Origin of the sequence: Stenomitos frigidus ULC18 (genome assembly GCF_003003795.1) — a bacterium.
Classification (GTDB): Bacteria; Cyanobacteriota; Cyanobacteriia; order Leptolyngbyales; family Leptolyngbyaceae; genus Stenomitos; species Stenomitos frigidus_A.
The window spans coordinates 1-57,671 of record NZ_PVWK01000159.1 but is presented as its reverse complement, the minus strand read 5'-3'; the positions used below and the strand labels follow the sequence as shown (position 1 = coordinate 57,671).

The 57,671-nt window shown below is 50.2% G+C and carries 48 protein-coding genes and 1 tRNA gene; 35 read left to right on the top strand and 14 right to left on the bottom strand.

The features are described 5' to 3' along the window. The first annotated feature begins 645 nt into the window (after positions 1 to 645). Together C7B82_RS29885 and C7B82_RS29880 are read left to right on the top strand one after the other, a co-directional pair. Positions 646 to 1,416 (top strand): peptidylprolyl isomerase, encoded by a 771-nt coding sequence (locus C7B82_RS29885; protein WP_106260866.1) that lies wholly within the window; start codon positions 646 to 648, stop codon positions 1,414 to 1,416. After that, positions 1,413 to 1,625, top strand: a complete 213-nt coding sequence (locus C7B82_RS29880) for a hypothetical protein (protein ID WP_106260864.1) — start codon at positions 1,413 to 1,415, stop codon at positions 1,623 to 1,625. The genes C7B82_RS29885 and C7B82_RS29880 overlap by 4 nt, the downstream gene beginning before the upstream one ends. Before the next feature lie 75 nt (positions 1,626 to 1,700). Here the strand turns inward: C7B82_RS29880 and C7B82_RS29875 are convergent, their stop codons facing one another. After that, on the bottom strand, positions 1,701 to 2,525 hold the full coding sequence (locus tag C7B82_RS29875) for a PEP-CTERM sorting domain-containing protein (RefSeq protein ID WP_106260863.1): 825 nt from the start codon (positions 2,523 to 2,525) through the stop codon (positions 1,701 to 1,703). Between the two features lie 1,460 nt (positions 2,526 to 3,985). Here C7B82_RS29875 and C7B82_RS29870 point away from each other — a divergent pair. The 8 genes from C7B82_RS29870 (at position 3,986) to psb32 (ending at position 18,047) form a co-directional block, all read left to right on the top strand. Further along, a complete protein-coding gene (locus tag C7B82_RS29870) occupies positions 3,986 to 5,215 on the top strand; it encodes a response regulator (RefSeq protein WP_181357775.1) in 1,230 nt (409 codons plus the stop codon). A 38-nt stretch (positions 5,216 to 5,253) separates the two neighbouring features. After that, on the top strand, positions 5,254 to 5,610 hold the full coding sequence (locus C7B82_RS29865) for a response regulator (protein ID WP_106260860.1): 357 nt from the start codon (positions 5,254 to 5,256) through the stop codon (positions 5,608 to 5,610). Positions 5,611 to 5,633: 23 nt separating this feature from the next. Beyond that, on the top strand, positions 5,634 to 6,095 hold the full coding sequence (locus C7B82_RS29860; protein ID WP_106260858.1) for a chemotaxis protein CheW: 462 nt from the start codon (positions 5,634 to 5,636) through the stop codon (positions 6,093 to 6,095). Between the two features lie 69 nt (positions 6,096 to 6,164). Beyond that, entirely contained in the window at positions 6,165 to 9,059 is a 2,895-nt protein-coding gene (locus C7B82_RS29855) for a methyl-accepting chemotaxis protein (protein WP_106260857.1), read from the top strand. Positions 9,060 to 9,132: 73 nt separating this feature from the next. Then, a complete protein-coding gene (locus C7B82_RS29850; RefSeq protein ID WP_181357773.1) occupies positions 9,133 to 11,685 on the top strand; it encodes a methyl-accepting chemotaxis protein in 2,553 nt (850 codons plus the stop codon). A 179-nt stretch (positions 11,686 to 11,864) separates the two neighbouring features. Further along, complete coding sequence (locus C7B82_RS29845; protein WP_106260854.1) at positions 11,865 to 15,383, top strand: response regulator; 3,519 nt, start codon at positions 11,865 to 11,867, stop codon at positions 15,381 to 15,383. Positions 15,384 to 15,761: 378 nt separating this feature from the next. Further along, entirely contained in the window at positions 15,762 to 17,054 is a 1,293-nt protein-coding gene (locus tag C7B82_RS29840; protein ID WP_106260853.1) for a Glu/Leu/Phe/Val family dehydrogenase, read from the top strand. Between the two features lie 264 nt (positions 17,055 to 17,318). Next, positions 17,319 to 18,047, top strand: coding sequence for a photosystem II repair protein Psb32 (psb32, locus tag C7B82_RS29835; RefSeq protein ID WP_106260851.1), 729 nt, complete (start codon positions 17,319 to 17,321; stop codon positions 18,045 to 18,047). 66 nt (positions 18,048 to 18,113) lie between these two features. Here the strand turns inward: psb32 and C7B82_RS29830 are convergent, their stop codons facing one another. Beyond that, positions 18,114 to 18,497, bottom strand: a complete 384-nt coding sequence (locus C7B82_RS29830) for a DUF4346 domain-containing protein (RefSeq protein ID WP_106260967.1) — start codon at positions 18,495 to 18,497, stop codon at positions 18,114 to 18,116. A gap of 226 nt (positions 18,498 to 18,723) precedes the next feature. Between C7B82_RS29830 and C7B82_RS29825 the strand changes: the two genes are divergently transcribed. The 7 genes from C7B82_RS29825 to C7B82_RS29795 all read left to right on the top strand — a co-directional run bounded on the left by C7B82_RS29825 (position 18,724) and on the right by C7B82_RS29795 (position 24,385). After that, on the top strand, positions 18,724 to 18,909 hold the full coding sequence (locus tag C7B82_RS29825; protein WP_106260850.1) for a hypothetical protein: 186 nt from the start codon (positions 18,724 to 18,726) through the stop codon (positions 18,907 to 18,909). A 93-nt stretch (positions 18,910 to 19,002) separates the two neighbouring features. Next, positions 19,003 to 19,584 (top strand): hypothetical protein, encoded by a 582-nt coding sequence (locus tag C7B82_RS29820; protein WP_106260848.1) that lies wholly within the window; start codon positions 19,003 to 19,005, stop codon positions 19,582 to 19,584. Then, positions 19,574 to 20,518, top strand: a complete 945-nt coding sequence (locus C7B82_RS29815) for a nucleoside hydrolase (protein WP_106260847.1) — start codon at positions 19,574 to 19,576, stop codon at positions 20,516 to 20,518. The genes C7B82_RS29820 and C7B82_RS29815 overlap by 11 nt, the downstream gene beginning before the upstream one ends. Before the next feature lie 282 nt (positions 20,519 to 20,800). Continuing rightward, positions 20,801 to 20,935, top strand: coding sequence for a hypothetical protein (locus C7B82_RS34485; protein WP_281259066.1), 135 nt, complete (start codon positions 20,801 to 20,803; stop codon positions 20,933 to 20,935). A 349-nt stretch (positions 20,936 to 21,284) separates the two neighbouring features. Continuing rightward, a complete protein-coding gene (locus C7B82_RS29805) occupies positions 21,285 to 22,385 on the top strand; it encodes a helix-turn-helix domain-containing protein (protein ID WP_106260844.1) in 1,101 nt (366 codons plus the stop codon). Positions 22,386 to 22,485: 100 nt separating this feature from the next. Then, entirely contained in the window at positions 22,486 to 23,409 is a 924-nt protein-coding gene (lipA, locus tag C7B82_RS29800) for a lipoyl synthase (protein ID WP_106260842.1), read from the top strand. Between the two features lie 37 nt (positions 23,410 to 23,446). Continuing rightward, positions 23,447 to 24,385 carry an NAD(P)H-dependent glycerol-3-phosphate dehydrogenase gene (locus tag C7B82_RS29795; protein ID WP_106260841.1) on the top strand — a complete coding sequence of 313 codons (939 nt, stop codon included), beginning with the start codon at positions 23,447 to 23,449 and terminating at the stop codon, positions 24,383 to 24,385. A gap of 339 nt (positions 24,386 to 24,724) precedes the next feature. Here C7B82_RS29795 and C7B82_RS29790 read toward each other — a convergent pair whose 3' ends face one another. Next, positions 24,725 to 25,477, bottom strand: a complete 753-nt coding sequence (locus C7B82_RS29790) for a phycobilisome rod-core linker polypeptide (protein WP_106260839.1) — start codon at positions 25,475 to 25,477, stop codon at positions 24,725 to 24,727. A 736-nt stretch (positions 25,478 to 26,213) separates the two neighbouring features. Between C7B82_RS29790 and C7B82_RS29785 the strand changes: the two genes are divergently transcribed. The 5 genes from C7B82_RS29785 to C7B82_RS29765 all read left to right on the top strand — a co-directional run bounded on the left by C7B82_RS29785 (position 26,214) and on the right by C7B82_RS29765 (position 30,442). After that, a complete protein-coding gene (locus C7B82_RS29785; protein ID WP_106260837.1) occupies positions 26,214 to 26,732 on the top strand; it encodes a C-phycocyanin subunit beta in 519 nt (172 codons plus the stop codon). Positions 26,733 to 26,825: 93 nt separating this feature from the next. Continuing rightward, positions 26,826 to 27,314, top strand: a complete 489-nt coding sequence (cpcA, locus tag C7B82_RS29780; protein WP_106260836.1) for a C-phycocyanin subunit alpha — start codon at positions 26,826 to 26,828, stop codon at positions 27,312 to 27,314. A 242-nt stretch (positions 27,315 to 27,556) separates the two neighbouring features. After that, positions 27,557 to 28,372, top strand: coding sequence for a phycobilisome rod-core linker polypeptide (locus C7B82_RS29775; protein WP_106260834.1), 816 nt, complete (start codon positions 27,557 to 27,559; stop codon positions 28,370 to 28,372). 145 nt (positions 28,373 to 28,517) lie between these two features. Continuing rightward, positions 28,518 to 29,390 (top strand): phycobilisome linker polypeptide, encoded by an 873-nt coding sequence (locus tag C7B82_RS29770; RefSeq protein ID WP_106260833.1) that lies wholly within the window; start codon positions 28,518 to 28,520, stop codon positions 29,388 to 29,390. Between the two features lie 203 nt (positions 29,391 to 29,593). Next, positions 29,594 to 30,442, top strand: coding sequence for a C-phycocyanin alpha-cysteine-84 phycocyanobilin lyase subunit CpcE (locus C7B82_RS29765; protein ID WP_106260831.1), 849 nt, complete (start codon positions 29,594 to 29,596; stop codon positions 30,440 to 30,442). A 213-nt stretch (positions 30,443 to 30,655) separates the two neighbouring features. On the opposite strand, the gene psaD is transcribed toward C7B82_RS29765, so the two are convergent. Then, positions 30,656 to 31,081: a photosystem I reaction center subunit II PsaD gene (gene psaD / locus C7B82_RS29760; RefSeq protein ID WP_106260830.1), complete on the bottom strand. Its 426-nt coding sequence runs from the start codon at positions 31,079 to 31,081 to the stop codon at positions 30,656 to 30,658. A 111-nt stretch (positions 31,082 to 31,192) separates the two neighbouring features. Beyond that, the gene (locus tag C7B82_RS29755; protein ID WP_106260828.1) at positions 31,193 to 33,220 is read right to left on the bottom strand and encodes a DICT sensory domain-containing protein; all 2,028 of its coding nucleotides are present in this window, start codon (positions 33,218 to 33,220) and stop codon (positions 31,193 to 31,195) included. Between the two features lie 549 nt (positions 33,221 to 33,769). Here C7B82_RS29755 and C7B82_RS29750 point away from each other — a divergent pair. Further along, positions 33,770 to 35,092, top strand: coding sequence for a glycosyltransferase family protein (locus tag C7B82_RS29750; RefSeq protein WP_106260827.1), 1,323 nt, complete (start codon positions 33,770 to 33,772; stop codon positions 35,090 to 35,092). A 32-nt stretch (positions 35,093 to 35,124) separates the two neighbouring features. Here C7B82_RS29750 and C7B82_RS29745 read toward each other — a convergent pair whose 3' ends face one another. After that, the gene (locus C7B82_RS29745) at positions 35,125 to 37,080 is read right to left on the bottom strand and encodes a serine/threonine-protein kinase (protein ID WP_106260825.1); all 1,956 of its coding nucleotides are present in this window, start codon (positions 37,078 to 37,080) and stop codon (positions 35,125 to 35,127) included. A 557-nt stretch (positions 37,081 to 37,637) separates the two neighbouring features. On the opposite strand from C7B82_RS29745, the gene C7B82_RS29740 reads away from it, so the two are divergent. From C7B82_RS29740 to C7B82_RS29730, 3 genes are all read left to right on the top strand, one after another. Continuing rightward, the gene (locus C7B82_RS29740; protein ID WP_106260824.1) at positions 37,638 to 37,847 is read left to right on the top strand and encodes a DUF2997 domain-containing protein; all 210 of its coding nucleotides are present in this window, start codon (positions 37,638 to 37,640) and stop codon (positions 37,845 to 37,847) included. Positions 37,848 to 37,915: 68 nt separating this feature from the next. After that, positions 37,916 to 38,302: a DUF1257 domain-containing protein gene (locus C7B82_RS29735; RefSeq protein ID WP_106260822.1), complete on the top strand. Its 387-nt coding sequence runs from the start codon at positions 37,916 to 37,918 to the stop codon at positions 38,300 to 38,302. After that, entirely contained in the window at positions 38,302 to 38,790 is a 489-nt protein-coding gene (locus C7B82_RS29730; protein WP_106260821.1) for a ferredoxin, read from the top strand. The genes C7B82_RS29735 and C7B82_RS29730 overlap by 1 nt, the downstream gene beginning before the upstream one ends. 189 nt (positions 38,791 to 38,979) lie before the next feature. On the opposite strand, the gene C7B82_RS29725 is transcribed toward C7B82_RS29730, so the two are convergent. The 3 genes from C7B82_RS29725 to C7B82_RS29715 all read right to left on the bottom strand — a co-directional run bounded on the left by C7B82_RS29725 (position 38,980) and on the right by C7B82_RS29715 (position 42,290). Continuing rightward, on the bottom strand, positions 38,980 to 40,386 hold the full coding sequence (locus tag C7B82_RS29725; protein WP_106260819.1) for a DUF4335 domain-containing protein: 1,407 nt from the start codon (positions 40,384 to 40,386) through the stop codon (positions 38,980 to 38,982). A gap of 108 nt (positions 40,387 to 40,494) precedes the next feature. Continuing rightward, positions 40,495 to 41,109 (bottom strand): DUF3038 domain-containing protein, encoded by a 615-nt coding sequence (locus C7B82_RS29720; protein ID WP_106260817.1) that lies wholly within the window; start codon positions 41,107 to 41,109, stop codon positions 40,495 to 40,497. Between the two features lie 476 nt (positions 41,110 to 41,585). After that, the gene (locus C7B82_RS29715) at positions 41,586 to 42,290 is read right to left on the bottom strand and encodes a diacylglycerol/polyprenol kinase family protein (RefSeq protein ID WP_106260816.1); all 705 of its coding nucleotides are present in this window, start codon (positions 42,288 to 42,290) and stop codon (positions 41,586 to 41,588) included. A 265-nt stretch (positions 42,291 to 42,555) separates the two neighbouring features. Between C7B82_RS29715 and thyD the strand changes: the two genes are divergently transcribed. Then, entirely contained in the window at positions 42,556 to 43,476 is a 921-nt protein-coding gene (gene thyD / locus C7B82_RS29710) for a thylakoid membrane protein ThyD (RefSeq protein ID WP_106260814.1), read from the top strand. Positions 43,477 to 43,854: 378 nt separating this feature from the next. Here thyD and C7B82_RS29705 read toward each other — a convergent pair whose 3' ends face one another. The 4 genes from C7B82_RS29705 to C7B82_RS29690 form a co-directional block, all read right to left on the bottom strand. Continuing rightward, positions 43,855 to 44,112, bottom strand: a complete 258-nt coding sequence (locus C7B82_RS29705; RefSeq protein ID WP_106260812.1) for a hypothetical protein — start codon at positions 44,110 to 44,112, stop codon at positions 43,855 to 43,857. Positions 44,113 to 44,334: 222 nt separating this feature from the next. Continuing rightward, on the bottom strand, positions 44,335 to 44,550 hold the full coding sequence (locus C7B82_RS29700) for a hypothetical protein (protein ID WP_106260811.1): 216 nt from the start codon (positions 44,548 to 44,550) through the stop codon (positions 44,335 to 44,337). Positions 44,551 to 45,062: 512 nt separating this feature from the next. Beyond that, positions 45,063 to 45,545: a Fe-S cluster assembly sulfur transfer protein SufU gene (gene sufU / locus C7B82_RS29695; RefSeq protein ID WP_106260809.1), complete on the bottom strand. Its 483-nt coding sequence runs from the start codon at positions 45,543 to 45,545 to the stop codon at positions 45,063 to 45,065. 132 nt (positions 45,546 to 45,677) lie between these two features. Beyond that, positions 45,678 to 46,784, bottom strand: coding sequence for an iron-containing redox enzyme family protein (locus C7B82_RS29690; protein ID WP_106260808.1), 1,107 nt, complete (start codon positions 46,782 to 46,784; stop codon positions 45,678 to 45,680). Between the two features lie 165 nt (positions 46,785 to 46,949). Between C7B82_RS29690 and C7B82_RS29685 the strand changes: the two genes are divergently transcribed. The 4 genes from C7B82_RS29685 (at position 46,950) to C7B82_RS29670 (ending at position 53,273) form a co-directional block, all read left to right on the top strand. Next, a complete protein-coding gene (locus C7B82_RS29685; protein ID WP_106260806.1) occupies positions 46,950 to 47,525 on the top strand; it encodes an MOSC domain-containing protein in 576 nt (191 codons plus the stop codon). Positions 47,526 to 47,855: 330 nt separating this feature from the next. Further along, the gene (gene treZ, locus C7B82_RS29680) at positions 47,856 to 49,676 is read left to right on the top strand and encodes a malto-oligosyltrehalose trehalohydrolase (protein WP_106260805.1); all 1,821 of its coding nucleotides are present in this window, start codon (positions 47,856 to 47,858) and stop codon (positions 49,674 to 49,676) included. Between the two features lie 49 nt (positions 49,677 to 49,725). Continuing rightward, a complete protein-coding gene (gene treY, locus C7B82_RS29675; RefSeq protein ID WP_106260803.1) occupies positions 49,726 to 52,518 on the top strand; it encodes a malto-oligosyltrehalose synthase in 2,793 nt (930 codons plus the stop codon). 149 nt (positions 52,519 to 52,667) lie between these two features. Then, entirely contained in the window at positions 52,668 to 53,273 is a 606-nt protein-coding gene (locus C7B82_RS29670; RefSeq protein ID WP_106260802.1) for a DUF2721 domain-containing protein, read from the top strand. Positions 53,274 to 53,300: 27 nt separating this feature from the next. Here the strand turns inward: C7B82_RS29670 and C7B82_RS29665 are convergent, their stop codons facing one another. Next, entirely contained in the window at positions 53,301 to 53,579 is a 279-nt protein-coding gene (locus C7B82_RS29665) for a hypothetical protein (protein WP_106260800.1), read from the bottom strand. A 116-nt stretch (positions 53,580 to 53,695) separates the two neighbouring features. On the opposite strand from C7B82_RS29665, the gene radC reads away from it, so the two are divergent. From radC to C7B82_RS29645, 4 genes are all read left to right on the top strand, one after another. Continuing rightward, positions 53,696 to 54,427 carry a RadC family protein gene (gene radC / locus C7B82_RS29660; RefSeq protein ID WP_106260799.1) on the top strand — a complete coding sequence of 244 codons (732 nt, stop codon included), beginning with the start codon at positions 53,696 to 53,698 and terminating at the stop codon, positions 54,425 to 54,427. Positions 54,428 to 54,510: 83 nt separating this feature from the next. After that, positions 54,511 to 55,965, top strand: coding sequence for a P-loop ATPase, Sll1717 family (locus C7B82_RS29655; RefSeq protein ID WP_106260797.1), 1,455 nt, complete (start codon positions 54,511 to 54,513; stop codon positions 55,963 to 55,965). Further along, the gene (locus C7B82_RS29650; RefSeq protein WP_106260795.1) at positions 55,962 to 56,771 is read left to right on the top strand and encodes a pentapeptide repeat-containing protein; all 810 of its coding nucleotides are present in this window, start codon (positions 55,962 to 55,964) and stop codon (positions 56,769 to 56,771) included. Before C7B82_RS29655 ends, C7B82_RS29650 begins: the two co-directional genes overlap by 4 nt. 123 nt (positions 56,772 to 56,894) lie before the next feature. Next, a tRNA-Val gene (locus C7B82_RS29645) sits at positions 56,895 to 56,966 on the top strand. Positions 56,967 to 57,671 lie beyond the last annotated feature (705 nt).

Here is a 57,671-nt window from a genome sequence, read left to right as displayed (position 1 = left end):
AGGCTTGTGACGGCGACAATTAATCAGGGCTTACCTTTTTTCTCCAGAGAAGATAGCCATACCCATTTACTAAAAGCACTAAAGAAATTTATGCTGCAGCTTCATTACCACTAGTAACTCATCCTAAGATCGAAAACTTGCCAAGATGGCAGAAACATCTTTCAAGAGTAGATCATGATGAGGAAGCTGCATCCAACAGTACGTTTGGTTGTGCTCTAGACTCTTGTACTTACGTCATTGTTTGCATCAAATGACTACTGGGACATTCCATCACACTCTCTGATGCTTAGTCTGTAGTGCTGTACTATGTCAGCAGTGCACAAGTTGATGTCTTCACCTATAGCGCTATAAGCATCACTAGACGGATCTTTTCAAGCTTGCGGCCTTCCTAGTTCCTAGCAAATGAGTGCCCCAAAGCACCATCTTGATTAAGAGCTTAAACTCTGAACGTTCGTGTGACGCTTTTCAAGCACCAGGTCGCCAAAAGTTAATATTTGTTTGTTGACGCGTTGGAAGCAATATTCAGATTCTTTTTGAGTTAAAATTTCATTCTGTATCTACTTTTACTAGTGACGGACATTTTATACAATGTCCAATCGTTAGTTAGTTCAACTGAAAACGATTGACGTGGTGTACGTTTTTCCGATGATTGATGTATCAGGGATTGTCATTGAAATTGATGAGATAGTACTTTCTTTGAAAAAAGAAATACTGTTGAAGGATGTCTGCCACAAAATCCTTCGACAGCACATTGTTGATGAGGCGGCTCAAGCCCGAAATATCACCATTACCCCTGAGGATATTCAAGTGGAAGCCGATCGCTTGCGGCATGAATATCACCTCCAAAAAGCTTCAGATACTCTGGCATGGCTGGAGGAACAACTGGTTACAATGGAAGACTGGGAAGCGGGCATTCGCGATCGGCTACTCTTGCAAAAGCTGACTGAATGTCTCTTTAACCAGAATGTTGAAAGCTTCTTCGCTCAAAATCGTCTGGATTTTGAGCGGGCACTCGTCTATCAAATCATTGTTCCCTATGCGCAGCTTGCTCAAGAAATTTTTTACGAAATTGAAGAAGAAGAGATTAGTTTTTACGAAGCCGCCCATCTCTATGACGTTGACCCCAAACGCCGCTACGGCTGTGGCTATGAGGGCGAACTGTATCGCTGGAGTCTGAAGCCAGATATCTCTGCACTGGTCTTTGGGGCTGACCCTAAAAAAGTCATTGCTCCGGTTCAAACAGAACAGGGATACCATCTGTTGATGGTTGAAGAATTTCTCTCTGCCGAGTTGACCCCTGAGCTTCATCAGGAGATTCTCCAGAAATTATTCAAGGAGTGGCTGGACGCCGAATTCAATCATTTTCTGCACAATCAACCCCCCTCGATTATTGAAGATGAGGCTACTGGATTATGAATCAGCACAAGGTTTTGTTTCAACGAATCGTGTCTGCCGATGGCCGCTCGATCGCAGAGGCCAGAAGTGAAGTCATCACCTCCGACAATGCCCAAGCAGTCTCGCAACAATCGATCGTGGTGACGCTCTCTGCTGCAGGAACGGTGCGAAGCGTCAGTAGTTGCTCCAGCAGTGCCTCATCGGCTGGAGCAACTACCGAACTAACTTGACATTAACCTCAGTCGCTTAGGGTCTCAGGGTTAATTTATTTGGTGCTACAAGCACACGATGGATGGGCGATCGCTTCAATTTTTAATACCATCCCTTTTGGCCGCTTGACGGCGTGACCGATAGACGAGTACCGCACCACCCAAACATAACCCTAGAAAACCTGATGGTTCAGGCACTGCTTGAACTTCGGCATGATTGACCTTACTTTCTACCAGGGTAATGTAGGTCGGCGTCTCAAAGACTCGTTGATAGGAGCCTGCAGCTGAAGCTTGAGCGGATTTTGTGGTCTCCCCAAACAAGGTGTTCAGTACCGGTGTTGGTGTAAAGGTAAAGTGATTGCTAGATTCTCCTTGAAGGAAGTCAAGTTGGCTTGATGTGTCTAACCTTCCAGCAATTGTGAAGAAATCCAGTGGGCTCAACTTGTTTGGATCAGTGCTGTTAAACACAGAAACCAGTAAGGCACCAGAGGCGTTCGCATTTTCAAGCGTTGGATGATCAGCCGCAACGATAAGGTTTAAGTTTGTCTGGAAAATAAACTGAAATAAATCACTGACCAGAAACCGACCAATAACTGTGGCCTGACTATCTGCCAGCCCTAAATAACTACCGAATTGACCAGATGCCTGGCTCACTGAAAGATTCGATGCTTCAGGTGGGTTTACCTGAAAAAGGGCGTTGGCATCCGCAGCACTAGCGACATTGCCCCCAAAGGAAAGGGCAATAGCACTAGTGACGGCATCGGTCGATGTTGAATCAGGCAGAAGGTTAAAGTTAGAAAACGTGGCGTTTGCTTCTGACAGTGCAAAGGTTGCCGCTTGACCGGGTAAAGCTGTTACAGATGCTGCAACGATCGGAAAAATAGCCAGAAAAAGTGTTTGGGTAGTGCCGAGTAATTTCATAGAAGGTTCCTTCAGTAAATTGAACTTAGGATCTTGAACTACTCGGGCAGGGGGGGACTGCCCATTCGGACAATGGGAGACTGCAGTGAATGTGTGTAGGGTTAAAGCTAGAAATGGTTGCACCTCCACAAGATGCTAACCAGCGATCGGTAAAAATCCCGTAAATCTACTACCATCGCGGGTAAATCCTGCATAAATAATGCAGAAATAATTCACGTGATCCGTATACTTTCAGTTCTGGCTTGAATCGCTTCTGGCTTGAATCGCTGGAAACTGAATCGTTGAATCAGCACTTACGTGAAGGAACGGTGCCGCCAACCGACTAAAAGCGAGAGGCCTGCGTCTCATGTTGCTTGAAGCTTGCTTTCCAGGTTGTGAACTGTACCCCCTTACAAGCCTTGTTTTTACTCATGCCTTGGCCTTGCCTCTACGGTGAGAGAGGAATCCTGATTCAGTCATTTGGCTGAAGGATTCACGCCTCCTGAGACGATACGTTAAGCACAGGGATGCATTTTCGCAGTGTTTGCTTTCATCTAGGGTCTTGCTATAACAGACTTTGGGAGCATGAGAGCTGCTTGTACCCGACCCATTCCCCGCCAAAATGCAAGGGTTCAGGTCGTCTGTGTTACTTGAAGGCCTTTCTGGAACATCAACGTCGACTCTGAAAGTAACCGTGCTTCATAAATTTCTCTCCCCCTAGTAAAGATTTTGTAAAGGCAGTACAACAGTATAGCGAATCATTATTCTGTCGTTGTAGTCTTTGAAAACGGGTTGTCATACCAGTCTTACGAATAGCTAAGAAACGCGTCTACCACTCTCACTCAACGCACGCATCACCAATACCATGCCATGTACTAGCTGCGTCAGTAGTAAAGGCATGATCGATATGATTTTTCTACTTGGGTGGCAAACGCTAGCGCTATTCTCATCCTTAAATTGAGAATCTGCGCTCTACCAAAAAAACGTGAGTCTTACCACACTGAATCAGATAGCTCCTTGTTTGCCTGCATGACAGTACCGCATGTACTTGTGCTTGCAGGGCAATTGAAAGGGCTGGATCGATTGTCGGCGTATCTTCTACCCACGCATCATCGGATTGCTCGTTCTTCTCTGCTTGCTTTAGAGTGACCAACTTTTTAGAAGTATGGCGTTTGAGTTGCTTGGTGTGCAACTTAAAAGCGATTTTTTGTGGCTTTCAAGGTGCTGTCTTGAGATGGTATCAGAAAACCATAAGCGATAGCGAAGTCGGAGTCTCAATTGCATGACTCTAACGTTTGCGCACTCTAAACATAAGGCTTTTGAAGCGTTTCAGAACCGGAATGATCCAGCAATGGGCGAATCTTGGTACGGCAAACGGCTGTTTGTCTGCCCAGCAGCAGGATTCCCTTAGACATTGCTTTGGCGTTTGTGAGTGTAATTTTCAGGTGAGCTTGAGCTCTTTCATATTGATTGCTTTACTTATGAAAACATCAGCACCCTACAGTTTTCAGTTTCAGGCACAGGAGTTACCTCAGAAGCTAAGCCAGCTATCCCAACAACCATTGACGGGCTATTGGCTGTTTGAGTTTCCTGGTTTAGCTGGAACAAACGTCGCGAACCAATGGTATCTCGGTTTATCAAAAGGGCAAGTGGTCTTTTCGGGAAACCAACATTGCTGCTGGAGCGTTCTCTTTGAAACGTTGCAGCGTTATACGGCTCGTTTGCGCAACGGTGATGCCAAACATGCAATTTTGAGGTTAGAGCAGCAACTGATGCTGACTCATCCAGACAGGCAAGCGTCAGCACTGCTGGATCTATTGCATGAATTAAATGAGTTGAATTTACTCAATCTTGAGGAAGTTCGCGCCTCCTTGCGGTTGAAGATGCTGTCTGATTTTGATACCTATGTCTTCGAGTATGCGGGACAGGCTAAATTTTTACCCTCTTCTTCTAGCGACGCTCCGCTGCCGATCGTAGGCTTTGAGATGGACGCGTTAGTGTCTCAGGCAAAGGAACGGCGGGTTCTCTGGCAAAAACTGAAAACGCTGATCCCATCCATGGAGCATGTGCCGACTCTGAATGCCGCAGCCGCTAAGCTGTCACAGCTCAATGCGGAACGAAAACAGCGCTTAGAGGCATTAGTAGCAGATAACAAAACCCTGAGCGAAATTGCCGTCTTACTGGCTCAAGATCCATTGGAAATCGCGAAATTTTTTGCCAAGCTCATGAGCGAAGGTTTAATCAAACTGCGCTCATCGCCTACCACTAAGGGTGTTGAAATCTTTGTTGTTGATGATTCACCAATATTGCTGAAGCAATTTGAAAGCCTGGTGAGAAGCTGGGGCTACTGCGTGCGATCGTTTTATGAACCGATGCTGGCTTTGGAGGCACTCACTGAGGCCAATCCTGCTGTAATTTTTCTTGATATCAATATGCCGGAGGTAACAGGCTTTGATCTAGTTAAACAAATTCGTCGTCTACCCGGATTGGAGAGCATACCGTTGATTATGTTAACAGCTGAGAAATCGCTTTCCAATAATTGGCGAGCGCGGTGGAGCGGTTGCCAGTTTATGAGTAAGCCGCTTACCTCTAGTGAGATACCAACCTTCCGTCTGGAGCTACGTACGCTACTGACAGAACTGGCACCTTTACAGCAGCCCACTCAGTTTAGTGGCAGACGCTCAGAGTTTCAAATGGAAACCAGCTACTAGCAAGAGCAATCATTTATTTAGGAGACTAGAGAGAACGTATGCGATTTCTGATCGTTGATGATAGTGCTGTCGATCGCCATTTTTTGACCTCCCTACTCGAAACAATGGGACATGAAGTGGAGGCGTATGACACGACAGATGGCCTTGTCGATAAGCTCTCGACCGGCAGATATGGCGCGCTCTTTTTGGACATCGTTATGCCTAAAAAAGATGGCTATAAATTTTTACGAGAAGTCCGCCTCAATCAACGCACCGTGAATCAGCACGTCATCTTTTATTCCAGTAAGTCAACATCGGTAGAAATTAACTATGGTCTCAAGCGTGCAGGGGCAAACGCCTATTTGACCAAACCGACTACACGTGAGCGGCTTGAACAAGCCTTGCGCAAGATCTAATATTTCACAAGCATGTAATTTCTATGGATACAGATATCGATGTGAGCGTTTCTGACGCCACTGAAACGCTTGAACACTCTTTGCCATCATTGCAAAATCGCTACATGCTCACACAGGTGGGGCAGCAACAGCTAGTGTTCCCATCACACTGGGTCGGTGAGATTCTGCTGATAGAGCGATCGCAGATTCTGCATCTGCCCTTTTATGACCGCGTACTGCTGGGTCTTGTTCACCACAATGGCAGTATTGTGCCGCTGCTTGCTGCTCATCTTTTGCTACTAGAAACATCAAAACAGGATGGGCGCTTACGAGCCATGAAAGAAACACTCACGGTGGTGCGCTTAAGCCCCACGATTGATGGACTAGCCAGTGTTGGCATTGTGGTTGATCAGGTTGTGGGCAGTCTGACAGCAGAACAGATAGCCAAGCAGCGCCTCTTTCAACTCTCAGATCTACCGAGTCAACTCTGGCAACCGCGTTGGTAAGCCTCGGTGAGTCAGCAGTAGAACAACCGAGGCAATGATCGATCGAGCAACGCCACGCGAAGGATCTTCATGTCACAGTCCACCATCCAATCATCAGTTTATGCACATACGCAAGAGGTCAATGTGAAAGTGAATGCCAAGGCTCAAAAGAAGCGGCTTGTATCCTGGAAAGGCTTGAGCCTGCGCTTGAAAGCGACGCTGCTAGCGGTTGCAGTTAGTACCGTCCCTATCACTGTTGTGGGGGGAGCCACCTACATGCAAGTGAAAGAGTCCAACCGAGCAAGTGTTGATGCAAATAAGCAGAACCTTGCGAGCGGAGTGCAAAGCCATATCAACCAATACATGTGGGAGCGGCTTGGTGACATTAAGATCATGGCCGATCTTGATCTTTTGGCTGACGCTAAAGATCGGCTAACAACAACAACAGCAGAAAAATCTGCAGCATTGGAGCAGTTTATCAAAGCGTATCCCGTTTATGACAGCATTGCTGCGTTTAACCTCCAGGGCGATCCGATCGCTCAAACGCAAGGAAAGCCGCTAGGGAACCATAGCAACCGCCCCTATATTCAGCAGGCGTTGCGAACGAAAGGCCCCATTTTAAGTCAACCGAGCATCTCAACCAGTTCAGGGCTTTTTAGCGTTTACGCAGCGGCTCCCATCAAGGATCGTGATACGGGTGAAATCATCGGCACGATCCGGGCTCGGATACCCGTCTCTAAATTTAGCGATTTGGTCCAAGCGTTGAAGCCTCAAAAGGGTAGTGCCTACTACCTCATTAATGATGCTGGAAGTGTGTTCTCCGGCCCAGAGGGGAAGTATATCATCCAGGAGAATTCGAGTGGGAGAAAGGGTGACGTTGGCGAAAAAGCCTTTAAAGAGAAGCGAATCGAAGACCTTTTTCCAGATCTTGGAGCCTTCAGAGCCACTCAAAAAGGCGGCAGCATCTTTGCCGTCCATCCAATGACGAAGGTGCCGGCGTTCGTTACCTATGTTCCTCCTAAAACCTTAGAAGGGTTACCCGATCTCAAATGGAGCGTAGTGTTAGCAACTGATTCCGAAATTGCTTTTGCGGCACAAAAACAACAGCTGCAGGTTCTGTTGATTGGAATTGGGTTGACGTTACTTGTTGTGCTTGTCGTGTCGATTTACTTGATCAATCGAGCGATTCGCCCACTTCTGGAGTCTGCCCAGGTCGTGGAAAAAATTGGTCAAGGTCATTTAGACGCGCGTATTGCTGTACGGGGTGAGGATGAATTAGCAGCCTTGGGCTCTAATATCAACCAGATGGCTGACCAAATTCAGGATTTGCTACAAACCATGCAGCAAAATGCTGAACAACTTAAAACCCAAAACAATGTGCTATCGGATCTGGCTCGGCATGAAGCTCTGGTGCAAGGCAATGTGAAGGTCGCGGTGGCTAGCTTTACCGAAGCAATCACCAAAACGTTGAAGTTGGAGCGCGTGAGCATTTGGCTCTACAACACCGATCGAAGCAACTTGACGTGTCTCGATCGCTACGATCGAGGCCTGCAACAACACTCTGATGGCGATCTACTTGACGTCGCCGATGCACAAAACTATGTGGATTTTCTGGAGTCTGAGCATTTTCTTGCAGTCAATAACGTCCGCGCCAATGCCGCAGTCAACCAGCTACTACCTGATGGGCTACTGCTATCAGAGACACGAGCGCTGTTGAATTTACCTATCTATGTGGCAAACCGGATGGCTGGATTCATCCAATGTGAGCATGTACAGGGTCCCCGCACCTGGCAAGCCCCCGAACAAACGTTCGTTTCTGGGGTTGCCAACCTGGTTTCCATCGTGATTGAAAGTGAATTTTTGCAGCAGGAAGTGAGCCATTTATTGGATGTCGTTTCGGATGTGGAAGAAGGGAATTTAACGACCCAGGCGCAAGTGAGCGATCGGGCAACAGGGTTGGTCGCAGATACCTTCAATCGCTTGATCGAGCGCTTTGCCTATGTGCTGAATCAGGTTTTAGTCGCAGCGCACCAGGTATCAGAGTCAGCTAACCAGCAAAAAGAACTGGTTGTAACCGTTGCCAACAATGCGGATGAGCAGGCTCAGGCAGTGAATCAGGTATTGCAGCTGACAGAGCAAGTAGAACAGGCAGCTCAGGGTTCCGCAGACCGGGTCAAGATCTCGAACGAATCGCTGCAAACGGTATCGAGCACCTTGGTGCTGGGGCAAGAGGCAATCGACGCCTTGACTCAAGGCATCACTGTTTTACAGGAAGGAACCAACCGCATTGTCCAGCGGATGAAAACACTTGGAGAATTTGTTGGGTTAGCCGATCAATTTGTGCAAAACCAAAGCCAGATTGCGTTTGTGACGCAAACTCTGTCACTCAATGCCTCCTTGGTGGCAGCCAGAGCGTCAGAACAACGTGACCCTAGACAGTTTGTCGTCGTCGCCCGTGAATTTGATTCCATTGCCGATCAGGTGAATAAACTGGCTCAACAAACGAGTGAAGGCTTAACCAACCTTGAACAACGAAGTGCCCAAATTCACAGTGCCGTTTCAGCGGTCGACGGTGATGTGCAAAATATGGGTGAACTGGTGAGGCAATTTACGGCCGGTGTTGAACAGTCAAATCAAGTCTTTCAAACGGTGCAGACCATCACGGGTGACGCCGTACAGGCAGGTGAAGCGGTGAATCAGTTCAGCGGACAAATTGTGGAAGCAGCGCAGGCAACAGCACATGTCATGCGAGATATTACTGGGCTGGCTGAACAAACCGCTGCCTTAACGCAGGTGACCCGTGAGCGATCGGATCAAATGGATTCGTTAGCAGCGCAACTGCTGCAGACGGTGCAATTCTTCCAGCTACCCATTGCCCTTGAAGACAGCAGTGTACCAGCCAAAAACGGTCAGTCCCGGCTCGGTGATCACACTGTGACCGTTCCGACTGAACCCATTTCTTCTAATCATGTCCTCCAGGCCTAACGCATCTCTGGCTCGCTTTCTGACCAGGGCGCGGCCTCTCACCATTCAACGGCACTCATTTCGGAAATACCCTATGACGACCCTTCAAACGGACTCGACTGTCTCTAAAATCCCCCCAACACCTCCTATTTCAACGTTAATGCATGCATCGACACCGCCATCAAAGGTGTCCAGAGCATCGGTGTTTGGGTTTCGGGATAATCTTAGTATTCGCGTCCTGATTGTGACTGCGTTTGTCGTACCCATTGTTACAGCTGTTGGTCTCACCGGCTGGCTATCCATTCGGAATGGTCAACGGGCGGTTAACGAACTAGCTGGGCGGTTGCAAACAGAAGCCGGTAAGCGCGTCTCAACCCACCTTGATGCTTACTTGAGCGTGCCGCATCAAATTAACCAGATCAACCTGGATGCCGTTGAATTGGGCATGGTTAATCTGCAAGAATTCAACAAGCTGGGAAAATACTTTTGGAGACAAATGAAAGTCTTCAATATTGGCTACAGCAACTTTGCCAATAAAAATGGTGAGTTTATTGGCGTAGAGCGTCTAGACAATGGCAATTTGTTGATTAACGAAGTGTCGCAGGCCTCGACTCAGGGCAAGCTTAATGTTTATGAAACCGATCAGAAGGGCGATCGCACAAAACTAGAGTCAAGCAAAACCTACGATCCTCGTGAAGAAGCCTGGTATGCCGATGCCGTAAGAGCCGGTCGTCCACTCTGGACGCAGATTTATCAATGGGAAGACAAACCCGAAATCATGTCGATTTCATCCAGCTTTCCGGTGTATGCCAATGGTGGAAATTTAGTTGGTGTGATTGGGGTTGACTTAATCCTGACCCAGATTAGTACTTTTCTCAACACGCTGAATGTGAGCCCGTCTGCCAAAGTGTTCATTGTTGAGCAAAACGGCCTCATTGTGGCAAATTCAGGTAAAGAGCTAGCATACACAGTGAAGGAGAGTAAGCCGCAGCGAGTAGCAGCCGAAAAGAGTGCTGATCCACTCATTAGTGCCACCGCCCAATACTTAAAAACGTCGTTTGGCACACCTGGAAATATTAAGAACAGTCAACTCACCAGCTTTGATTTTCAGGGGCAACGGCATTTTGTGCAGGTAACGCCGTGGAAAGATCAATGGGGCTTAGACTGGCGGATTGTCGTCGTGACATCAGAGTCTGACTTTACGGCGCAGATCAATGTTAATACGCGCAATACGATCCTGCTGTCTGGTGCAGCGCTTTTAGTTGCAACCTTTTTGGGTCTTTTGGCATCACGTTGGTTGACCAATCCAGTCGTGCGCTTAAGTCAGGCTTCCCAGGCGATCGCGAGTGGCGATCTGGATCAGACCGTTAAAGTTGAGGGGTTTGGCGAATTACGCGTGCTGTCCCAATCGTTTAACCAGATGGCGCAGCAGTTGCGAGAGTCGTTTACCGAGTTGGAAACCGCCAACAAAGACCTGGAACAGCGCGTTGCAGAACGAACCGCTACTCTGTATGAAGAAGGTCAAGCGCTGCAGCATGAGGTTGAGCACTTGCTGGACGTTGTGTCTGCGGTGGAGGATGGCGATTTGACGGTCGAAGCAGAAGTTAGTGCACGTCTGACTGGCTTGGTGGGCGATACCTTGAACCGTCTGATTATGCGGTTGGGGCAAGTGATGGCAGAGGTGCTCGGTGCCGCTGAACGAGTGACCTACGGAACGGAATATTTAGAACAACTGGCGGTAGCAGTGGCAGATAACGCCCAGCAACAATTTCAATCGGTTGCCCAAGTGCAATCGTTGATGGAAGAAGTTAACGACCAAGCCCAAGAAGCCGCACTGCAGGCGATGGCAACAGGTGATGCTGTTCAACTTACCCAGACTGCTATTGACGATGGTCAACATGAAATTACAGCCATGACTCAGGGGATTCAGGGGCTGCAGCAAGAGACAGAGCAAATCGTCAAACGGACTCAAACGCTGACCAATTATGTTGAGTTGGCAACGCAGTTTGTGAAAGATCAGAAACGCATTGCAGCCATGACCCGAATTCTGGCGGTGAATGCATCAATGTTGTCCAACCGGGCAACGGTACAACAAGATCCCGAACAAATGGCGGTTATTACACGCGAATTTGAGACGATCGCTGTGCAGGTGAATCAACTTGCAGCTCAAACGAATCAGAGTTTGGTGTTGCTGCAACAACGCACCGATCAAATTCAAACAGTGGTGTCAGGGCTCAACTATGACGTGCAGGGAATCAGCCAACAGGTGGGCTATTTCACCGTGGGTGTTGAACAATCTCAGCAGGCCTTCAATACTATTCGCACTGTAAGTGAACGTGTGGCTCAGATGGGTCAGCAAGTGACGCAATCCAGCCAGGCGATCGCGGGTGCGGCTCAAACCACCCTGCAATCGGTACGCGATATTGCTAATAGTTCAGCTGAATCATTGCAGCGGGCTGATGTGACCAAAGAACAAGCTGAACAAATGGAGCAGCTAGCACAGTCGTTGCTACACAGTGTGGAATTTTTCCAATTGCATCCAGAACAACGCCCGTCGCATGACGTGAAGCCAGTAACGTTAACGATCGCACCAGATACGTTTGCTCAGAATGGAACAGCTGCTAGCGCGGCTCCCAATCCAGCGTGACCATTAGTCATGCGGTTACCAATTGCTAAATCTGTGGTTGACAATTAAACGCTTAACTTAAAACAGCAGTAGTTCAGTGGTAAAAAAGTCTACAACTCTGCCTTTCAGGCTGAGATGGCCGCTTCCTTTTGCTGCCAACGGCTGTATGTTCTCTGAATCTTTTCCTTTAATGATGCATTATGTCGATTCCAGAGATTGATTTTTCCCAAAGCTTTGAAGCGCTTGCTGAAGAGCAGCTACAGCAGGAACTTCGCGGTCTTTTCGCCGTTGATACGCAAAATTATCTGCAGCGATATAGCCAGATTGCTCAATCACTCCAGGCTCCATCGTGGCGATCGGATATCCAGGAACTCTATCGTTGTGTGCATACCATTAAAGGTGGCGCTGTGACGATCGGGGCAGAAGCGGTTTTGTATGTTGCGACTGCCCTAGAAGATGTACTAGCCGATTTACGCTATCTTGAACAAGCACCCAGCTTAGCCGATGACCATCTGAGCCAAGCCTTGATCGAGGCCGGAGAGCTGCTGACGGGCTCTCTGGAGCCCCAGCAAGCCGAGAACCAGGAGCCTATTCTCCGCCGCATCCAGGTGCTACACCAGGACATTCGCAGGCGCTATCTGCCACAGTGGGATGAGATCAGTCAGCTCCATCAGGAGTTTGCGGAAGAAGGGCTGGATCTGGTGGTGCTGGAACTGGATATTGCCTTAGAGCGCCTGCCAGAGCAAGGATCGATTCCTGACGGCACGTTTCACACGGCGCAGCAGATTCTGAAACAACTGGCCCAAATTGGTGAAGAGTTGCAACTTGCGGCTGGTTGGTCGGAGCTCTTGCAGCACGCACAACCATTGTTGGACTGTCGAGACAGTGCTGTTTGGCGATCGCAGTGGGCGCTGCTCTTTCAAGCACTCAAGACCTGTGCAAAACAAGGCGGCAAGTCGGTACCGTCTGAGTTTGCCAGCTTTGAGCCTACCAATGCTCAGCCCGCCAAGATTCAGCTTGCCGAGGCTCAGCTCTCCAACCCTCAGACTGTTGCTTTCGATGCGAATGCGCACCATGATTGGGGCGAGGCATCGGCAGCACTGGATACTCAAGCCTTCGCGCACTCTGACCTGCAAGGGACGGAGACATTACTCGATTACTTTGAACCAACGGACGCCATTGCTAACTTTGATACGTTTCTCGATACGTTTCCTGTGGCGGAGACTACGGCGACAGAAGCGGTTGAGTGGCTCGTTGAGCCTTCCCTTGATGATGGAGTTCTTAATGATGGAGTTCTGCAGGCAAGCGTTGATCCACAATTAGACGACGATCGACCGATCAATGAAAGCAGCCCTAAGGAAAGCAGCCTTATAGACGACCATATAGACGATCATCAGGCTCTTGATGCAGTCCTTCCGCCAAACAACGAGGCAGAACAAACAGCCGCCGAACCCGATCAAGATTGGCTTGTGAGTACGTTTCTCGATGTCTTGACGCCGTTTGAAGCCACGCCAGTACCACAGGTCGTTGATTTTCTAGACAACTCCTTCTCCCTAGATGACTCAACCTTTTTTGCAGGCAACGACCAACGACTGGATGATAACAGTCTGGCAGACAAGCACGGGGAGCTTGAGCCACCCCCTGAGCCAAAACCTCGAACGCTTTATCCGCTGGATGCTGAGCAAGTACAGGATTGGCTCGATCCGACGATCCCGAGCAATGGTTCGGTTGCTTCCTCGTCGTCTATGCAGGGGCAAAGTGAGGCTGTTAATGGAGCCCAATCGCTACACCCCGCCTCGGTTGCGAACAAAAATCTGCCGCCGAGGGCCGATCGCGCGAACGATACACTGGGAAAAGTGCAAATTCCAGTCCCCCTAGAGACGCTGGATCAATCCGCTCAGCATCTTGTAGAGACTCTGCTAGCCTTGCGCACTACGCAAGGCTTTTATCAAGCGTTACAGAGCCAGATCACACAGATTATGGCGCTTGCCCAGGAAGGGACACAATACATTACGCATCTTCGCCAGATTCAAGATGACTATACCCTGCTTGAGGAACTGAGTCATAGTACACAGGCTAACGCCGGGCCAACGCCTGAACGCTATCGGCAAGGATACACAGTCATCAATCGGTTGCTTGAGACGAGCCTTCGTCTGTCGGAGATTGGGGCAGAAACCGGGAAAACGACGCAACAAATCTCTGACTATCTACAAAACGTGGATCGTAACGTGCTCAGGCTGCAAAGCACGATCGAAGATAGTCGACTGGTGCCCTTCCAAAACTTGAGCTTCCGCGCCAAAGCGATCTTGCGTGACCTCACCACTCGCTATAACAAGCCTGCTCAACTGCTGGTGCAGGGAGAGAAAACGGAACTGGATGTTACGATCGCTCGCAATCTGGAACCAGCCTTACTCCATCTCATTCGTAATGCTTACGATCATGGGTTGGAATCTCCCGATGAACGGGCTGCCAAGGGTAAACCGGAGCAGGGCACGATTACGCTATCCCTCCAGCGGCAGGGCAATCGCTTTCAGTTTGAGATTCATGATGACGGCCGTGGGATCGATGCTCATGCCATTCAAGCCAGAGCCCAGGCTTTACACCTACCGTTGTGCAAGGCTCAAACGCCAGCGGATCTCCTGGCTGTCCTTTGCCAACCGGGCTTCAGCGCTCAAAACCAGGTGAGTGAAATCTCTGGACGCGGGGTTGGGATGGATGTGGTTGCCGCCCAGGTGGCTCGCTTAGGTGGACGGCTCAGCCTCAGTACTGAGCCTGGTAGCGGCACGACGTTTCAGCTCCAATTCCCAGTACCACGGTTATTGGTTCCCTGCGTCTTGCTGCAAGCAGGTGATCAGATCGTCGCGATTCCAGAAGATGACATCCGCAACATTACGTTATTAAGTGACTTGAGCGTATCGCCGGTCGAGGATGCAAACCACGCCTACGCCTGGACCATTCACAATGAAGCCGGATCACTGCCAGCGCTAGATTTGCTCAAATACTGGCAGTCACGATCGATCGATCGGACGTTAGCTGATACAACTGTTTGCCTCTACATTGCGGTGGAAGGTAGCCAGCAAGGCGTTTGGCTAATGGCTGACGAACTCTTAGAACAGGCGGAATTAATCATCAACCCTATACCGCTGCCGCTGACAACACCCAACGGTTTGATTGGTGTAAGCCTACAGCCAAACGGGGCTTTAGTCCCGGTTTTAGAAGCACGGACAGTAATCGAACAGCTATTAACGGTTCCAGAGCCCAAGACTACAACCGACCCGATCGCACCGTCTGAGCCAAATGATTGGAACCCTGACTACCAGACTCAATCGATTCTGATTGTGGATGATGCCGCGTTGATGCGTCGCAGACTGGAGGCAAGCCTGCATAGTTGTGGCTATGTCACCCATACCTGTGCTGATGGACAAGAAGCCTGGAACTGGCTCCAGGCAAACCCTCATCCCAATCTGGTGATCACTGATATTGAAATGCCAAATATGGACGGGTTTACATTGGTCGATCGCTGTCGTCAAGCCGCTATCGATGTTCCCATTCTGGTTGTTTCATCACGCTTATCAGAAGAATGGTTTGATGAGGCTCGACGTTTAGGGGCCAACGATTATTTAACCAAAGGGTTCTCCACGGTTGAGTTACTGAAAAAAGTTAACACGTTGCTCAACCTTGCCGTGCCTTCAAGAGAACCTGAGAAAACGATGCGGTAACTTTAGGGACTTGTAAACAGATAGTATCCCAGCGTCGGTGTATGGCAGTGCCATGCACCGACCAGAATTCGTGGTTGGCTGGTACGTTATTTCTGCGCCTGTCTCTTATGGATCGTGCGATCGCTACATCATAAATGCTCACAAAGGAAATAAAAACGCTTTCAGTCGTTGCCTTAAGAACAGTCACGTTTCGTCTCTAAAAGGGGGATCACTGTATCCAAGGCGTTTGGTGTTTGGGCAGTATAGAGAAAAGCGAAGAGTTTCTCTATTGGTTAAACCCATTGGCAGGTTTGCTGAAGAAAGCACTCGTGTCTTTAGAAACACCTGTCGTTTTTTGCGATCGTTGCGATCGTGACTTTACTGAAAGGAAGAGTATTTATGACCCCCGGCTCACTATTAGCAGATGCCAGTCAACGCTTAGAACAAGCACTGAAATATACATCCATTTCAGATGATGCCGTTGAAACGTTGAAGTTTCCTCAAACCAGTCTGACCGTTTCGATTCCCGTCCGCATGGATGACGGCTCGCTCAAAATTTTTCAGGGCTATCGCGTGCGTTATGACGACACCCGAGGCCCCGGTAAAGGCGGTGTGCGCTATCATCCAGACGTTTCCCTGGACGAAGTGCAATCACTGGCGTTTTGGATGACGTTTAAGTGTGCTGCGTTAAGACTGCCCTTCGGCGGTGCGAAGGGCGGTATTACCGTCAATCCCAAAGAATTGTCCCGGATGGAGCTAGAGCGGTTAAGCCGTGGCTACATTAACGCGATCGCCGACTTTATTGGCCCTGACGTTGACATTCTGGCACCAGACGTCTACACCAACGCCATGATCATGGGTTGGATGATGGATCAATACAACATCATTAAGCGCCAGATCTGCCCCGCTGTCGTTACCGGTAAACCCGTCAGCATGGGCGGCAGTTTAGGACGCGAAGCCGCAACGGCAATGGGTGCCTTTTTTGTGATTGAATCCACGTTGCCGAAATTCGATCGTCATCCCAGTACGACAACGGTTGCTGTGCAAGGCTTTGGCAACGCTGGAGCCATCCTCGCAGAACTGCTTTTTCATGCTGGTTACAAGGTTGTTGCCGTCAGCGACTCACAGGGTGGTGTCTATGCCAAAAACGGACTCGACATCCCCAGCCTTCGACAGTTCAAAGATGCTAGCCGTGGTGTCAAAGCGTTCTACTGTGACGACACCGTTTGTCATACCGCTGCCGAAGAGGTCCTCACTAACGCTGAATTGTTGGCTCTGGATGTGGATATTTTGGTGCCTGCCGCACTCGAAAATCAAATTACTGAAGCCAACGTCGACACCATCCGAGCCAGGTTGGTGTACGAAGTGGCAAATGGCCCCATTACCTCTGCTGCCGATCGCATCCTGAACGAGAAGGGCATCTACGTGTTTCCAGATATCCTGGTGAACGCAGGTGGCGTGACCGTCAGCTACTTTGAATGGGTACAAAACCGCAGTGGTTTGTACTGGACGTTAGACGAAATCAATCAACGGCTGAAGCAGCGCATCGTCGAAGAATCAGAGGCCATCTGGTTAATTGCCCGTGACCTGTCGATCGATCTCCGCACTGCCGCCTACGTTCACGCCCTTACCCGCCTCGGCGAAGCCATCAGCGCCAAAGGCACGCGAGACTATTATCTGAATGGTCATTAATGAGGAATGAGGGCGTGGGGAGTGGGGAAAGATGATGAAGGATGAAGGATGAAGGATGAAGGATGAAGGATGAAGGATGAAGGATGAAGGATGAACCTCAAATCTAGATTCAGGAGTCAGCACGAACTCAAAACTCAAACTCAAAACTCAAAACTCAAAACTTTCTCCCTCCTGCCTCCTCCTCACTCCTTACTTCCCCTCCCCCTGTCCATCTTCGCTATAAGCGTAGTATTTTGGAGAGATACATTTTTCTAGAGCGGTATCATGCAACGCCTCCTTAACCACCTCTGCAACTGGAAGTGCGTCGGCCAAAAACTGCTGCTTTCCGTAGCGGTCTTGATTCTGGCGACACAGCTCTTTGCCACACCTGCAAACGCGACCGGTGCCGGCGAAGTGCCTAAGCCAAAAGTAGGCACTTGGGTGCTTGACCAGGCCGAAATTCTCAGTCGCTCGAATGAAGGCAAAATTGCAACCGCTCTAGGAGATCTGGCAAAGCAAACGGGTAGCGAAGTTCACTTTGTCACCATTCATCGGTTGGATTACGGCGAAACGATCGAAACCTTTACTAATAAGCTCTTTGACCTGTGGTTCCCGACGCAAGAGGCGAGTGCTAACCAGACGCTGCTGGTGTTAGATAACCTTACTAACAATGTGGCGCTGAGTGCTGGTGATGCAGTGAAAACAAAGCTGTCTGACGAGCTTGCTGAAAGCGTCACACAAGAAACGGTGCTGATTCCGCTGAAGGAAGGGAACAAGTACAATCAAGCGCTACTCGGTGCTAGCGATCGCCTCGTTGCAGTACTCTCTGGTCGCCCTGATCCAGGTCCGCCAGCACTCATCGATAACGTCCAGGTTGAAGGTACCTTTGCCACACCCGAACAAACAAAAGAAAGCAACGCTACCATCTGGGTCATCGGTTTCCTTGTTGTGGCGACCGTTGTACCGATGGCAACTTATTATTTCTATCTGTACCTGCAAGCCCGAGAAGGCTAGCACGTTTTTAGTGGTTGGTGGTTGGTCGTTAGAGAAGACTTTACTTCTAACCACTAACCATTGTCGTCAGTCCTGTACATACTCTTGCCCACTGAGTAAGGCGGCTTCTGCCCGCTGAAACTCTCGCCCCAGGTAAGAAGCATGGTCAATCATCGTAATCGGGCAAGGGGCATGCGCCTCAAAAAGCTGGACGCAGATTTCCTTGGCCGTTCTACCGCTATACAGACGAGTGGGCAACCGTTCTACTTTGCTGCGCGTGGGGATGGGTTTACCTGTCGCTGGATCGCAAGCCAAACCACGATCGTCGATAAAATTTGTAAAATGTTTGGCACAAATGAGCCCTTGCTCATGATCGAGGTAGATGATGATGTAGCCACCGGGATCGAGATTAATAGGACGTTTGGATAGCTTTTGATCAATTGCAGCAGCCTCTGCAATAGCCTGGTTCATGGTGTACATCAAGTGCGAATTGTAATCTGGACGACTTTCCTCTTATCTTAAGTGGTCTTGAAGTGGTCGGTTTGAAGAAGCTTTCTAGACGTTTCAAACAGCCTCTTAAAGAAATTGCGTGTTTGGGTGCCCTACAAATGCTCAAACAGCCTTTTCTCGTGGCGAAACCGCGTTTCTACGTAATAGCGCCTGAAGACTTCTTCTCTGCTTTACAGTCTTTTTACCGTTGCAGTACACAAACTCACTCAGCACGAGCCATCTTAAGAAGGACGATTTCAGCACGTTGATTCTGCCTGTAAGAGACATCGGGCTGCTTGTACCCATACTGCTGGTGTTAATGCTTAAAACACTGATCTTGCTTCTGTGTCGCAGTCAAGCAGACCTCAAGCAAGACATGATTCACACCCAGTAAGGGGTTTAAGCCACTTGCTGGTGTCTACAAGCTATGTCAATTTGCTGTAGTCTCCTTTAACCCCTTCAAGCCTTCTGAAGGAACTTTATGCGTATGCTTGACTCCTTCATTCCAGTGGCATTTGCGGTTGCGCCAAACCCTCTGGGTTTGCCGTCTAACCTCAAACTAACGACAATTCCAATCGATGCCTATACTTGCTTTGAACTGTGGATGCCCACAGCGAACGGAACACTTTTACCTGAAGAAGCGATGCTCTTGCGCGGCGATCGCGCCCGCCTTGAGGATATTTGCGCCAAGCTCACAGACTTCATGGGCGCGACACTTGCCAGTAGTACTGCATCCAACCACACTGAGCCTTCGGTTCAAACACCCACTCACAACTGGGGCGCGATTCGGCGTAAGCTTTACGAAGCCGGTGCAGATTTTGACGCGATCGGCGTCACCTACCTGCCACAGGTGATTTATCCCAGCCTCGATCAAGAGAGTGGCCTGCCTGCCTGGACGCTGCAACAGTCGGGGTGGAGCATTTCCTTTCTGACGCTCCACCCGATCGCAACCGGCTTCCGTTCAGACGCGTTGCCTCTCACTGCAACGATCGCCTTTGGGCAATCCATCACCAAACGGCTTCAAGCCGTTCCAGTCGTTACCAGCCAAACGTGTTTGCATGGTCGCTAAGCCTATTATCATTGATTGCGATCCGGGAGCCGATGACGCGATCGCACTCTTTCTGGCGCTGGCCTTTCCAGAGCAGCTCAACGTTTTGGGCGTGACGACGGTCGCTGGCAACGTGCCGCTGAATTTGACACAAAAGAATGCTCGTTGCCTCTGCGAACTTGCTGGCAGAAGCGAGTTACCAATCTACGCAGGCTGTTCTCGCCCATTGCTACGCCCGCTGATCACGGCTGAAGACATACATGGTAGAACAGGACTAGACGGCATCAGTCTGCCAGAACCACAGATGCCGCTGCAAGCGCAACACGCGGTTGATTTTTTGATCGAGACGCTCTTGCAAGCAACGGAACCCATCACGCTTGCGACACTGGGGCCACTGACCAACATTGCTGTGGCGATCGTCAAGGAACCGGCGATTTGCCAACACATCAAAGAAATAGTGATGATGGGTGGGGCTTTGACGCAGGGTAACATTACACCCTCGGCAGAATTTAATCTTTACGTTGATCCGCACGCCGCCCATGTCGTTGCCACAGCCGGAATCCCACTGACAATGATGGGGTTGGATGTCACACATCAGGCGATTGCCACACCAGAGCGCCTCAGTGCCATTCGTGCGATTCACTCGCCCATCAGCGCTGCGATGCTTGGTTTACTTGCTTACTACGGTGCTCGGGATATGCAGCGCTATGGGTTCTCTGGCCCACCGCTCCATGATCCCTGTGTAATTGCCTATCTTTTACAGCCTGACCTGTTCACTAGTCGCCGCGCTCATGTGGCGATCGAAACCAGCAGTGAACTTACGATGGGGCGCACCGTGGTTGATTGGTGGCACCTTACCGAGCCGCTAACGAATACAAATGTAGTCGAAACGATCAAAGCTGACGCATTTTACCAGCTGCTGACTCACGCGATCGCTAAGCTCAGCCAAGGGTAGCTCAATGATAGTGGATGGCGTTTTCGGCAAGGCTGAAGCGCAAACCGTTCCTTGTCAATCAACGATCTTGCATAGCATTACTGCTTAACATTGCCCCTTGATGCCTGTAAGCCCTGAGGCACTGAACGAGCGATCGACTGAACAGCCAACCTGATGCGAAAAAAGGGACGATCGCCTCCATAGAAATACAGACATTTAAAGCATGGGCAGAGAAAGATTCCGCAATCCTTACAAGGGGATTTGCTCTAGATTTTGGCATGGTTGTAGGTGGAAGACTGATCAGTGCATGAGCGCCTGCGATCGGTGTTGCCCACCCCTGTTACCTGGAATGATTCCTATGTTGCCTTCACACTACACCAAGCTTACCTTCCCAATCTGGCAGTTTCTGAGCCAGCCAATTTTCGACCCCAGTTTTAAAGTCATTCTACAGCCAAGCCGCTTTTGGCGCTTGCATCAAGTTTCCCTACTTGAGCGTTGTCTATCCAAAGAGTGCGCTTCTAACGATAGTCGTCGCGATTAGAGATGGCAAAAAATTGTTAAAGCTGCTGACGGCAGGGCTCATGCTCTGCCGTTTTGTCGGTTTGTTCTGAATTGCAACATATCCGTCCGGAAGAATGCAAAACCCCTTCGAATGAAGTTATGAAGACAGGTTGATTATTTACTTTAAACGAAGGTTGTGTGCTGGTTTTGTCGCCGCCCAGTTAACCGCTGTTTGTAGTCAGTGCAAGCTGTTTAATGCTGGTTTTTTAGATAGGGGAGGCAATGCATGCTGGCACATGAGTCTACTTACTGCGTGGCGGTTCCTGGAGGGAACGCTGAAGTTTCCCTGAATGGACTAAGGGCGATCTTGGGACAGGTAGAGGCTGAGCTTTATCAAAGCGAGATTTATGGGCAGATGCTCTCTAGCCTGGCAGCATTGCCAGATGATTTGCATAGACAAGTGCAGTGTATGGTACGAGCAGTCGGCAGAGAAGCCATTCGACTGGCGCTACGCAAAATGGTGCGCAAGAAGCCCGCGATCGAGCAACCAGCCAAACAGGAGTTTGCCAACCCTGCCTTAGCAATAGCGGCACCCAAGACACTGCAACTAGCACCCCAGCAGCCAGTTAGCCCACCGGATCGAGAACCGATCGCCGCTGATCACAACCGTCCCGCTACGGTAGCCGTCCTCCCTGTCAATAGTCAAGCGCCTCCCTTACCACGAGAGCGCGTCATGCTTTATCCACCGCCGCCATCCCACATCGCCAAGCGACTCGCCAACCCGCGCAAAAAGCTCAGTAAACGAGAACTGGCACTACAGGCAGCGCTTGAAGCACGAGAGACGTGCCTACAAGCCCTGGGGCAGACGATTCGTCAGGCGCGACAAGAAAGGTCCTGGTCGCCTTACCATTTGCACATCAAGACCCAGATTCCGATGCACCAGCTAGAAGCTCTGGAGTCTGGGCGCATTGACCGCTTGCCTGAGGATATTTACCTGCGAGGCTTTATTCGACAAGCCGCTAATACGTTGGGGTTGGATGGAAATCAAATGGCTGCGTCATTGCCAGCGATCGATTCAGCCACCGCTGTCTTGCCGTCGTGGCAGCAGCCAAAAGTACGCTCCGGTTTGCAACTCAACTCAATGCACGTCTATTTGGGCTATGCCGCGTTGATGGCTGGCGGTATTGCCTGGGTTTCTCACCAATCTATCCCGCATCAGACAGGGGCAGCACCTGCTCCTGCACCAGCCACAGTCGCGCCGTTGCCGCAAGCGCCGGCTCAGCCAGCCAACGCTAAGGTAAGCCCCAAAGGTGCGGCAGCGCTAAACGTGAAGCAAGGCACGACGACCCCAGGGGCGATCTCACCACCCGAAAACAGCCCGCTTTAGTGCTTTTGGTTGCTACACTCCGTTCCTCTCTGGCAGAGCTTCTACCTTCCAGCCTACGCCTGATAGGATGGACAAGACGTTGTTTAACTCAGGATGAAGCGTGGTCGTTAAACCAGAGTGGTTGCGGGTCAAAGCGCCGCAGTGGGAGCGGGTCGGAAGCGTTAAAGACATATTGCGGGATTTGGGGCTGAACACAGTCTGTGAAGAGGCCTCCTGCCCAAATATTGGCGAGTGCTTTAACAACGGTACGGCTACCTTTTTGATTATGGGCCCCGCCTGCACGCGCGCCTGTCCCTACTGCGATATTGACTTTGAGAAAAAGCCTCAGCCGCTTGATTCAGCAGAGCCGGAGCGGCTGGCAGAAGCAGTACGCCGGATGCAGCTGAATCATGTCGTTGTGACCTCAGTCAATCGGGATGACTTACCCGATGGGGGGGCTACTCAGTTCGATCGCTGCATCCATGCTATTCGTGCGGCTTCGCCAGGCACCACGATCGAGGTCTTGATTCCTGACCTTTGCGGCAATTGGGATGCCTTGGCGACTATTCTGAAAGCCGCACCAGAAGTACTGAATCACAACATCGAAACGATTTCCCGCCTGTATCGTCATGTCCGTCCGCAAGGGAGCTATGCCCGATCTCTGGAGTTATTGCAGCGCACCCGTGACCTGGCTCCCTGGGTTTATACCAAAACAGGTGTAATGGTGGGATTGAGTGAAACCGATGAGGAGATCAAACAGGTCATGCGCGATCTGCGAGCAGTGGATTGTGACATTTTGACGATCGGGCAATATCTCCAGCCGAGTCAAAAACATTTAGGAGTCGTTGATTTTGTGCGCCCAGAGCAGTTCGATGCCTGGAGAGCCTATGGCGAATCGCTGGGTTTCTTACAAGTAGTGGCGTCACCCTTGACGCGCAGTTCCTATCACGCCGAACAGGTAAGGTCACTGATGGAACGGCATCCACGAGAAAGAGGCAATCAGCTTGAAGCGGTCAAGCGTCAGGAGTCAGAAGTCAGTTATTAGCTGAAAGCTGATCGCTGAAAGCTGCTAGTTTAATTCCATGCAACAACGTACGATCGCGATTCTCGGTGCTGGAGCCTGGGGAACAACATTAGCCACACTAGCAAAGGCAAAGGGTCACACCGTCAAGGTGTGGTCACGGCAAAGTCACGAGCACTTGCAAACCGTGATTGATGGTGCTGATCTTGTGCTTTCAGCCGTCTCTATGAAGGGTGTAAGCGCCGTTGTTGAGCAGATTCAACCGGCTGCGATCGCGGCTCATACCGTTTTTGTGACGGCAACCAAAGGGTTGGCAGCCGAAGCTAGCGTAGCAACCAAGCCGTTACTACCCTCCCAAATCTGGCAGGCGGCTTTGCCATCGCATGCAGTTGTGGTTTTATCGGGGCCCAACCTCTCCAAAGAAATTCAGCAGGGGTTGCCTGCGGCTACGGTTGTTGCCAGCCAGGATTTAGCAGCAGCACAAACCGTACAAGCGGCGCTATCGTCCAATGCATTTCGGGTTTATACCAACTCCGATGTGGTGGGCGTTGAATTGGGAGGGGCGCTGAAAAACGTCATTGCGATCGCCGTTGGAGCCTGCGATGGTCTGCAGCTAGGAACGAACGCTAAAGCTGCTTTAGTCACTCGTGGTCTTGCTGAAATTATTCGTGTCGGCACTTATTGGGGCGCAAAACCGGAGACCTTCTACGGCTTGTCTGGGCTAGGCGATTTGCTGGCAACCTGTAACAGTGCGCTCAGTCGCAACTATCAAGTTGGCTATGGACTGGCTCAAGGGCAATCATTGTCTGTAGTCCTCGCACAACTTCAGGGCACGGCAGAAGGCGTCAATACCACTCAGGTCTTGATGAAACTGGCTACCCAGCAGCAGATTGCTGTCCCCATTTCGCATCAGGTCGATCGTCTGCTCAGGGGGGATATTACTCCTCAGGCCGCGGTAGAAGCGCTGATGCTACGAGACTACAAGCCAGAAACTCGTTAGCCTCTTAAGACTTTTTGAGTAAAAAAAGAACCCACCGTGTTGAGGCGGGCCAACGAAACCTGAATTGATGCGCTTAGAGACTGTAAAGAAACAATGTCGTGGACTGTAGCGGTCAGCCATCAGAGAAACGCTAATCGCTGATCGCCAATCCAAAAGTATGCAGTTATTTTTTAACAAATGCTTAGCGACGATCGCCCTCAGCTTAGCGCCACTGCTAGACAGAACCGCGCGATCGGAGCAGAGCGATCGGTTCCTTATAAATAAGGATCTGCGCTACCTCGTCAGGACTGCTTGAATGCGCACTCAAAGCCTGACTAAGCTAAATTCAAGCCCCATCCTTTAGCGAGAGCGATAAGGGACAGTCTTGTCAATGTCAATGTTGTAGACCGATGTTCTGCTCGGTGTAGCGGGTGCCGGGCTGATGCTTCTGGCCATATTGAGGAATAAAGCAGGATCGCCTGTTTTGGGTTGCTTGTCGTAAGAGCGGTAGTTGCGAACAACCTCTTGCCAGATTGTTTGGGGGAAGCCCAATTGAGAACGGTAGTAGGCATCGTAGCGAGGAGACGTAATGTTGAAGGGGGTTTCACCGATGGCGCGACTCGGTAAAGTGCGACGACGGTGATAGGGAACTGTGTTCTCCCCAAAGTTTTCAATATACTCGTCGCTGTTGAGCAGATCATCAACAAACCCTTTAACGCCTTTGGTCATCACGATGGCTGACCAGGCAATCTTTTCCCGCTGGTTGTAAACTCGACGTCCTAGAACTTTTTCGACACAGTGTTCGACAAAGCGGTAATTACTGTTTTTGTCGTAAAAGCTATCGATGAAGGTTTTAGAAAGTAACAGCCCCCGGATAAAATCACGGACTGTAATTTGCCTGTTGCGAAGCTGTGATTCAAGGGCAACTTCACGATCCCACTTAAACGCATGGAAGAAGATCTGGCGATAGGCAGCATTAATCAGGTTGCCTACGTCTGTTGGGGAGTATAGATCATCGCTTGAATAAATAATGGCTTCGTCATCTCTTGCACCTAGCGGGGCTACGCGCTGGTTTGGAGCGGAAGGAGAATACGTTAATAGAGGAATTGCCACGCTTAAATAGGCTCCTATCTTACTAAACTTCCAAGAGTATCCCGATCATCATAAAGCGGAGAGGTGATTGCACGCTGCGCCAGTCTGACAAAACGTTACATACTTTAATACTAAGCTGGGCAACTATAGTGAATGATTGAATTTAAGTAAAGGATTGAACTTAGGGAAAAAACGCTGCCCCAAAGGGCGCTAGTTTCCTTTTGACCAACAATTAGAGCCGTTTTTAGAAGTCCCCAGGTTTGTTAAGAAACACCTTAATGTTAAGAATAATTTACAAGTGAATATTTGAGCTGCAACACTAAAAAGCTTGTTCAGAGAGGGATCTAGCCTTTATTGGTCTTTGAAACTCGCCTCTTCTTCTAATGTTTTTTAATTGCACAAATCTTGCACAAGTAGATTGTTTTAATCAGGGTTATTCCAGAAACAAACCAGGCTCCTAGTTGTAACGATCAGGTCGCTACAACGATCAAGCGTTTCGATTCCCTACCTTTTCTGATGCATTGACACAGGCAATGTCTGAGTCTATATAAGCCTAAGTGTTGGCTTTCTCTTGCGGAGAGCTGGCGCTTTGTGAAACTTATCTGCTTCATGATGATGAGGGGTTGATGGAACATGAAGGTGGGTTTTGGTGTACCCGTCTTGGGCTGCTTTGGCAGTTGAAATTCAAACTGAATCTATTTCAGTTTCGAAACAAGTTCATAAATACTCAATTGAGCAAATTTAGGAGATTGAATCAATGCTAGACGCGTTTACTAAAGTGGTTGCCCAGGCTGATACACGGGGTGAGCTAGTGAATACTGCTCAAATCGATGCGCTGATGTCTATGGTCAAAGATGGTTCCAAGCGCTATGACGTTGTGAACCGCATTACTAGCAATGCGTCCACGATCGTGTCTGGTGCGGCACGGGCTTTGTTTGCTGAGCAACCCCAGCTCATTGCTCCTGGTGGTAATGCTTACACCAACCGTCGGGTTTCTGCTTGTGTGCGTGATATGGACATTATTTTGCGCTATGTCACCTATGCCGTCTTCACCGGTGACGCTAGCGTGTTAGACGATCGCTGCCTGAATGGTCTGCGCGAAACCTATTTGGCTTTGGGCGTGCCTGGTTCCTCAATGGCAACCAGCATCACCAAGATGAAAGATGCGGCGATCGCCATCGCGAACGATCGCAACGGTGTGACTCCTGGCGATTGCAGCAGCTTGATGGCTGAATTGGCTGGCTATTTCGATCGGGCTGCTTCGGCTGTAGGCTAACCCCGATTGGGTATCTGCCTTAAGTCTCTACCCTGTCGATACGAACGTATTCCAACCAACACTTTGTAAACCATTAGAGGAGCTCTAATACGAATGAAAACGCAATTGACTGAAGCCGTTGCTAGTGCTGATTCCCAAGGTCGTTTCCTGAGCAACACCGAACTCCAAGTTGCTTTCGGTCGCCTTCGTTTGGCAACTGCTGACCTGGAAGCTGCTAAGGCGCTGGGTGCTAAAGCCAATCAGTTGACTGAAGGTGCTGCGAATGCGGTCTACCAAAAGTTTCCCTACACCACCAGCATGTCTGGCAACAATTATGCCTCTGATGCTCGCGGTAAAGCTAAGTGCTCCCGCGACATTGGCTATTATGTGCGCATGATTCAATACTGCCTGATCGCCGGTGGTACAGGGCCTGCTGATGATTATCTGCTGGCTGGTCTAGCTGAAATGCACAGCACCTTTGAGCTATCGCCTAGCTGGTATGTTGAAGCACTCAAGTATATCAAGGCTAACCACGGTCTCTCGGGTGATCCTGCGCTTGAGGCCAACTCCTACATCGACTACATGATCAACGCTCTGAGCTAACTGCGGCGTTTGCCCGGAACAGTAAACAGCTCTATCGCTTGACGACTGGTTGTTGACCGCTCCGGGCCCTTTTATGAACAGTCCTTACAGACAATTTCATTGGCCTTGGTAAGGGGACGAGAGTCAAACTCTCACGCAGGAGCACCGCTCTGGCATCCCCATAATTTATTCACTTGAAAAACAGCTGTAAGACTCACTGCAAAGAGTTGACTATTTTATTGAGTTGATTGGGGAAAACAACGATGGCTGGTTTAAAAGAAGCAGGAAAACTGGGGATTAGCCCCTTCGAGGAGACGGAACCCGTTGAATTGCGTCCGCACTGGACTCAAGATGATGCCAAAGCTGTTATCCGGTCAGCGTATCGTCAGGTACTGGGTAATGAGTATTTGATGCAGAGTGAACGGTTAGTGGGTCCAGAATCACTCTTGCTGAACGGAAGTATTACAGTACGAGATTTTGTTCGGGCGATCGCTCAGTCAGAGCTTTACCGGGAAAAGTTTTTGTATCCCAATTTCCATGTTCGCTTTATTGAGTTGAACTATAAACATCTGTTAGGGCGAGCCCCCTACGATCAGTCTGAGATTTCCTACCATTTGGATTTGTATACGTCCCAGGGGTATGAAGCCGAGATTGCGTCCTATCTTGACTCATGGGAATATCAACAAAGCTTCGGCGATCATGTTGTGCCCTACCATCGGGACTTTCAAGTGGATCACCCTGGACAGCGATCGATCGGCTTTAGCCGCCTGTTGCATCTCTATCGTGGTTATGCCAATAGCGATCGGTCGCAGGGGCAAAAGCAACCCAAACTTACCTGGGAAGTGGCCAGAAATGCGGCAACCCCAATCAATGCCCCTACTACTAGCTCGTTAGCGGGTGCGGTTGGCGGTAGCCGAGGCGATGTCTATCGGATCAGGGTGCTGAAGTCGGCGACTCCCAACGCAACCGTTGTGCGGCGCAGTGTCACAGAAGTGGTGGTTGCTTACGATCAGCTGACGACTAAGTTGCAACAGCTGAATCGCGCAGGCAATAAGGTCATCAGTGTTACAGCGGTCTAAGCGAGTGGAGCATTAAAGCTAAGATTAGATGTTTCATAGCCCTCATCCTCCTGCGCCCTCTTTCGTAGGGAGATGAGGGCTGTGAAGTCGATTGATTCTTCTTAATCCACTTTTTCATTGCTAAATTATTGAAGGAGAATTTCAGGTGGCTATTACAACAGCAGCCTCTCGCCTCGGAACATCTGCGTTTAGTGATGCCGCTCCCATCGAATTGCGTCCAAACGCAACCAAAGGAGAGATTGAAGCGGTTATTCTGGCCGTTTATCGGCAGGTATTAGGCAATCCTCACCTACTCACATCTGAACGTCTGGTGATCGCTGAGTCGCTTTTACGGGATGGCAAGATCACAGTGCAGGAATTTGTCCGTCAAGTGGCTAAATCAGACCTGTACAAGCAGAAGTTTTTCCACAGCAGCTTCCAAAGTCGGACGATCGAGCTTAACTATAAGCACCTCCTGGGACGGGTTCCCTACGATCAGTCCGAAATCACTGACCACATGAACATTTACCAGGACAAAGGTTACGAAGCCGACATCGATTCCTACATCGATTCGTCAGAGTATCAAACCTACTTTGGTGAAACGATCGTGCCTTACTACCGCGATCTGGTCACAACAGGGATCGGTCAGAAATCGGTTGGCTTTACGCGTTTGTTCCAACTCTATCGTGGCGCTTCCAACAGCGATCTGGCTCAGCTAACGGGCAATGCACCTCGATTGGTGAAGGATTTAGCACGTAATGCCGCTTCGACGATCGTGCCTCCGTCTGGTAGCGGTGCAGGAGGCTATGCCTTCTTGCCAGCGGCCAAAGGGGATGATGCCGTCAGTGCGTTTGGTGGGTCAAAGGCGTTCGGCTCTGGTCGGCTCTTCCGTGTTGAAGTGGCTGGCATTAGCGGACCGGGCTACCCCAAGGTGCGCCGTGTGAATAAATCTGTCATTATTCCCTACGAAGAGCTGACTCCGCACATGCAGAGAGTCCAACGTCAGGGTGGCAAAATTGCTAGCATCACTCCCCTCTAAACCATCGATAACCCTTTAGAACATCGATACAATAGTTGGGGAAACCCGGTTTCTAATGCACCCTACTGGTAAAAACCAGGACGGTGGCAACTAGAAACCGGGTTTTTGTGACGCATGCGTAGCAGTCTCCAGTAACGGTATCCAGTTTCGTTAGCTGTCAGTTTCTTTCCCGTCGACGGACGCGTTTTAAAATCCAGTTTCTTATGCAAGAATCTACGTTTGAAAGCATGGAGTCTTCACCGCCCGGAGTCGGCTCTGATGAGGCAGAAGCGTTAACAGCCGAACAGGCGATCGCCAATCTTCAAGGGGCGGATCTGGGTCTGAGGTTTTATGCAGCCTGGTGGCTAGGTCGGTTTCGAGTCCGAGACGAGGCTGCCATCCAAGCGCTCATTGCCGCGTTGGAAGACGAAGCGGATCAGACTGAAGCGGGCGGCTATCCTTTGAGGCGCAATGCTGCTAGAGCGTTGGGTAAATTGGGCGATCGACGGGCTGTACCCGTATTGATTCAATCCTTGAGCTGTTCCGATCACTACGTACGGGAAGCCGCAGCTCAGTCACTACAGGCTTTGGGTGACTCAGCCTGTGTGCCTGCTTTACTTAACTTGTTGGCTACTGGCTTGCAGGGCGAGCAGTTAGTGCCGAATCAGCCCGATCTCTCTCAGCCCTACGATGCCATTCTGGAGGCAGTGGGTGCTTTACGGGCTGCTCATGCCATTTCGCATGTCAAACCGTTTCTGGAGCATCCTACCGAGCGGATTCAATATGCCGCGATTCGGGCGATGTATCAGTTGACCCACGAAGCAGCCTATGGCGAACAGCTAGTGCAGGCGCTTAAGAGTCCCTCGTTGCAACTACGACGGACGGTTTTGGCTGATTTGGGGGCGATCGGGTATCTCCCGGCAGCAGCGGCGATCGCCCAAACTCAAGCAGAAAACAGCCTCAAGCTCATTGCACTCAAAGGTTTACTAGAAGAGCAGTTACAGCACACGACACCGCCAGCTTTATCCGCAGGCGCTATCAATGTTATGACGCTGATGGATGAATTGTTGTAATACGGGTTTAAACGGGTTTTCACGGCGACCTTAGCCAGTTCTAGGGGTGGGTTTGAACGCTAGTCATCAGTTTCGCGATGGCTAAAAAGCAAAACCCATCTCTACTTGCAATCACAATTCAATTGGGTCTCAATTCGCAACAAAAAATCGCCTCAAGGTTCATCTTTGAGGCGATCGTTGAGTTGTTAGACCAGATAACCAGGGTTTAACGAACTAGGCTTCGTAAGTCGGTGTCCCGCTAAACTTCAACTTAGCAGGCTCAGGGTTGCTGCCGATGTTACGTGCGACGGTATTGACCTGTGGGCGACCGGCGTTGACCTTTTCGGGGAAGACGCCATCTTTAGGATGCAGATACTCAACGTCACCACCAGGGTAAACGCGGTAGATTTTGTAGTCCGTGATCTTAAATTTTGAACGCAGTTGCTGGCCACCAAGGGCAATACACTGCTCCTTGCGAGCTAGATACAGCAAGTTTTCACCTTGCCGCATCACGGCTGCACCGCCTGTTGGCATTTCAAAGACTTGCTCTTTAGGGCTTGTCCACGTGATCGCATATTTTTCTTCAACAAGGGCTTTGGTTAGTAGACCACCGGTACTACCGCCAAATAAAGGTGCTTGTCCAGAAAGAGTTTCTGCCATTGGATTTCTCTCTCGATGTTTGAAGAAATCCTATCACTGAGTCTGTCACCATCGCTAAAGTCGAGTGGGATCTGTAACAGTTGTTAGCAATCGACACGTCATGGGTAACACTCATCGACTTCTGGCACGCGAAACCTTGCCTTTCTCTGTCCTATTTTTAGGCAGTTTCTCGTCTGGCTTCCCGCGGACGATCGGCACGGTAAAGTGAAATTTGCTGCCCTGGTCTTTACCAGCCGATTCTGCCCAGATGCGTCCGCCCAGCCCGGTCACAATCTGGCGGCAAATAGCAAGCCCTAGCCCCGTACCACCGGCAGTACGGCGGAGGGCTCCTTCTTCCTGGTAAAAGCGATCGAACACGGTTTCCAGACGATTCGGTTCAATGCCGCGTCCCGTATCCGCTACGGTCACTTCAAGCATTGGTCCACCGTTGGAATGTGCCTGAATCATGATGCGACCGTTTGGATCAGTGAACTTGCAGGCGTTGTCTAGCAGTTTTGAGAGTACTTCGACCAACCATTCCCCGTCTGTCTGTACAAGGGGCAATTCTGGTGGCACGTGAGCCGTAATTTCGGGCAAGTCACTTTGGTTTTGGCGGGTGCGGATGCTGCTGAGGGCGAGATCGACACATTCCTGCAGCGGTAGTGCTTCTAGATGCCACCGCACCCGTCCACTTTCCAGCTGTGACAGGGTAAGAAAGTCCTGAACCAGTTTTCGCATCCGTTCCGTGTCAGAAAGGGCCGATTGGAGCATAATCTGGCGCAATTCTGGAGGCATATCGGGTTCGCTGGAGAGGCTCTCTAAACAAACCTGGATGGTTGAGAGGGGTGTGCGTAATTCGTGTCCGGTGATGGCAATTAAGTTACTGCGGGTGACGTCGAGCGCGGCAAGCTGTTGATTCAAGTCTTCAAGGTTCGCATACGCCTCGGCTTGAATAAGGGCAACCCCAATTTGAGCCGCGATCGCGTCTACCAGACCCAGTTCGGCTTCTGTCCACTCGTGTAGGGTGCCACCACAGGTATGGAGCTCGACCATGCCCAGGAGTCGATTTTGATGCATCACAGGCACCATCAACCAGGACGCGATCGTCCAGCGCTGCACCAAGGGTTCGGGCTGCGCCGACGCCAATCGTGGTGGTAAAACGGTGCGCCCATCTTCCAGCACCCAGGGATCTGCCTGCGCGTCAGCAAGATAGACTCGTTCCTGCTGCTCCACTACGGCTTGAAATAAGGGGTTTTCCCGCAGCAGCCACTTTTGCCCTACGAGAGAAGCGACGGCGGCTCCGAGAAACTCATGCTGGATTGTAACGTCGTCATCGGTCACTTTGCAGCGGTAGATCAAACAACGACAGCCACGCAGCGCCTGCCCTAACTCCCGTACGGCCACTGTGAAGATTTCTTCTGGGTCTAGCGATCGCCGAATCGCAGCAGTGATGGAGTTCACCAGTCGCTCTTTGCGCTCTTTGGCTGCGATCGAGCGATACGCTTTGAGTAACTTGTACTGTCCCGCTTGCAGGTACGTGACCAGACGCTCCGCAAACGGTTCAGGATCGGCATTGTTGGCACCAATGCGGCGTGCCAACTGCAACTGCTTTTTCGCTTGGGCAACCTTTGTGGTCAACTCTGGGCGATACACGAGAATTCTGTCTAGCAATAACTCTGCTGCTGTGCAAACTGTCTGTCGATCAAATGTCCAAATGCCTTCAAAGCGGCGCGCCTGATCAGTGGCAAGCTGCATGGTCGAATCAGCCGTCGAAACAGGCATCGGCTTCTCTCTGCAAATCAGACACGCGGCATACCGAGCACCAATCACCACCAAATGCCACTCTTGAGCGAGTGCATCGGTTGGCGCAAAGGCGATCGTTTCGTAATGATCAAACCGATTGGCAAAATCAGTCTCTGGCGCTGCCAGCACATAGACCTGTTCTGCTCGTTCTGAAATGCGTAAGTAGCGATGGGCTTCCTGGCGGTAGAAGCGCTCGCGCTGAAAACTTGCAATCACCAACGAGCTACCAACTCCGGCAAGAACCTGATCTTCCATGGCATGAGACAGGGCAGTCAAGGAAGACTTGAAGTAAAGCTGGGTTCTGAGTTCGGGCAGGGCTTGCAGCAGGTCTTCCAGGATGGAAGTGGAGTTGCTCATCGAGGTTAACTCTACTCGTTGATGCGGGGGCAGACCCCAACAACTGGCGGTCTCGCTGATGGGGCATCACTTCATCGTAATCAAAAGGGCTTTAACTGGCCTCTGATCCGGTTTGAACTGGATACGCTCCCATCATACGGGGATTAAACTCACTATATCGTCTCATTTTCGACAGAGGCGCGATCGTCCAATTTTTATCCCTTTGTTCTAGCCTGATGTCCGTTTAGCATCGGCATTCTGCTGCAGTCGTGAGACTACACAACGACCTGGAACGGAATCGTCCTACGATAAGCCTTAGTCTTGCCCATGGAAGCGAGGTCTAACACTCCAAGTATGTCAATCGCTTTGTATCACTTGCCATTTGGCTTACTGGCAATATCCCCCGACCTGGATATTTCTAGTCAACAAAAGACCTGTAGGGGCAGGTTTTGCCAGAGTCTTGGCCTCTAACCGTTAACCTTATAATCAAACTTGCTCCTACCTGGCGGTAAATTTTTTTCTTGGAAATCTCCCTCACTTGTCCATTGCAACCGAAGAGAGGAAAGGCACGTGCAGCCTGCGATCGATATTTTGATTTTGTCCAATGGCCCCGGTGAACTGGCAACCTGGGTTAAGCCTGTAGTGCAAGCGCTGCGCCAGCAAATGGGCGACGATCGAAACCAGGTAAGGCTTTCGGTTGTCCTCTCACCTTGCGCGAATGCCAGTGGACAAGAAGCCGCGATCGCCCGTAGTTATCCAGAGGTCGATCGCGTACAGGGCGCTGAGCACTTCTTCCCCTTTCTGCTGTGGGGCAAAACCGCTGCCCAGTGGGATTGGCGATCGCACGGTGTGGTGCTCTTTCTGGGTGGCGACCAATTTTTCCCGATCGTCATCGGCAAACGGTTGGGCTACCGCACTGTGATCTATGCCGAATGGGAAGCTCGCTGGCACCGCTGGATCGATCGCTTTGGTGTCATGAACGAAAACATCATGACCCGTATCCCTCAACCGTACGTCCACAAATTCACTGTCGTTGGTGATTTGATGGCAGAAGCCGGACGCTGGAGAAGTGAAGAGAGGAGGGAATGGGGAGCAGAGGCAGCAGAGGGCAAAGAGATTCCCTCACTCCTCACTCCTCACTCCTTACCGCCTCACCCCCTTATCGGTCTTCTCCCTGGCTCTAAGCCCACAAAACTCTCCCTGGGTGTACCGCTATGCCTCGCGATCGCGGAGCAGGTGTATGCGGTTAATCCAGCCACGCGTTTTGTGATTCCGGTGGCCCCAGGTTTGGCGGTGACAAAACTCGCGACATTTGCCGACCCTGCGACGAATCCAGCGATCGAACAACTGGGCTGGACGAGTGCCATCTTGGTTTTGCCAGCAGCACCCGACGAGCGACCATGGCTCAAAACTCGGTCTGGGCTGCGGGTTGACCTGTGGACGGAGGCTCCTGCTTATGACCTGCTCTCTCAATGCAGCCTTTGTTTGACCACAGTGGGCGCCAATACTGCTGAATTGGGCGCACTGGCAGTGCCGATGCTCGTGCTCATACCGCTCCAGCAGATCGATCTCATCAAGACGTGGGACGGCATACCAGGGCTCTTGGCAAACCTACCCGTCATTGGCGGTCGCGTCGCCAAACTCATGACTCATCTCGCGTTAAAACGATTAGGACGGCTGGCATGGCCTAACATTTGGGCGAATGCTGAAATCGTGCCTGAACTGGCTGGTGCTCTGCAGCCAAAGGCGATCGCAGCGATCGTGCAAGACTTGCTTGATCATCCCAAAAAGCTGCAGCAAATGCAGATCGCACTCCGTCAAGCTCGCGGGCAAGCAGGTGCAGCCTCAAAATTGGCGCAATTAGTGGTAGAAGCGCTGCGAGAAGACGAGTAGATCAGCACGTTACGCTTGAATGTAACGTCGAATTAAAAAACCTCAAGCGCGATCGCATAGCTTCCGGTATGGCTGGTAGACACTTCAATAATGTAGTCGCCTTCTTGGGGCAAACGTCCCTGCCAAATCTTTGTGCTCGTTGTGCTAACGCGCTGACCGTTCGGAGCGATTGCGCTAAAACTCACGCCACCTTGTAACACTTTCACGCCTAGCGTTTGGCCTCGCTTTGCCTGTAACAAATAGCGTTGGATCTGGTTTGGTTCCAGTTGTCCTGTGACCGTGGTACCCGTCTTACCCGCTGCAAAAGCGACTCGTTGAATTTGTTCTTGCTTCGAGCGCACTAGTGACGTGATCGCCACCTCCAAGGTATAAGCACCAGCACCAGAAACTTGGATCGTATAGCGATCGTCAGCAGGCAATTGCCCCGTCCAACTTCTGGTCTGATACGCTGCCGCATCGATCGCGTCCTGGTTCGATCGCAACAAATTCATGGCAGCATCAGAACCCTGAAGCGTGACTGTCATGATTTGTCCTTGCGAGGCTTGCAGCACATAGGGTTGCATCTCAGTCGCCTGCAACGTTCCCTGCATTTGGGTCATCGCTTTACCACGAACAAATTGAATCCGTTGCGGTGGTTTACTGGTTTTGGTCGACGGATTGCTATCGGGCTCTGGAGACTCCGATGGAGGCTTAATGGCTAGACTGGAGCCATTGGTAATCGGAGAATCAATAATACGAGAGGCTTCCGATTGCGGTAGCTTGGCGCCAGAGACCCAAACTTCGCCGCTGCTATCGGGTGCTTTCATCAAAACGTGCCACACGATCGGCAGCGCCACCCCCAAACCTGCCAGCACGGTTGCAGCAATACCAGCACGTAACCGTCCTCCCAGCATTGTCCCCGGTTTCCACGCACTGCTTGAGTCGTGAGTGTCTCTAGCTGACTGGGTCGATGACGTATACGTAGCGGTGGGCGGAACAGGGTTGTTTGACTGCGATGAGCGATCGGGCGGAGTTTGTAGAAAATTTACAATCGCTGGCTGTCTGCTGGCTTCCGGCACATAGTCCAACACGTATGGTGATGACGATGATGGCGCTTGCAACAGTGTGCTTTCTAGCGGTACCGCGCCAAACGATTGGAGATCTTGCAGAACCTCGCTCGCTAACTGGTATCGATCGCCTGGATACACCGCCAGCATCCGCCGGAGTACCATTGCCAGTTCATCACCAACCTTGGCGTATGGTTCCCAGTTCCAAGTGAGTGTGCGGCTGTCAAGCAATGTTTGCGGCTCTCGACCGGTCAGCAACACTAGCGCTGATGCTGCTAGCGCATACAAATCACTATTGGGGTACACCTTGCCTGTTTGTAATTGCTCAGGCGGAGCGTAGCCCACTTTGCCAACTCGTGTCGGGGTTGAAATCAGAGGCCAGTGGCTAGTCGCCTCTTTCACCGCACCAAAATCAATTAGCACCGGCAACCCAGCTTCAGAGAGGTGAACGGGCTCTAGCTGTGTCGCTGCCTGCGTTTGCAAAATCACGTTTTCTGGTGAAATATCCCGATGGATAATGCCCTGTTTGTGAATGCAGTCAAGGACAGGCAACAGATGGTTCAAGAAGTGCAGCACTTCAGCTTCTGAGAAAGCCTGCCCTTTTTGCTTGCGATCGCTCAACAGCTGGCGGTAGGTTTGCCCATCCACAAAGTCCTGCACCAGAAAGAAGCGCTGCTCATCCTCAAAGGCCGCCCAAAAACGCGGAATTTGGGGATGCTGAATTTGATAAAGTGTGCTGGCTTCGCGGTGAAACAGAATTTTCGACTTTTCGATCAGCGTTCCGTCGTGATACGGAACAATAAATTCTTTGAGGACGCAGGGTTCGTTGAAGCGCTCCTGGTCTAAAGCCAGATATGTGCGACCGAAGCCGCCTTGACCAAGAACCTGCTGAATTAGGTACCGCTGGCGCAGCACCGTTCCGGATGGAAGAGGGGGCACCATGTTTTGTCGTGTTGAGAGCTAAATCACAAAGGGGGACAAGTTCCCTATTGTCGTCATTGTGGCGTGTGACGTCAGATTCTTCCTACGGTGCCTCACCCCTCAGGGAGAGATGCAAAGGTAAGCCTGCGGCCCTGCTGACGACCTTACTCTACGCCTGGATTGGATCGACTAGCTTGCTTTGCAAAAGCAGCTGAGTCCAAGCCACAGCAACGTTTTGCGAACGCTTGTTTTGCAAGCATCTTGCGTCAACCAACGGATTTCAACACTGGTTACTAGCCACTGAATTTAAACAGATTTCCCTTCCCTTTTCAGCTTGACTGCAATGGGAAGTTAAGCGAAACTATCAGATATCCGAGTCACCGCTTTAGATAGATTTTAATTTTTGTTAAGTGTTGCACAATCTATGCATTAAGAGTGTGTCATTCGTTAACACCGACTGTTGAAGGCTTGAAAAATTTTTAGTCGGAGAATTAACGCTTACTCTACACTGGTTCGAATATTGACTTAGTTTAAGCTTCACAACTACTGAGCGAGCCGCTCAATTCCTCACCAAACATATGGAAACGCTTGAGTTTATTATTTATCCTGATGGTCGCGTACAAGAGAAGGTGACCGGAATCGTGGGTTCTTCATGTGCCGAGGTGACGGCAGCGATCGAGGCTCAACTGGGTCAGGTTGTCAGCCAGGAGCAAACCTCAGAATATTTTGCCCAAACTGATACACAGCCTCTTGCAGCGACGAATCAAGCAACGTTCAGCGAGTGGTAATTGTTGTCAGTCAATCTTCTCGTTCGTTTAGCCCTATCCCTTATTAGCCTTATCCATTAAAACTCACCATGTCACACTTCAGCCAAATTAAGACTCAACTTCGTAATTTGCCTTCTCTGCAAGCTGCTTTAACCGATTTGGGTGTTTCCTGGAAAGCTGGTTCTGAACCAATCCGGGGCTACCGTGGGAAAACTCAAACGGCTGAGATCGCGATCGAGCAAGCCAATGGCTATGACATTGGCTTTCGGTGGAACGGTAGTGAGTATGAGCTGGTCGCAGATCTACAATTTTGGCAGCAGGAATTGACGGTTGATCGGTTCCTTGGTCGTGTCACGCAACGCTATGCATATCATACGGTGCTGCATGAGACGACTCAAAAAGGTTTCCAGGTAACTGAGCAACAACAGAATAAAGACGGTTCGATTCGTCTTGTGCTGCAACGCTGGAGTGCGTGATGGCTGACCTTGCTTCGTCGAGTGCAGAAGATCGTTCGAATGCTTCAACCTCTGAGCCAGCGAACGTCCAGCTTCAAACGGGTCTTGAGCCTGAGTTGGGTGGTTTTTTGCGCGATGAGCTAGAGCGATCGGGCTTGGAGCCCGAGCTGGGTGGTGCCTTGAGGCAAAAAGGCGTTTACGTGGACGAGATGACTTGCATTGGCTGCAAGCATTGCGCTCACGTGGCTCGCAACACGTTCTACATTGAGCCCGATTACGGACGATCGCGGGTTATCAGGCAGAATGGCGATTCCGAGGACTTGCTTCAGGAAGCGATCGATACCTGTCCGGTTGATTGTATCCACTGGGTTGACTACACCGAGCTGAAGCGGTTGGAAGAAGAGCGTCTGTACCAGGTCATTCCGCTGGTTGGTTTTCCCGTTGATACGGCTGTTGTTGCCACCAGTCGCCGTCGCCAAAAGCTCAAAGCGCGCCGTCATGAGTCTTAAGCAGGTCTCTAGAAAACGGATTGCTTCCTCAATTTAAGGCCCTTAAATGTCTAAGTTGACGAGAGCCCCGGTTCCTGTCCATTACGCTCTAACTTCTGTTTGAAATGGCGTGGGCTGGGGCTGCGCGCATCCTTTTTACTGCGGCGATGCTTTGCTAGGCCTTTCGTGCCCAAGGCAATGCAGTCAATCTTAGTAAGACCCTTCTAAAAAGGTCTTCACGCTTCCATCAGGGCTGAGTACGAGCCGAATTTTGGCGTTTTGTCCACGATTCAACGCTGAAACGAAGGGTTCCCCTGTCAGTGGTATACCCGCGCGATCGACGTAATCGCCTGCTGCCTGTCCTAACGGCACAGTGCGTTGAATGGAGCCATTTGCACCCACGAGAAGCGTATACTCCAGGGTTTGCGTTAGCCCCTGGGGCGGATTCCAGCGCTGCTGAAAATACCGTCTGGCTTCTGCTACTTGCGGGATGGTATCGAAGGCTGTGCCAGTTTGTTCTGCTTGAGCACTACGATCGCTAGCCGACGATCGCATCCCTGCACTGCTCGACTGACTCGGTGGTGCGTTGGCAAACTCTCGCTTCAGAGAAAGAGGATTGGGCACAGGTTTAGCTGCTTGCGATCGCGTTGCCGCTGAGGGCATGCCGCTTTGAGGCCTCAGGGCAATTTGGTTCCCAGCATCCTGGCGCGCTCTACCAGGGCTGGCAGGGCTAGTAGACGTGCTTGTTTGACCTGAAGGGTTGCCCGTTTTAGGGCTATTGATAGCAGGTGATGGTAGTGAAACAGTCGGTAGCCCCGGACTGACCGGAAGTGTAGAGCCCAATGGTGGCGGTGGTGGCAATTTCTGACCGGATGCGGCGGCTGGGTAGGGGCTCTGAGTTGCTGATGGAGGAACTTGAGTGGCGATTTGTTGATCGCTACTGCTAGCTCCCTGGCTGGCAGTAGGAGACGCCGTTTTGAGGTTATTGTCGATTAGCTTGGCAACCGAGGCAGAGAGCCCCACAACAACCAGACTGATTGCAGCAAGCTGACCCCAGCGCAACGTGGCGGGATTTGACTGGCGCGATCGCTGTAGCTCTGGTAACGCCACCAGATCGCCTGCATAATCATCCAGCGCATTGGCTAAGTCAAACAGTTGTAGAGCGCTCAACGGTACAACAGTGTCTGTTTCTGGTGCAGCTAACGTTCCCAGAAACAGGTCATGCGTCAGGAGACCTCTAGGCTGTAGGGAAAGATCGCCCGGAGCAGAGGACGCCGTTGCAAGGGCTGGATTTGAAGGCAGCACAGCGATCGCCGTTTCTGATGACGACGGCATAGCTCCATTAGCGTGTCTGGACGGTTGCCCAAGGCTATGCGTCTGCTCAAGAAACGACTGCACATAGCTTGAAACGACTGCATGGAGATGGTCGAGCTGAGCGCGATCGCCCCGAAGTGTCACCCACTGTTCTTTTGGTAGCTTCGGATCATCCAAACTGAGCTGGAACCGGAGCTGCTTCACCACAGGCTGACCCGCCCAACGAGACAACGGCGAATGCTTTGCCGTAATCTCTAGCGTGCAGGTTGGAGGGGTGTATCGCCGCAGAATGGAATGGGACATGCAACAAACATTAAGTGGGTGTGTCGATGAGGCAAAGAGGAGAACTATATCCGAATGAGGTGTAGAGCTGACGAAGGTCGAGTACTGGGTCTGGGGTACGCTTCATGACTAATGACCACTGACGATCGACTGGCTGCTGCCGTTCGATCGATCCATGAGCGCCAACCACAGTCGTCGGGAACCGTTGGCAGCGCTGTAAAACAATAGATCAATGAGAAGCTTCAACGCGAGATTGGTTAGCACCCCAGGCGAAACGCTGTCTCCATCTTCCATCCGCTCCTGATAGGTATTGTTAAACGTATCAAGGTAGTCGCCCAATAAGGCCGTTTGATGTGGTTCGCGCTGTTGCTCAGCCATCTGCTCTAAGAGCGCCACCGCACGCCGGATCTTTTCAGCTTGCTGCTTGGCAAGATAGCAGCTAATGAGTACGAGTGCGCGTGCCTCCTCCACGTCCAACTTTTTACGCCCACCTTGACCCCGACGCAGCGGGCTGGATTGACGCAACCGCCAAAGTGCCACGCGATCGGCAACCAGTGACTCCAGCTTTAGCTCACTCGCTGCTTGAAGCATTGCTTCAGAGCCGATCCCAGCCAATGCTTCTAACGCTAACAAGACCAGATCTAATTGAGCCTTAATGTTATCCAGCTGAGAGGGATCAGGCTGATTCAGAAGCGGTAGCGTTTCGACAGCGGTGGGTGCGGGCAATTTGACTGGAGATGGCATAGCTTTATGATGGAAAACACAACCAGGATTGACGTAATGGTTACGTGCCTTGAAACAGGACGACTAGAAAACTGATCAGGATGTTTCCGTTGTTGGAGAGCCCACTGATCTTGGCATGTGCATAGGTATTTGCCCTCACCCTGGAGGATCAAAAATAAGCCGAATGGTGACGGTGGGCACCCCCTGTTTTCTGCAAAACATCGCTGTTAAGCCGATCGCCGATTAGGACACGCTGTCAGACATGACTAAACGCTTGTTCCAGGTAAAGGCACGGCTTTGAATAAGCTAAGGAGCTTTCTAACAAACAAAATACCCGTGGAGGCAGGTTTGACACCCAAGTGATCGGCTGAAGGCAAAGACGCTGGCAAAACCGGCCCTCTACAAGCGGTACCTTTTTTCTCGGAGATCACCTAACGATTAGCGATGCCATCATAACTGACGCCTGATCGCACATTCCGATCGCACAACCCCTTCCATTATCCTGGCAGCAGCAGCTCGCACAGGATAAAACAGAGCGTTGCGCTGCCGAGTGGAACGGTCAAATTATCAATCCCAAATTTTGAAAAAGCTTCTAATCCAGTCGCGACAATCGCCACTGCCAACGCCACCACCCAGGTTTGCCAGATATTTCCCCGCACTGCTAGCAAAATTAAGAGACTCACCACACCGCTGACGATCGCCATCGTAAGTGACCCTTCCCAGCTTTTCTGCATATCCCAGAGCTTGTAGGGATGCTTACCAAAGCGCTGCCCGACGAGCGCGGCTAGACCATCGCCCCACGTCATGACCAGCACACCGATCGCTGCGTAATGAGGTTGCTGAATCGTCCAAAACCACGCAACCAGAAGACCAATGCTGACCGCGTAAAAAAAGGTACCCAAACTGTTGCGCCCAACGCCATTGATGCCCGGCAGAATGGGTAAACGATAGGACAGAAACGCGATCGTGCTGAAGACTACAGAGGCTCCAATGCCTAACCAAACGGGCACCTGCAACCACCATGCCAGCAAAATAACATTGCCAGCCCCAATGTGAACGACCTTGCGAACCACCTCTGAGCCCACAGAAGTATAGCGATGCAGCCATTCTGCTAGTAAACCAAGCATGCCAATCCAGGCTCCAGTGATCGCAATTTGCAGCCAGAGCGGTGGCAGAGTAGAAAACGAGAGCGGCGCGGTCATCGCAGCAATCAGTGTTGTGAATAGATTTACCTGCCTTCACTGTAGTGGAAATCAGGGTGCGATCGTACACAGAAGGCAATTCTGCTCGCTTCCAAACTACCGTCAGGTCCTACCAACTCCGATATACTGAAAAGTGCCGCTTACGGTTGCTGACGGTTCGGTCAACGATTGCACAACTAATAGCCCACTCAACCGTGGCTTGAAATTCGCTTCTCACTCTTAAATCCTCACTTTTCAATCAGTACGATCGCGCACGAGGTTTTGCATGAAAGTCGCTATTACGGGTGCAACAGGCTTTGTTGGTCGTCGCTTGGTCGAGCGCCTGCAAGCAGATGGTCACACGGTCATTGCCCTGACCCGTAACCCAGAACGAGCCTTACAACTCTTTCCCGCAGCAGCGTTTCCGAACGTCGAGCCTGTTGGTTATGCACCAATGGAGTCCGGTGACTGGCAGCAGGTGTTTTCAGGCTGTGATGGCGTGGTCAATCTAGCGGGAGAGCCGATCGCTGAGAACCGTTGGACAGCAGAGCGCAAGCAGATGATTCTCGATAGCCGCAAGCTGGGTACGCAAAAAGTAGTCGAGGCGATCGCTCAAGCAACGCCCAAACCAACGGTGCTCGTCAATGCATCGGCGATCGGCTATTACGGCACCAGTGAAACCGCCACATTTGATGAAACTAGCCCTGCCGGTGATGATTTCCTTGCAGAGATTTGTCAAACCTGGGAAACCGAAGCGCAAAAGGTGAAGCAAGCCGGACTGCGACTGGTTATTGTGCGTCTTGGCATTGTGCTGGGGGATGGTGGCGCGCTCGCCAAAATGATTCCCCCGTTTAAGCTCTTTGCTGGTGGGCCGATCGGTACAGGCAAGCAATGGTTTTCCTGGATTCATCGCGAAGACCTCGTGAGCTTAATTCTACAAGCCCTGACCAATAGCGCTTTTGAAGGCGTCTACAATGCAACCGCACCCAACCCGGTTCGCATGACTGACCTTGCCCATGCACTAGGAGAACGACTGAAGCGCCCCTCCTGGCTACCCGTGCCAGGCTTTGCCCTCGAAGCGCTGCTAGGCGATGGCGCAAAGGTTGTGCTTGAAGGTCAGCAGGTGCTACCAAAACGCACTCAGGCAAGTGGTTTTCAATATCACTACCCAACGATCGCGCAGGCTTTAGCCGAAATCTTGAAGTAGATGGCTGGTTGACTGGTCAAGCTTTCTCAAGGGCGGGTTCTAGTACGTTTCTGTTCAGATCAGCCTAGTGCAGCGTCAAGACTAAAAATTAGGGTTGGCAATCTCTGAAATCCCTACCTAGCAAGCTTTCTCAAAGTAAGTCACCCTAAAATTAAACTGTGGCTCTGCACTAGGTTAGCTGCCAAACCCGCACCCAAAGTGGAATTAATGATTGTAGGCATTTATCAGGCACTAAGAGCCGCTTGTTTCGCTTGTTTAAGGAGATTTCCGAGAACAAATTTACCGTTGGGTACGGGTAGGTTTTGCCAGAGTCTTGTCCTCTAACCGTTAATCTTGTGGTCAAACCTGCCCCTACGGTTATTTTGTTCTTGAAATCTCCTAAGTATTGCCAGTTGATCGTTCCTGCCAGCGTTTGGCAACCCAGCTAATTGCGCCACTCAACAACGCGCCACCCATCAAGATGCCGAGCGCGGGCGTGAAAACAGGCTCCCAGAGTTTATACCAAAGGTCGAGACCGAGTGGTACGTTGGCCGCTCGACCCGTAACGGCGACTGCTAGCCATACAAAGCTGAATAACACAAGGAATAAATCCACCATTAAGGCTACGTTTAGCCATTGAAGCAATCGCTCTCTCATAGATTCAGCATTGAATAGAGTACGCAGATTTGATCGAGACTAAATTTGACAACAGAGTTGAGACGTTGAACTGGCGAATGAGTTCTTAAACACTGCAACGACTGAGCATCAGACACTGGAAAGCGTTTTAGTCTCGCGTTTAATAGTAACAAAAAAGATGGCTAGTTTAGGTTCAAAACCAGCCATCTAACACGCCTATTCATTGTTAGTCCTCTAATCATTCTAAATCTGCACTAGATCTTGATCGATTTCTATTGCTGCAGCCTGCTGCAAGTTGTCAGGATCGACATAGTAACAAACAGCATCATTCATACAGATAAAAGCCCAGCCTGCGCGATCGATGTTCACCAATTTATAGGATGTTTCCTGAACAAAACAGCCTCTGTGGTTGCGAGTATCTGGCTTAACTTCGATGTTATTAAAATCATCAAAAATCATAATTCCCAACTCCTTAGCCGTGAAAACACGCGCCTTGAAAGAACACATTTTATGAAGAGCTAATGACTCTACCTATCCAAGTGATTACATACTACCACTGGATTATTAGACTGCTCATTACGTTATGTAGGCAAATATAACGATGAATAAATTACTGGCAGGTTTTATCCCCGGAAAGCAGTGTTTCTGAGTGCTAAGTTTGCAAAAAACTGTAACGATTGCAGCTAGCCCAGACCAGGATTAGCCTCAGCAGGTCACTACTTAATTCTTTTTAACAAAGTTTCTAATTTAAGTGCTTGAATCATACGGGGTTTAACCGCGCCTTTTAGAGGTGCGACGGGCATTATTGGTTTGACACATTGCTTTAGATTTGTGTTTCCAAGCTGCGTTTCTAAATTGGCAAACAAGCATTTACGACAAAGGCACAGACTAAACATTCTGTGCCTTTGCGTTGTTGTGGTTCAAACCGTAGAACCCGCTTATTGCTAATGGCTGAGATCACCTAAGCCTTACTAACCATTCTCTTCATTACTAACAAAACCTTTCATCTGACTGTCGGGGGACGCTTCTAGTGCGGCTTTAAGCGTGTGCCAAGTGAGTGTTGCACACTTAATGCGGACAGGAAACTGCGATACGCCTTGCATAACATTTAGCTTCCGCAACTCTGACGGAAACTCGTCTTTGCCTTGCATCATGGTTTGAAAACGTTGCACCATTTGGAATGCTTCTTCGACTGTGCGACCCCGCATTGCTTCAGCCATAAGATCGGCAGACGCCATTGCGATCGCGCACCCTTCGCCTTCAAACTTGACATCTTCAATACGATCGCCGGTCGGACTCAACTGCACCGTGAGTTCGATCGTGTCTCCACAGGACGGATTGTGCCCGCGCTGATGCCGATCGACTGGATCAGTTTTGCCACGATGTCGAGGCTTTTTGTAGCGTTCCAGAATGACCTGCTGGTAAAGATCACGCAAATTGCCAAGAGAAGACATGAGTCAGATTTGTTACGTATTGTTCATTCTTCTTCATCCTATCAGGGAGTTTTGCTGGTGGGGCAGAAGGAAGGGCCTGGAGAAGCCATGAGGCAGGAGGCAGACTTAACTCAAAACTCTCCCCCTCTCCCCTCACTTGCCTACATCTGCCAACTGAGCTGCACGAGCAACGGCTTCTCCGGCGCGATCGCCCATCAACCGCTGTTGGTCATATCCCAGCACCAGTTCCCAGGCTTCGTTGGGATAGCGTTCGACTAACGGTAACGCGACTTCATCGAGCATCCAGCGACCGTGAAGTTTATCGACTTTGATATGCAGCGTCCAGTAGCTCATCGCATCGCTGGACAAACCCAGCCGTTCGGCGGCGGCATGATACGGATCAAAGGCAGCCGGAACAGAAATTTCTGTGTAGAGCAGTCCGCCTGCATAGCGTAGATAGTCACGCTTGCGTTCAGACAGTAAAAAGCTGTGGTTGATGGTTCCCAGCACTTCCCAAGGCACAGCGTCAAGGTAGGCTTCCGGTTGGGTGTTCATGCCCAATTCAGAGAGCATGGTGGCAAAGTAGGTCGAGTGTTTCCGCGCTAGTTTGCCAGCACCGTATTCTTCCACCAGCAGACGCGTCATCACGCTATGGATCTCGTTGGCGACACCACCCAGAGTGCGAGAAAGCTGGCTAGCTTCCACCAACCCGTCTAGCGACGCGATCGCCAACATTTCGCGATAGCCTGCGACGGTCATCTCATCTCGGAAGTAGCGCCCCGTAGCAGACAGCTCAGGATCAAGATCGGCAGCCGCCCGATCAAGCAAGGCCTCTACAACATCCAGCTTTTGTAAGCTCGCGACATCCAGTTGAGCCAGTTCCCAGTCTTGCCACACAGTTTCAATGCGGTTGCGGATATTTTGCAAGTAGAGCGATCGCTCATTGGTGTAGTTGCTTAATTCGTCGTACCAAAAGAACTTCAGACGATTGATGCGATACAAAACGCGCTGTAAAAAGCGATGAGCCGCGCTGGAGTTGTAAGCATCGTTATAGGCTGCCATCAACGCCGCAGCCACTGTTTTCTCGAAGGCTTTGCGGGTCCGAGCGAGTCGGGCCAGGTTTTTGTCTAAATTGTCGGTGTGCAGCAGTGTAACAAAAAGGCGTTCCGCTTCTTCGTAGTTTGGCGCATTGGAAGGGGCAAACTGATTTTGCAGGGTCGCCAGATTTGAATTGGCTAGCGTCACTTGATTACGTTGCATAAGTCTCGGTTGTGTAAAGTCTTTTCGATGAGTTCTCCCGCTGATCGTGCCTGGTTAGCAAGGTTGCTTCATCTACTCAGGTAGTAGATTTGACCCTTTGCAACCGCGTCTAGAGAGAGAATGAGTGACTCAGTTGATGACTCACGTTCTATAACCCCAGACAGTATGAAATTTTTAGCTGCCACAGTGGAATCGGTTTTGCTTGCAGACACCCCCGGTACGTTTGTGACACGTCGGGTTGATCAAGTCACTCTAGACATGGCAGGGATTCCGGGCGATCTCCATTACGGCTTGACCCGCCGCTCAGGAGGACGGGAACCCATGTACCCCCGTGGCACCGAAATTCGCAATCGACGGCAGCTTAGTGTGGTATCAGCCGAGGAGTGTGACCAGCTTGCACAGCAGTTGGGTTTAGACGCTGTGTTGCCTGAATGGCTAGGTGCAAATCTGTTGCTCCGAGGCTTTCCTCACCTAACGCAGCTACCCCCAGGTTCGAGGCTCCTACTGCCGAGCGGCGGTGGTCTCGTGTGTGAAGGTGAAAATGCGCCCTGTCGCCATCCAGGGAAAATCATTCAGGCACTGCATCCGACGCATCCTCATTTAATTAAGCGCTTTGTGTCGATCGCCAAAAAACAGCGTGGCATTGTTTGTTCGATTGAATGTCCAGGAACGATCGTGCAAGGTGACAGCCTTCGTATTTTGGTGGAGCCGATCGCGCGCTTACAGCCACAGATGGTTTGAGAAAAACCGGGTTTCTTCACTGCCCCTGGAGGTTCAAACCGCGTCGTTTTGAAAAGAAACCCGATTTCTGCCTGCTACGTGAATCCAAACTCCAGTGAGGAGCGTATAGGAAGTGTGCCGCGTGAAAACAACGCACTAGACTAAGCCTCACCGGGCGGGCTGCAACCACTGACTGACACTTAGCAGTCAGTGATGCAGCCGCCCCTCTCTGCTCCTTTCATCGTATTTCTAGAGTCAGGATCGCAAAAATCCCCTTTTGGGCAGGTTTCAGTGCCAGGTGAAGAAAAATATAGTGCCCTAGAACGGTACTGAAACACAGGGCAGTTTTCTATGGATGCTGGCGCGTTCTATCTGGGTGGCGATCGCTGCCAGTTTACGGTTTGGGCACCATTACACAAGCAGGTTGCTGTCAACATTGTTTCTCCTAAGGCGCGACTACTGCCCATGCAGGAGGCCGGTTTCGGCTATTGGCAGCTAACAGCCGACGCGATCGCCCCTGGGACACAATATTTCTACCAGTTGGATGACCAGCTTGAGCGCCCTGATCCGGCCTCGCAGTTTCAGCCAGATGGTGTGCACGGGCCTTCTCAAGTGGTCGATCAGGCTGCGTTTAGCTGGACCGACAATAACTGGTCTGGAATTCCCCTGGATGAGTTGATCATCTACGAACTTCACACAGGCACGTTCACACCAGAAGGGACATTTGAAGCGATTATCCCTCGCTTGCCGGATCTAAAAGCGCTGGGTGTGAACGCGATCGAACTCATGCCGATCGCCCAATTTCCCGGTAGCCGTAATTGGGGCTATGACGGTACTTACCCATTTGCTGTCCAAAACTCCTACGGTGGCCCTGAAGGCTTGAAGCGTCTCGTCAATGCGTGCCATCAACAGGGGATGGCGATCGTGCTGGATGTGGTTTATAACCACTTTGGCCCCGAAGGTAGCTACTTTAGCGACTACGGCCCTTACTTCACCGAAAAATATAAAGGGGTCTGGGGCGGTGCGCTGAACTTTGATGGCGCTCAGAGCCATGCCATACGCAATTACTTTCTGCAAAACGCGCTGTATTGGTTTGAGACCTACCACTTCGACATGCTGCGTTTGGATGCCACCGACCACATTGTTGATCTGACTGCCAAGCATTTTCTGCAAGAGTTAGCGGAACGGGTTGCTGAACTTTCCCAACAGAAAGGGCGCAAGTTTTATCTCGCCGCCGAAAATGATGTGAATGACGTGCGGATCTTGCGGAGCATTGAGCAGGGTGGCTATGGCATGGATGCGCAATGGAATGACGGCTTCCATCACTGCGCTCATACGCTGCTAACGGGTGAACAGATTGGTTACTACCAGGATTATGGCAGGTGTGAGCAGCTAGCTAAAGCGATGAAGCAGGGGTTTGTCTACTCCTGGGAGTATTCGCCGTTTCGCGATCGCTGGCATGGGAGTGATTCGAGCGCTTTGCCCGGTCAACAGTTTGTCGTGTGCATCCAGAACCACGACCAGATTGGGAACCGAATGTTGGGCGATCGTCTGACCCATCTGGTTTCCTTTGACGCACTCAAGCTGGGTGCCGCAGTCCTGCTATTGTCGCCAAACGTGCCGCTTTTATTTATGGGCGAAGAATATGGTGAAGACGCGCCCTTTCTCTACTTTGTGAGCCACACTGATCCCAATCTTGTCGAAGCGGTGCGAGCAGGCAGAAAGCGGGAATTTGCTCATTTCCATTTAGAGGGAGAATACATTGACCCGCAGAGTGAGGAAGCCTTTCAGCGATCGCAACTACGATGGGAAATGCGTCAAGAAGGAAAACACAAGCTTTTGCACGATCTTTATCAACAGTTAATCCAGCTTCGTCGCACGGTGCCTGCCCTCAAAAAACTCGATAAACAAAACTTAGAAGCCACTACCTTAGAGGATGAAAAACTCCTGTTGCTGCATCGATGGTCTGCTGAAAGCCAAATCTTTTGCTTGATGAACTTTAATCAAGAGCCTGTTAGTTGCACACCCAAAATTCCCACTGCTAACTGGAAAAAAATTCTTGATTCGGCTGACGAAACATGGGCAGGCACTGGTGCCAAATTACCGAATGAACTAGTTTTTGGTCAATCGCTTATCATTCCAGCAAGCAGCTTTGCACTTTACCAGACTTGATGTATCCGGCATGTAGCCGCTAGATGAGACAACTAACGAATCACGAGCTATGAGAATTCCAGTTGCCACGTATCGTATCCAGTTTCGTAAAGAATATGGTTTTGCCGCTGCCACGGCGATCGTGCCATATCTTGCAGAGCTGGGTATTTCTGACCTTTACGCTTCTCCTATCTTTAAAGCCAGAGCAGGAAGCAGTCACGGCTACGACGTGGTAGATCCGACTCAACTGAATCCTGAACTGGGTACTCGTGAAGACTTTGATGCGTTGGTGAGTGCAATCCACCAGCAGCAAATGGGTTGGCTACAAGATATTGTGCCTAATCATATGGCGTATGACAGCCAGAATTTATGGCTCATGGATGTTTTGGAAAATGGTGCTGATTCCGATAGCTTCGACTACTTTGATATCGATTGGAATCATCGGCTTGAAGATATTCGTGAACGAGTCTTGGCACCCTTGCTCGGTGATTTTTATGGCAACTGTTTGGAGCGTGGTGACATTCAGCTTGCTTACGACGAGAGTGGTTTAAGCGTCAACTACTTTAGTCTGCGACTGCCTGTGCGGATTGAGTCATACGCGCGCTTTATCACCCACAATCTGGGACAGTTGACTAAAGCGTTGGGCAGACACCATCCAGATTTTGTCAAACTTTTAGGCATTCTCTATTTGATTAAAAATATTCCGGCTGAGGCAAAGGGACGCGAACGGTACGATCAGGTTGTCTTTGTGAAAGGGTTACTTTGGGAGTTGCACGAACAAAATGATGCGGTTAAAGAGCTGTTTGCTTCAAACGTGCAATCGTTCAATGGTGAAGTAGGGCATCCAGAGAGCTTTAATCTACTGGATAGTTTACTGAGTGAGCAATTTTATCGTCTCTCCTTCTGGAAAGTGGGAGCAGAGGAAATTAATTACCGTCGTTTCTTTACAGTCAATGAATTAATTTCAGTCAAAGTTGAAGAAATTAAGGTCTTTTATAAAACGCATGGCCTGATTTCTCAATTAGTTGATGAGGGCATTTTTACTGGCGTTCGCATCGATCACATTGATGGTCTGTATGATCCGGCTACTTATTTAGAACGACTCCGCGAAAAAATTGGCGATGTCTACATCACAGTCGAAAAGATTCTAGAGCTAACAGAAGATCTGCCAACTGCTTGGCCAGTGCAAGGAACCAGCGGTTATGAGTTCCTGAACTATGTTAATGGGTTATTTTGCAACACTGAAAATGAAGAAAAGTTTGATCGGTTCTACACCATTCTGACAGGCGTGACTGCGAAATATGCTCGCTTGGCTACCGAGAAGAAAGGGCTCATTATTGATAAGAATCTGGCCGGTGATGTGGAGAACCTGGCGCAGCGCTTGAAGCGCATTGCGGGCCAAACACGATCGGGCAGTGACTTTACAGCGTATGGGTTGAAACGCGCGTTAAGCGAAGTGCTGGCACTGTTCCCAGTCTACAGAACCTACACTGCGTCAGATGTGGTGACTGAAACCGATCAGCAAATTGTTCGCACGACGATCGCCGCTGCCAAACAGCAATTACCCCTACTGCAACGAGAGCTTGAATACATTGAAGCGATCTTACTGCGAACCGATGAAGAGTACTTAACAGACGACCAAAAAGCGGAACGCTTGCATTTTGTGATGCGGATGCAGCAATTAACTGGCCCGCTCATGGCAAAAGGCATTGAAGACACCTTGCTGTATGTTTACAACCGTTTGTTATCACTCAATGAAGTGGGTGGAAATCCTAGTCACTTTGGCGTTACCCTAGAGCAATTTCACACGTTCAACGAGCACAAAGCGCAGCATTGGCGGCATGCCATGAATACTACCTCGACTCACGATACGAAACGGGGTGAAGATGTGAGAGCACGCCTTAATGTACTGTCAGAAATTCCTGATGCGTGGGCAGAGCATGTCAAGCATTGGGCAGATATCAACTTTAAGCAAAAAGTGCGACTGGGCGGCAGGACAATTCCCGATCGCAACGACGAGTATTTTCTCTATCAAACCTTAGTAGGATCATTCCCCTTTGCAGAGGAAGAGTTTCCTGCGTTCGTCGATCGGGTCAAGGATTATGTGATCAAAGCTGTCCGTGAAGCAAAGGTACACACTGCTTGGTTGCGCCCTGACAGTGTGTACGAACAGGGCTTTAGTGACTTCGTTGAACGGTTGCTAGTAACGCCGGAATCGAATGAGTTTCTCAGTCAATTTAAACCGTTCCAAGCCAAAATTGCTGAGTATGGCATCTTTAACTCCCTGTCACAGGTGTTGATTAAAAATGTTGCTCCGGGTGTACTTGATTTGTATCAGGGTGACGAGTTTTGGAACCTGAGTTTTGTCGATCCTGACAACCGTCGCCCGGTCGCTTACGAACAGCGCCTGACTGCACTGAAGCAAATCAAAGCAACCCTATCCCATGATCCAATCGCTTTGATTGATGACCTCTTTGCGACCAGGGCAAACGGTAACATCAAGCTCTTTTTAACCTATCAATTGCTGCAAGCCAGAAAGAAATGGGTGGAACTGTTCCAACAGGGCGACTATGAACCGTTAGCGGTGAAGGGTGCCTTGCAAAACCACATCATTGCGTTTGCTCGACGCTTTGAGGGGCAGACGGCGATCGCGATCGCACCGCGCTTTTTGACCAGTTTGGTTCAACCAGGCGATCGGCCGTTGGGCACAGCCGTTTGGCAAGACACCCAGATCAGTTTACCGTCAGGCCTTCCGTCTACCTGGACAAACGCGATTACCGCTCAGTCACTGCAAAGTAAAGAGACGATCGCAGTCGGTGATGCACTACAACATTTTCCTGTAGCACTTCTCGTCAGCAGTTGAAACGTCATTTGGCAATGCCTCTGGGTTTATACTGGTAAAAATAGTTCGTTTGTACTAAAGTAATAATTGCTATTGATGACTATTGATTGCTTCGTTGACCAGCAACCCGTATTATTTGCCTACATTGCCTGCGAGGCTGAGGAAAACCAATGAGCGTTGAGCAGACGACCCAGTTAATCCAGCTAATTCTGAATTCGATGCTGATGATAGTGGCGTGTGCGCTGCTGTTGAGCCGCATCAGTGTTCGTCAAACTGCGCTTGAAGAAGGCTTGCAGGCCTCTAACCGTCAGTATCTTGAGCTGTTAAGCCTGGGGGGCGAACGTTGGTATGAGAGCAATGCCGGCGATCGCTCCACGAGTCGTGTACTGCAAGCGAAGAAACATCTGCGTCAGCTACAACACCGTTACAAAGTGGTGCGGTATGGCGTCTTAGCCAATGCTTATGCCCTTATGTGTGCGATCGCCAGCACTCTGGCTCTAGCGCTGAGAACCGTAATCAACCTGGAATGGCTGGTGCCCATCTCATTAGGGCTTTTTGTGTTCGGTGTCACGCTGCTATTACTAGGCGTTGGCTTAATGCTCCTTGACCTCCATACTGCCGATCGCGCGTTGTGGGATGAAATCACCAGCCTGCTGACCGGTCGATCAGACGACAAACTGCGCACCGATTGGCAGCAGCGGTCTAAAGTTGCTGAACGGTTCATGCGCGGGCAGGCTTCCAGTTTGAGATCGTCTTCCAAAGCGCGGGTTTCATAGAGGCGCACATCGGTTAATCCCTATCGTCTACGAGTGTGGTGGCAGCACGGTGACTTTATGAGTGTCACGATCGCGCACAATCCAGCCAGCCTTACTGTCCGGCTCAACTGCGTCCTCGGTAACGTTAAAGTACACCTTGTCGCCTTCCCGAGTTTCGATCGCGAAATCAGCATTTTGGGCATAAATAACCTTGAAGCCGCGATCGCGTAAACAGAACATAACCCATCCTTTGAGCGACTGCTGCTCTGGCTTAAAGGGAATCGGCGGTTGATTGAGTAACGTTTCAATGACGGTAATTAATGGCATCGCGTTGGCTGTGAAAAGAGCAGTTAGCCCTTGTTTTCATTTCCAGATGAGTGTTGGGCAGCACTCAGTGTTGGGCATAACTAAGAGGTACTCCTCGCTCAACAACCTCTTGGTGCATGACCTACTGCCTTAAAGTAGCCGATATGCCAGCCAGCGAGCGCCCACGGGAACGCCTGGTTGCCTCTGGAGCCAAAAATCTGGCAACGGCTGAACTGCTTGCTATCCTCCTCAGCACTGGGCAGGGAGCGGGCAAACTCTCTGCGGTTGGCTTGGGACAATACATTCTGCAACATATTGGCAAGCACCAGCACGACCCGCTTTCAGCACTGCGAGAGGTTAGCGTCCCAGAGCTAACGGATATCTCTGGAGTGGGTGAAGCAAAGGCCGCCACTATCTTAGCAGCGATCGAGCTGGGCAAGCGTGTCTTTCAATCGCGTCCACTCGAACACACGATCGTGGATGATCCGTCGATCGCTGCCGCAGCCCTTAGCCAGGATCTGATGTGGCAACCTCAAGAACGCTTTGCTGTCTTAATGCTGGATGTTAAACACCGCTTACTCGGTACACAGGTGATTACGATCGGCACTGCTACCGAAACCCTCGCCCATCCCCGCGACATCTTCCGTGCCGTCCTTAAGCATGGCGCGACGCGGGTAATCGTGGCGCACAATCACCCCTCTGGCAATGTCGAACCCAGTAACGAAGACATCAACCTTACACGCCAATTGCTCGCAGGTGCCGAGTTTTTAGGTATTCCTCTACTCGACCATCTCATTTTAGGTAATGGCGATTTTTTGAGCCTGCGCCAAACGACCAGTCTGTGGAGCGAGTGCCCCCAAGAAGATTAGTGTCTTGATCCGCGACTGGACACATAATTCTTTCCATGTGAAAATTAAACGATTCAGCTATAGCCAATTATCCTGAATCAACTATGCTGGTAGACATTCAGAAGCTAAACCTTGGTTCAGATTCCGCAGAAAGAGATATCACCGTCGGTTTGTCGGAATATTTCTATCAGAATTCGGCTTATCAAAAATTCCTGAACAGCAAAAAGACTATTCTGGTTGGTAATCGAGGTGCTGGCAAGAGCGCAATCTTTAAATATATTGCATCAACAGAGGCTAAGAAAGGGAATTTAGTTTTAGAACTGTCTCCAGAAGAGTACTCTTACGAATTACTGGCACAATATTTGAAGCGTGAAAACGAAGGCTCTTGGGGGAAGCAAAGTTCTTACTCCGTCGCATGGCAATATCTTCTGTACAACCTCATTTTTAATAAAATTGTAGAGAACAAGCGTGGCTTGTTACTGGGTCCTCAGCGAGACATCTATAACTATGTCAATGCTAATTCCAGCATGAAAGGTCTGAACCCGATCGGCGTGCTAGTGAGTTACTTGAAACAATTGGAAACTGTGAAGTTAGATGCGCATGAAAGTGTAGTTAAGTCAAAAAATCTTCAATCACTTTATAGTTTAGAGGAGATCAAAAGTCTCATTCCCAGTCTTAAGAAAGTGTTGGAAAAATCAAGAATGAAAGTCTTGATTGATGAACTGGACAAGGGCTGGGATGACTCTGAAGACGCTAAATACTTTATTGCTGGTTTGTTTCAGGCGACTCAAAAGATAAACTTAATTAGTCCTGATTTGCGAGTATACGTTTCCATCCGTCAGGAACTGTTTGATAACATTCCTCAAATCTACGATGATGCTCAAAAAATTAGAGAGGATGTTGAAGTTATCCGTTGGGGTAAAAACGAATTACTGGAACTCATTGGGTTAAGAATTGCCCATTCCTTCCCCGAAACTTCTAAGCTTGATACGACGAACCGCTGGAAATCAGTGTTTGCTTCAAAATTAGATTCTAAGTTCGAGGATTCTGCGGATTATATTATTGGCAGAACTCAACTACGCCCTAGAGAACTACTCCAGTTCTGCAAACTATGTGGGGAATACTATTCTGGCACTAAGAAGATCGACGAGTCTGCCATCATGGCAGCCGAAGAAGTTTATTCTGAGCAAAAAACAAAAGACTTGGCTTCAGAATATCGCTTTCAATACGCTCACCTATTAGATGTTTTTGAAGTGTTCAGAGGACGAAACTGCTGCTTTGAAAAAGATGATTTGGATTATTTGTTACTCTCAACCGTCTGTGGTGAAGTGGATGTCGATCGCGCAACAGAATGGGTCTCCGAGATGGATTATCTAGAACTGAAAAAATTGCTCTGGCAAATTGGCTTTTTGAAGGCGTGGATACCAAAGGCAGCCGGTGATGCACCCAGCAAGGGAACTTATTTGGGACACTATGAGTTACCCACCGTCAATCTAGAGAACATCGAGAAGTTTCGAGTGCATCCTGCTTTTGCCACTTTCTTAAGCTTAAAAGGATGACTGAACGCAACGGGCGGACGAAAGGGAAGCCATCACAGTTCATACGTCAATTGGAACAAGCTATCCAGTCGATTCCAACCTGGTTGGCGATCGCGGTGGCTGTTGTCTTTCTGGCAGTATTGGCGCTGTGGGCTGAGGATGATATCCAAATCCATTCATTCCAAGATCTAATTTCTCGCGAAACTATTAAGGCTGTTTTTGCTCAGGTGCAATCCATTGCCGTGGTTGTCGCGATTATTCTTTATCTCAAAGAAGCGCCCGATCGTAGAGCGCAAAAGCACTATGAAGCATGGCGTGTCATCGACAGTGCAGCAGCAGCTAACGTCTCCACCAGTTACGCACGCCGCATCGCCCTTCAGGATCTCCACAAAGACAGCGTTTCGCTACGAGGTTTAGATGCTCCAGGCGCAAATCTAGCCCGCATTGACTTGCCTAAGGCTGATTTGCAAGAAGCGAACCTTGAACTAGCAAACCTGCAAGAAGCGAATCTGCAAGAGGCCGATCTGTCTGAGGCAAACCTATGTGGGGCAAATCTGCAAAAGGCGAACCTGCGTGGGGCAAACCTCAAAACAGCCAATCTGCAAGAGGCGAATTTGCGCGATGCTGACCTGTCGGGAGCTAATCTGCGAGACACCAATTTGCAGAAGGCCAATCTGCGAGGAGCCGAATTATGGCGAGCTGAACTATGGGACGCCAATTTACAGGATGCTGACCTCCGGTGGGCTGAGTTTCAGGGCGCTGAGCTAAACGGGGCTAAACTCTGTCGCACGACGATGCCAGATGGTACGGAGATGAACCAGGCATAAGAGTATGGCGAGGAGAAAGAACTGGGTGACTCCTCACCCTGCCCAAAGCTGGATTGAATCTGCTAGAATGCTTGTCTGCTTTGTTTGACACGATAGGGTTACAAACCAAGCTTCTAAACCTACGGGCGATTAGCACAGTGGTAGCGCACTTCCTTCACACGGAAGGGGTCACTGGTTCGAATCCAGTATCGCCCATATTCTCAGTCGGCAAAACCATCTTTGATGCCAGATCGGCACATAAGCTTAGACGTTAGCTGGCTCTATCGTTCCTATTGTGCTGATTTAGGTCTCAATTAGCTTGAAACCCTTGCCAGTAAAGGATCTCAGCCACAAAGACATTCTTGTTAATCGGAAAGGACTTCAAACTCTTATCTAGCAAGCTTTTCCTCGTAATTTCGTCTGATTTCGCATAGTTTGGTCGATAGAGCCAACATTATTTTGTTTTAGAGCCTTAGTTCATGCTATTGAAGAAGCCCTGGGTTAAAAAGCAGCGGCGATCGTCCTGATTTCTGCTGTCTTAGTTACGGCAAGCAAGTGGTAGAACAGCTTGGTCTGACAGGGAAAGGTCTGGGGATTTGCCAATAGTAATGCGCCTATTCAGGAAATTGCTAAACAACTGCAATGACCAAGCATCAACATTCAACAGGTGGCCTTTTGGTTGATGGTTGTGGGTTTGGTGGAGGAAGTCCCCTTGCTGGTAGAGGTGCTAACCCAGGAGCCAAATCTTGAGATGTCAATGTTGGGGGGCGAAGAAAGGGTCAGTACAACCCCAACCTCTTTTAGCCCATCGTTCTTACAGAACCTTGTGGGGTTCCTTAAGGGCTTGGACTTTGGACAAATTTATAGGGCAGAGTAGCAGAGGAAGCAGCAATAGGCGATAAAGAGCAAATCAAACACGCT

Bases quoted from the DNA above. Each gene is read 5' to 3' on its own strand.
- C7B82_RS29870 (WP_181357775.1), top strand. From the start codon at position 3,986: ATGAAAACATCAGCACCCTACAGTTTTCAGTTTCAGGCACAGGAGTTA.
- C7B82_RS29795 (WP_106260841.1), top strand. From the start codon at position 23,447: ATGCAACAACGTACGATCGCGATTCTCGGTGCTGGAGCCTGGGGAACA.
- C7B82_RS29805 (WP_106260844.1), top strand. From the start codon at position 21,285: ATGCTGGCACATGAGTCTACTTACTGCGTGGCGGTTCCTGGAGGGAAC.
- C7B82_RS29745 (WP_106260825.1), bottom strand. From the start codon at position 37,080: ATGGTGCCCCCTCTTCCATCCGGAACGGTGCTGCGCCAGCGGTACCTA.
- C7B82_RS29755 (WP_106260828.1), bottom strand. From the start codon at position 33,220: ATGAGCAACTCCACTTCCATCCTGGAAGACCTGCTGCAAGCCCTGCCC.
- C7B82_RS29850 (WP_181357773.1), top strand. From the start codon at position 9,133: ATGACGACCCTTCAAACGGACTCGACTGTCTCTAAAATCCCCCCAACA.
- C7B82_RS29845 (WP_106260854.1), top strand. From the start codon at position 11,865: ATGTCGATTCCAGAGATTGATTTTTCCCAAAGCTTTGAAGCGCTTGCT.
- C7B82_RS29720 (WP_106260817.1), bottom strand. From the start codon at position 41,109: ATGCCATCTCCAGTCAAATTGCCCGCACCCACCGCTGTCGAAACGCTA.
- C7B82_RS29740 (WP_106260824.1), top strand. From the start codon at position 37,638: ATGGAAACGCTTGAGTTTATTATTTATCCTGATGGTCGCGTACAAGAG.
- psb32 (WP_106260851.1), top strand. From the start codon at position 17,319: ATGCAACGCCTCCTTAACCACCTCTGCAACTGGAAGTGCGTCGGCCAA.
- C7B82_RS29880 (WP_106260864.1), top strand. From the start codon at position 1,413: ATGAATCAGCACAAGGTTTTGTTTCAACGAATCGTGTCTGCCGATGGC.
- radC (WP_106260799.1), top strand. From the start codon at position 53,696: ATGACCTACTGCCTTAAAGTAGCCGATATGCCAGCCAGCGAGCGCCCA.
- C7B82_RS29735 (WP_106260822.1), top strand. From the start codon at position 37,916: ATGTCACACTTCAGCCAAATTAAGACTCAACTTCGTAATTTGCCTTCT.
- C7B82_RS29690 (WP_106260808.1), bottom strand. From the start codon at position 46,784: ATGCAACGTAATCAAGTGACGCTAGCCAATTCAAATCTGGCGACCCTG.
- treZ (WP_106260805.1), top strand. From the start codon at position 47,856: ATGGATGCTGGCGCGTTCTATCTGGGTGGCGATCGCTGCCAGTTTACG.
- C7B82_RS29875 (WP_106260863.1), bottom strand. From the start codon at position 2,525: ATGAAATTACTCGGCACTACCCAAACACTTTTTCTGGCTATTTTTCCG.
- C7B82_RS29885 (WP_106260866.1), top strand. From the start codon at position 646: ATGATTGATGTATCAGGGATTGTCATTGAAATTGATGAGATAGTACTT.
- C7B82_RS29865 (WP_106260860.1), top strand. From the start codon at position 5,254: ATGCGATTTCTGATCGTTGATGATAGTGCTGTCGATCGCCATTTTTTG.
- psaD (WP_106260830.1), bottom strand. From the start codon at position 31,081: ATGGCAGAAACTCTTTCTGGACAAGCACCTTTATTTGGCGGTAGTACC.
- C7B82_RS29650 (WP_106260795.1), top strand. From the start codon at position 55,962: ATGACTGAACGCAACGGGCGGACGAAAGGGAAGCCATCACAGTTCATA.
- C7B82_RS29725 (WP_106260819.1), bottom strand. From the start codon at position 40,386: ATGTCCCATTCCATTCTGCGGCGATACACCCCTCCAACCTGCACGCTA.
- C7B82_RS29715 (WP_106260816.1), bottom strand. From the start codon at position 42,290: ATGACCGCGCCGCTCTCGTTTTCTACTCTGCCACCGCTCTGGCTGCAA.
- cpcA (WP_106260836.1), top strand. From the start codon at position 26,826: ATGAAAACGCAATTGACTGAAGCCGTTGCTAGTGCTGATTCCCAAGGT.
- C7B82_RS29670 (WP_106260802.1), top strand. From the start codon at position 52,668: ATGAGCGTTGAGCAGACGACCCAGTTAATCCAGCTAATTCTGAATTCG.
- C7B82_RS29685 (WP_106260806.1), top strand. From the start codon at position 46,950: ATGAAATTTTTAGCTGCCACAGTGGAATCGGTTTTGCTTGCAGACACC.
- C7B82_RS29700 (WP_106260811.1), bottom strand. From the start codon at position 44,550: ATGATTTTTGATGATTTTAATAACATCGAAGTTAAGCCAGATACTCGC.
- C7B82_RS29830 (WP_106260967.1), bottom strand. From the start codon at position 18,497: ATGAACCAGGCTATTGCAGAGGCTGCTGCAATTGATCAAAAGCTATCC.
- C7B82_RS29655 (WP_106260797.1), top strand. From the start codon at position 54,511: ATGCTGGTAGACATTCAGAAGCTAAACCTTGGTTCAGATTCCGCAGAA.
- sufU (WP_106260809.1), bottom strand. From the start codon at position 45,545: ATGTCTTCTCTTGGCAATTTGCGTGATCTTTACCAGCAGGTCATTCTG.
- C7B82_RS29860 (WP_106260858.1), top strand. From the start codon at position 5,634: ATGGATACAGATATCGATGTGAGCGTTTCTGACGCCACTGAAACGCTT.
- C7B82_RS29665 (WP_106260800.1), bottom strand. From the start codon at position 53,579: ATGCCATTAATTACCGTCATTGAAACGTTACTCAATCAACCGCCGATT.
- C7B82_RS29765 (WP_106260831.1), top strand. From the start codon at position 29,594: ATGCAAGAATCTACGTTTGAAAGCATGGAGTCTTCACCGCCCGGAGTC.
- C7B82_RS29705 (WP_106260812.1), bottom strand. From the start codon at position 44,112: ATGAGAGAGCGATTGCTTCAATGGCTAAACGTAGCCTTAATGGTGGAT.
- thyD (WP_106260814.1), top strand. From the start codon at position 42,556: ATGAAAGTCGCTATTACGGGTGCAACAGGCTTTGTTGGTCGTCGCTTG.
- C7B82_RS29775 (WP_106260834.1), top strand. From the start codon at position 27,557: ATGGCTGGTTTAAAAGAAGCAGGAAAACTGGGGATTAGCCCCTTCGAG.
- treY (WP_106260803.1), top strand. From the start codon at position 49,726: ATGAGAATTCCAGTTGCCACGTATCGTATCCAGTTTCGTAAAGAATAT.
- C7B82_RS29785 (WP_106260837.1), top strand. From the start codon at position 26,214: ATGCTAGACGCGTTTACTAAAGTGGTTGCCCAGGCTGATACACGGGGT.
- C7B82_RS29730 (WP_106260821.1), top strand. From the start codon at position 38,302: ATGGCTGACCTTGCTTCGTCGAGTGCAGAAGATCGTTCGAATGCTTCA.
- C7B82_RS29855 (WP_106260857.1), top strand. From the start codon at position 6,165: ATGTCACAGTCCACCATCCAATCATCAGTTTATGCACATACGCAAGAG.
- C7B82_RS29820 (WP_106260848.1), top strand. From the start codon at position 19,003: ATGCTTGACTCCTTCATTCCAGTGGCATTTGCGGTTGCGCCAAACCCT.
- C7B82_RS29840 (WP_106260853.1), top strand. From the start codon at position 15,762: ATGACCCCCGGCTCACTATTAGCAGATGCCAGTCAACGCTTAGAACAA.
- C7B82_RS29815 (WP_106260847.1), top strand. From the start codon at position 19,574: ATGGTCGCTAAGCCTATTATCATTGATTGCGATCCGGGAGCCGATGAC.